This window comes from Faecalimonas sp. LCP19S3_D12, assembly GCF_052121495.1.
In the GTDB taxonomy this organism is placed as follows: Bacteria; Bacillota; Clostridia; order Lachnospirales; family Lachnospiraceae; genus Faecalimonas.
In genome coordinates this window covers 1-57,671 of the sequence record NZ_JBQKED010000006.1, presented here as the reverse complement: position 1 = coordinate 57,671, position 57,671 = coordinate 1, and the positions used below count along the sequence as shown (strand labels likewise).

Annotated in this window: 57 protein-coding genes, 7 tRNA genes and 1 pseudogene; 32 read left to right on the top strand and 33 right to left on the bottom strand. The window is 39.6% G+C overall.

Annotation, left to right across the window (positions count from 1 at the left end):
• Positions 1-220: 220 nt before the first annotated feature.
• The 6 genes from ACTQXY_RS03170 to ACTQXY_RS03145 all read right to left on the bottom strand — a co-directional run bounded on the left by ACTQXY_RS03170 (position 221) and on the right by ACTQXY_RS03145 (position 8,073).
• Complete coding sequence (locus tag ACTQXY_RS03170; RefSeq protein ID WP_441658228.1) at positions 221-1,198, bottom strand: HAD hydrolase-like protein; 978 nt, start codon at positions 1,196-1,198, stop codon at positions 221-223.
• A gap of 16 nt (positions 1,199-1,214) precedes the next feature.
• Positions 1,215-4,022, bottom strand: a complete 2,808-nt coding sequence (locus tag ACTQXY_RS03165; RefSeq protein ID WP_441658227.1) for a glycoside hydrolase family 38 N-terminal domain-containing protein — start codon at positions 4,020-4,022, stop codon at positions 1,215-1,217.
• A 12-nt stretch (positions 4,023-4,034) separates the two neighbouring features.
• On the bottom strand, positions 4,035-4,976 hold the full coding sequence (locus tag ACTQXY_RS03160; protein ID WP_441658226.1) for a type I phosphomannose isomerase catalytic subunit: 942 nt from the start codon (positions 4,974-4,976) through the stop codon (positions 4,035-4,037).
• Positions 4,977-4,999: 23 nt separating this feature from the next.
• Entirely contained in the window at positions 5,000-5,836 is an 837-nt protein-coding gene (locus ACTQXY_RS03155; protein WP_441658225.1) for an ABC transporter permease subunit, read from the bottom strand.
• Entirely contained in the window at positions 5,836-6,702 is an 867-nt protein-coding gene (locus ACTQXY_RS03150) for an ABC transporter permease subunit (RefSeq protein WP_441658224.1), read from the bottom strand. The genes ACTQXY_RS03155 and ACTQXY_RS03150 overlap by 1 nt, the downstream gene beginning before the upstream one ends.
• Before the next feature lie 87 nt (positions 6,703-6,789).
• The gene (locus ACTQXY_RS03145; protein ID WP_441658223.1) at positions 6,790-8,073 is read right to left on the bottom strand and encodes an extracellular solute-binding protein; all 1,284 of its coding nucleotides are present in this window, start codon (positions 8,071-8,073) and stop codon (positions 6,790-6,792) included.
• A gap of 191 nt (positions 8,074-8,264) precedes the next feature.
• Here ACTQXY_RS03145 and ACTQXY_RS03140 point away from each other — a divergent pair, with 191 nt between their 5' ends.
• The 3 genes from ACTQXY_RS03140 to ACTQXY_RS03130 all read left to right on the top strand — a co-directional run bounded on the left by ACTQXY_RS03140 (position 8,265) and on the right by ACTQXY_RS03130 (position 11,585).
• The gene (locus ACTQXY_RS03140; RefSeq protein WP_441658222.1) at positions 8,265-10,058 is read left to right on the top strand and encodes a histidine kinase; all 1,794 of its coding nucleotides are present in this window, start codon (positions 8,265-8,267) and stop codon (positions 10,056-10,058) included.
• Positions 10,033-10,281: a response regulator gene (locus ACTQXY_RS03135; protein WP_441658221.1), complete on the top strand. Its 249-nt coding sequence runs from the start codon at positions 10,033-10,035 to the stop codon at positions 10,279-10,281. The genes ACTQXY_RS03140 and ACTQXY_RS03135 overlap by 26 nt, the downstream gene beginning before the upstream one ends.
• Before the next feature lie 272 nt (positions 10,282-10,553).
• Positions 10,554-11,585: a helix-turn-helix domain-containing protein gene (locus ACTQXY_RS03130; protein WP_441658220.1), complete on the top strand. Its 1,032-nt coding sequence runs from the start codon at positions 10,554-10,556 to the stop codon at positions 11,583-11,585.
• A 62-nt stretch (positions 11,586-11,647) separates the two neighbouring features.
• On the opposite strand, the gene ACTQXY_RS03125 is transcribed toward ACTQXY_RS03130, so the two are convergent.
• Positions 11,648-13,495, bottom strand: coding sequence for an OmpL47-type beta-barrel domain-containing protein (locus tag ACTQXY_RS03125; protein ID WP_441658219.1), 1,848 nt, complete (start codon positions 13,493-13,495; stop codon positions 11,648-11,650).
• Positions 13,496-13,827: 332 nt separating this feature from the next.
• Here ACTQXY_RS03125 and ACTQXY_RS03120 point away from each other — a divergent pair, with 332 nt between their 5' ends.
• The 9 genes from ACTQXY_RS03120 (at position 13,828) to ACTQXY_RS03080 (ending at position 20,554) form a co-directional block, all read left to right on the top strand.
• The gene (locus tag ACTQXY_RS03120) at positions 13,828-16,872 is read left to right on the top strand and encodes an SrtB-anchored collagen-binding adhesin (RefSeq protein ID WP_441658218.1); all 3,045 of its coding nucleotides are present in this window, start codon (positions 13,828-13,830) and stop codon (positions 16,870-16,872) included.
• Positions 16,873-16,884: 12 nt separating this feature from the next.
• Positions 16,885-17,085, top strand: a complete 201-nt coding sequence (locus ACTQXY_RS03115) for a hypothetical protein (protein ID WP_118591557.1) — start codon at positions 16,885-16,887, stop codon at positions 17,083-17,085.
• Between the two features lie 21 nt (positions 17,086-17,106).
• A complete protein-coding gene (locus tag ACTQXY_RS03110; protein ID WP_002323337.1) occupies positions 17,107-17,433 on the top strand; it encodes a YdcP family protein in 327 nt (108 codons plus the stop codon).
• Positions 17,434-17,448: 15 nt separating this feature from the next.
• Positions 17,449-17,832 carry a YdcP family protein gene (locus ACTQXY_RS03105; protein WP_117788315.1) on the top strand — a complete coding sequence of 128 codons (384 nt, stop codon included), beginning with the start codon at positions 17,449-17,451 and terminating at the stop codon, positions 17,830-17,832.
• A 107-nt stretch (positions 17,833-17,939) separates the two neighbouring features.
• Positions 17,940-18,182: an Imm59 family immunity protein gene (locus tag ACTQXY_RS03100; protein WP_016728906.1), complete on the top strand. Its 243-nt coding sequence runs from the start codon at positions 17,940-17,942 to the stop codon at positions 18,180-18,182.
• A gap of 106 nt (positions 18,183-18,288) precedes the next feature.
• On the top strand, positions 18,289-18,618 hold the full coding sequence (locus tag ACTQXY_RS03095) for a DUF4274 domain-containing protein (protein WP_055169970.1): 330 nt from the start codon (positions 18,289-18,291) through the stop codon (positions 18,616-18,618).
• 53 nt (positions 18,619-18,671) lie between these two features.
• Positions 18,672-19,409 (top strand): hypothetical protein, encoded by a 738-nt coding sequence (locus ACTQXY_RS03090; RefSeq protein ID WP_074142322.1) that lies wholly within the window; start codon positions 18,672-18,674, stop codon positions 19,407-19,409.
• An 81-nt stretch (positions 19,410-19,490) separates the two neighbouring features.
• Positions 19,491-20,054 carry a DUF3592 domain-containing protein gene (locus ACTQXY_RS03085; RefSeq protein WP_441658217.1) on the top strand — a complete coding sequence of 188 codons (564 nt, stop codon included), beginning with the start codon at positions 19,491-19,493 and terminating at the stop codon, positions 20,052-20,054.
• A gap of 104 nt (positions 20,055-20,158) precedes the next feature.
• Positions 20,159-20,554, top strand: coding sequence for a hypothetical protein (locus ACTQXY_RS03080; protein WP_441658216.1), 396 nt, complete (start codon positions 20,159-20,161; stop codon positions 20,552-20,554).
• A 121-nt stretch (positions 20,555-20,675) separates the two neighbouring features.
• On the opposite strand, the gene ACTQXY_RS03075 is transcribed toward ACTQXY_RS03080, so the two are convergent.
• The 3 genes from ACTQXY_RS03075 to tnpA form a co-directional block, all read right to left on the bottom strand.
• Complete coding sequence (locus tag ACTQXY_RS03075) at positions 20,676-22,292, bottom strand: IS66-like element ISRgn2 family transposase (RefSeq protein WP_441658215.1); 1,617 nt, start codon at positions 22,290-22,292, stop codon at positions 20,676-20,678.
• A gap of 151 nt (positions 22,293-22,443) precedes the next feature.
• On the bottom strand, positions 22,444-22,788 hold the full coding sequence (gene tnpB / locus ACTQXY_RS03070; RefSeq protein ID WP_119636218.1) for an IS66 family insertion sequence element accessory protein TnpB: 345 nt from the start codon (positions 22,786-22,788) through the stop codon (positions 22,444-22,446).
• Positions 22,782-23,195 (bottom strand): IS66 family insertion sequence element accessory protein TnpA, encoded by a 414-nt coding sequence (tnpA, locus tag ACTQXY_RS03065; protein ID WP_172590409.1) that lies wholly within the window; start codon positions 23,193-23,195, stop codon positions 22,782-22,784. Before tnpA ends, tnpB begins: the two co-directional genes overlap by 7 nt.
• Positions 23,196-23,396: 201 nt before the next feature.
• Between tnpA and ACTQXY_RS03060 the strand changes: the two genes are divergently transcribed.
• The 20 genes and pseudogenes from ACTQXY_RS03060 to ACTQXY_RS02965 all read left to right on the top strand — a co-directional run bounded on the left by ACTQXY_RS03060 (position 23,397) and on the right by ACTQXY_RS02965 (position 39,482).
• Positions 23,397-24,791, top strand: a complete 1,395-nt coding sequence (locus ACTQXY_RS03060; RefSeq protein ID WP_441658214.1) for an FtsK/SpoIIIE domain-containing protein — start codon at positions 23,397-23,399, stop codon at positions 24,789-24,791.
• 183 nt (positions 24,792-24,974) lie between these two features.
• On the top strand, positions 24,975-26,171 hold the full coding sequence (mobT, locus tag ACTQXY_RS03055) for a MobT family relaxase (RefSeq protein ID WP_441658213.1): 1,197 nt from the start codon (positions 24,975-24,977) through the stop codon (positions 26,169-26,171).
• Between the two features lie 33 nt (positions 26,172-26,204).
• Positions 26,205-26,318: pseudogene (locus ACTQXY_RS03050) on the top strand (DUF3789 domain-containing protein); the annotation flags it as partial.
• Positions 26,319-26,540, top strand: a complete 222-nt coding sequence (locus tag ACTQXY_RS03045) for a hypothetical protein (RefSeq protein ID WP_002323342.1) — start codon at positions 26,319-26,321, stop codon at positions 26,538-26,540.
• A gap of 36 nt (positions 26,541-26,576) precedes the next feature.
• Positions 26,577-27,155, top strand: a complete 579-nt coding sequence (locus ACTQXY_RS03040; RefSeq protein ID WP_243132352.1) for a transposase — start codon at positions 26,577-26,579, stop codon at positions 27,153-27,155.
• A gap of 140 nt (positions 27,156-27,295) precedes the next feature.
• Complete coding sequence (locus ACTQXY_RS03035) at positions 27,296-27,592, top strand: conjugal transfer protein (RefSeq protein ID WP_083382688.1); 297 nt, start codon at positions 27,296-27,298, stop codon at positions 27,590-27,592.
• Positions 27,511-28,014, top strand: a complete 504-nt coding sequence (locus tag ACTQXY_RS03030; RefSeq protein WP_071143764.1) for an antirestriction protein ArdA — start codon at positions 27,511-27,513, stop codon at positions 28,012-28,014. The genes ACTQXY_RS03035 and ACTQXY_RS03030 overlap by 82 nt, the downstream gene beginning before the upstream one ends.
• A 17-nt stretch (positions 28,015-28,031) precedes the next feature.
• Positions 28,032-28,535 carry an antirestriction protein ArdA gene (locus ACTQXY_RS03025; RefSeq protein WP_002323345.1) on the top strand — a complete coding sequence of 168 codons (504 nt, stop codon included), beginning with the start codon at positions 28,032-28,034 and terminating at the stop codon, positions 28,533-28,535.
• A gap of 117 nt (positions 28,536-28,652) precedes the next feature.
• Positions 28,653-29,051 (top strand): conjugal transfer protein, encoded by a 399-nt coding sequence (locus ACTQXY_RS03020; protein WP_004843362.1) that lies wholly within the window; start codon positions 28,653-28,655, stop codon positions 29,049-29,051.
• Positions 29,029-31,479 (top strand): conjugal transfer ATPase TcpF, encoded by a 2,451-nt coding sequence (locus tag ACTQXY_RS03015; protein WP_441658212.1) that lies wholly within the window; start codon positions 29,029-29,031, stop codon positions 31,477-31,479. The genes ACTQXY_RS03020 and ACTQXY_RS03015 overlap by 23 nt, the downstream gene beginning before the upstream one ends.
• Complete coding sequence (locus ACTQXY_RS03010; protein WP_441658211.1) at positions 31,479-33,689, top strand: CD3337/EF1877 family mobilome membrane protein; 2,211 nt, start codon at positions 31,479-31,481, stop codon at positions 33,687-33,689. The genes ACTQXY_RS03015 and ACTQXY_RS03010 overlap by 1 nt, the downstream gene beginning before the upstream one ends.
• Positions 33,686-34,693, top strand: coding sequence for a lysozyme family protein (locus ACTQXY_RS03005; RefSeq protein WP_441658210.1), 1,008 nt, complete (start codon positions 33,686-33,688; stop codon positions 34,691-34,693). Before ACTQXY_RS03010 ends, ACTQXY_RS03005 begins: the two co-directional genes overlap by 4 nt.
• 15 nt (positions 34,694-34,708) lie before the next feature.
• The gene (locus ACTQXY_RS03000; RefSeq protein ID WP_441658209.1) at positions 34,709-35,620 is read left to right on the top strand and encodes a conjugal transfer protein; all 912 of its coding nucleotides are present in this window, start codon (positions 34,709-34,711) and stop codon (positions 35,618-35,620) included.
• 164 nt (positions 35,621-35,784) lie between these two features.
• Positions 35,785-35,979 (top strand): helix-turn-helix domain-containing protein, encoded by a 195-nt coding sequence (locus ACTQXY_RS02995; RefSeq protein ID WP_441658208.1) that lies wholly within the window; start codon positions 35,785-35,787, stop codon positions 35,977-35,979.
• A 4-nt stretch (positions 35,980-35,983) separates the two neighbouring features.
• Entirely contained in the window at positions 35,984-36,469 is a 486-nt protein-coding gene (locus ACTQXY_RS02990) for a DUF6773 family protein (protein WP_441658207.1), read from the top strand.
• A 2-nt stretch (positions 36,470-36,471) separates the two neighbouring features.
• Entirely contained in the window at positions 36,472-36,714 is a 243-nt protein-coding gene (locus ACTQXY_RS02985) for a hypothetical protein (protein WP_441658206.1), read from the top strand.
• Between the two features lie 260 nt (positions 36,715-36,974).
• The gene (locus ACTQXY_RS02980; RefSeq protein ID WP_008787630.1) at positions 36,975-37,403 is read left to right on the top strand and encodes an RNA polymerase sigma factor; all 429 of its coding nucleotides are present in this window, start codon (positions 36,975-36,977) and stop codon (positions 37,401-37,403) included.
• The gene (locus tag ACTQXY_RS02975) at positions 37,396-37,635 is read left to right on the top strand and encodes a helix-turn-helix domain-containing protein (RefSeq protein WP_032512201.1); all 240 of its coding nucleotides are present in this window, start codon (positions 37,396-37,398) and stop codon (positions 37,633-37,635) included. The genes ACTQXY_RS02980 and ACTQXY_RS02975 overlap by 8 nt, the downstream gene beginning before the upstream one ends.
• Before the next feature lie 374 nt (positions 37,636-38,009).
• Positions 38,010-38,213 carry an excisionase gene (locus tag ACTQXY_RS02970; RefSeq protein ID WP_116441539.1) on the top strand — a complete coding sequence of 68 codons (204 nt, stop codon included), beginning with the start codon at positions 38,010-38,012 and terminating at the stop codon, positions 38,211-38,213.
• Positions 38,214-38,291: 78 nt separating this feature from the next.
• On the top strand, positions 38,292-39,482 hold the full coding sequence (locus tag ACTQXY_RS02965; RefSeq protein ID WP_441658205.1) for a tyrosine-type recombinase/integrase: 1,191 nt from the start codon (positions 38,292-38,294) through the stop codon (positions 39,480-39,482).
• A 162-nt stretch (positions 39,483-39,644) separates the two neighbouring features.
• Here ACTQXY_RS02965 and ACTQXY_RS02960 read toward each other — a convergent pair whose 3' ends face one another.
• From ACTQXY_RS02960 to ACTQXY_RS02850, 23 genes are all read right to left on the bottom strand, one after another.
• The gene (locus ACTQXY_RS02960; protein ID WP_441658204.1) at positions 39,645-42,161 is read right to left on the bottom strand and encodes a right-handed parallel beta-helix repeat-containing protein; all 2,517 of its coding nucleotides are present in this window, start codon (positions 42,159-42,161) and stop codon (positions 39,645-39,647) included.
• Between the two features lie 156 nt (positions 42,162-42,317).
• A complete protein-coding gene (locus ACTQXY_RS02955) occupies positions 42,318-44,726 on the bottom strand; it encodes a glycoside hydrolase family 38 N-terminal domain-containing protein (RefSeq protein ID WP_441658203.1) in 2,409 nt (802 codons plus the stop codon).
• A 31-nt stretch (positions 44,727-44,757) separates the two neighbouring features.
• Complete coding sequence (locus ACTQXY_RS02950) at positions 44,758-46,494, bottom strand: DUF8485 domain-containing protein (RefSeq protein WP_441658202.1); 1,737 nt, start codon at positions 46,492-46,494, stop codon at positions 44,758-44,760.
• Between the two features lie 6 nt (positions 46,495-46,500).
• Positions 46,501-47,400 (bottom strand): ROK family protein, encoded by a 900-nt coding sequence (locus ACTQXY_RS02945; RefSeq protein WP_441658201.1) that lies wholly within the window; start codon positions 47,398-47,400, stop codon positions 46,501-46,503.
• Between the two features lie 5 nt (positions 47,401-47,405).
• The gene (locus ACTQXY_RS02940) at positions 47,406-48,125 is read right to left on the bottom strand and encodes a UTRA domain-containing protein (RefSeq protein WP_441658200.1); all 720 of its coding nucleotides are present in this window, start codon (positions 48,123-48,125) and stop codon (positions 47,406-47,408) included.
• A gap of 181 nt (positions 48,126-48,306) precedes the next feature.
• Positions 48,307-48,386, bottom strand: a tRNA-Leu gene (locus tag ACTQXY_RS02935).
• Between the two features lie 65 nt (positions 48,387-48,451).
• Positions 48,452-48,524: transfer RNA gene (locus ACTQXY_RS02930), tRNA-Lys, on the bottom strand.
• Between the two features lie 10 nt (positions 48,525-48,534).
• Positions 48,535-48,606: transfer RNA gene (locus ACTQXY_RS02925), tRNA-Gln, on the bottom strand.
• A 9-nt stretch (positions 48,607-48,615) separates the two neighbouring features.
• Positions 48,616-48,689: transfer RNA gene (locus ACTQXY_RS02920), tRNA-His, on the bottom strand.
• Positions 48,690-48,696: 7 nt separating this feature from the next.
• Positions 48,697-48,770 (bottom strand) — tRNA-Arg (locus ACTQXY_RS02915).
• 44 nt (positions 48,771-48,814) lie between these two features.
• Positions 48,815-48,885 (bottom strand) — tRNA-Gly (locus tag ACTQXY_RS02910).
• Between the two features lie 4 nt (positions 48,886-48,889).
• A tRNA-Pro gene (locus tag ACTQXY_RS02905) sits at positions 48,890-48,964 on the bottom strand.
• A gap of 112 nt (positions 48,965-49,076) precedes the next feature.
• A complete protein-coding gene (locus ACTQXY_RS02900; RefSeq protein ID WP_441658199.1) occupies positions 49,077-49,556 on the bottom strand; it encodes a YfcE family phosphodiesterase in 480 nt (159 codons plus the stop codon).
• Positions 49,553-50,152 carry an XTP/dITP diphosphatase gene (locus tag ACTQXY_RS02895; protein WP_441658198.1) on the bottom strand — a complete coding sequence of 200 codons (600 nt, stop codon included), beginning with the start codon at positions 50,150-50,152 and terminating at the stop codon, positions 49,553-49,555. The genes ACTQXY_RS02900 and ACTQXY_RS02895 overlap by 4 nt, the downstream gene beginning before the upstream one ends.
• A 15-nt stretch (positions 50,153-50,167) precedes the next feature.
• On the bottom strand, positions 50,168-51,316 hold the full coding sequence (locus ACTQXY_RS02890) for a THUMP domain-containing protein (protein ID WP_441658197.1): 1,149 nt from the start codon (positions 51,314-51,316) through the stop codon (positions 50,168-50,170).
• Positions 51,317-51,432: 116 nt separating this feature from the next.
• Positions 51,433-51,618: a hypothetical protein gene (locus ACTQXY_RS02885; RefSeq protein WP_022250133.1), complete on the bottom strand. Its 186-nt coding sequence runs from the start codon at positions 51,616-51,618 to the stop codon at positions 51,433-51,435.
• A 251-nt stretch (positions 51,619-51,869) separates the two neighbouring features.
• Positions 51,870-52,316 (bottom strand): HAAS signaling domain-containing protein, encoded by a 447-nt coding sequence (locus ACTQXY_RS02880; protein ID WP_441658196.1) that lies wholly within the window; start codon positions 52,314-52,316, stop codon positions 51,870-51,872.
• Between the two features lie 67 nt (positions 52,317-52,383).
• Entirely contained in the window at positions 52,384-54,507 is a 2,124-nt protein-coding gene (locus tag ACTQXY_RS02875; RefSeq protein ID WP_441658195.1) for a glutamine synthetase III domain-containing protein, read from the bottom strand.
• A 138-nt stretch (positions 54,508-54,645) separates the two neighbouring features.
• Positions 54,646-55,509, bottom strand: a complete 864-nt coding sequence (fba, locus tag ACTQXY_RS02870; RefSeq protein ID WP_441658194.1) for a class II fructose-1,6-bisphosphate aldolase — start codon at positions 55,507-55,509, stop codon at positions 54,646-54,648.
• Positions 55,510-55,986: 477 nt separating this feature from the next.
• Positions 55,987-56,925 (bottom strand): N-acetylmuramoyl-L-alanine amidase, encoded by a 939-nt coding sequence (locus ACTQXY_RS02865; RefSeq protein WP_441658193.1) that lies wholly within the window; start codon positions 56,923-56,925, stop codon positions 55,987-55,989.
• Positions 56,926-56,966: 41 nt separating this feature from the next.
• Positions 56,967-57,194: a holin gene (locus ACTQXY_RS02860; protein ID WP_441658192.1), complete on the bottom strand. Its 228-nt coding sequence runs from the start codon at positions 57,192-57,194 to the stop codon at positions 56,967-56,969.
• Between the two features lie 6 nt (positions 57,195-57,200).
• Entirely contained in the window at positions 57,201-57,500 is a 300-nt protein-coding gene (locus tag ACTQXY_RS02855; RefSeq protein WP_441658191.1) for a hypothetical protein, read from the bottom strand.
• 21 nt (positions 57,501-57,521) lie between these two features.
• Complete coding sequence (locus ACTQXY_RS02850) at positions 57,522-57,659, bottom strand: CD1375 family protein (RefSeq protein WP_441658243.1); 138 nt, start codon at positions 57,657-57,659, stop codon at positions 57,522-57,524.
• Between the last annotated feature and the right edge of the window lie 12 nt (positions 57,660-57,671).

The following is a 57,671-nucleotide window of genomic DNA, read 5'->3' as shown; positions in this document are numbered from 1 at the left end:
TTTCATAGTATTATAATACTTGAATAAAGGATAAAACCTTTAAGTTTCTTTTTTCATAACGCCGGTCGAAAGACCGGCCCTTTCCTTTTTACGAAAAATGGGATGCTCCATATTATGCACGGAGTATCCCATTTTTACCGTATGTTCTATAGCAACATGTGATTTTACAATCCAAAAACCGCTACAAATAGCTATTGCTGCTACAAGCACAAATTATCTTTTATCCATTTATCAACAATGGTAATGCCTCTTCAAGCAAATCGCACTGTTTCATACAAAGTGAATCCATTCCACTTGCATGGATATTCCCTCCATTAATTCCAATAGTCTCAAATCCAGCAAGACGAATTGCTGTTACACCTGCTGAGGAATCTTCAAACCCTACCACTCTTGTTTTTTCCTTTTCTGTAATTCCAAGACCAACTCTTGCCGTTTCTGAATAAAGCCACGGATGCGGTTTTGGTGCAAGTTCACCGATAGTTCCTGTCTGTCCATTTCCAAATGTCGTTCCAGCAGTGATAATCGCATCATAAAACTCCAGCGGATCTCCCATGTTCAATGTTCGAAAGGCTGAAATAATCTCTGGCATCGCTTTTGTATAAAGACCAGAGGTAACAAGACCGATGCGAATGCCATGATCTTTCACTGTATATAAAAACTCTTTCAGTCCTGATGCAGGTGTAAATGCTCCTTGTCTTCCCCTTCCTTCCAAAATTTCTTTCATTTCATATTCTGTTATGGCAAAATAAATTTTTCTCGCTTCTTCCACAGTCTTTGTAGGACAATATTTATTAATACAATATTGCAAATGTTCTGACACAGAATGTCCAGACACGTGAGGTTCATCTTCTGTCGCTAATTCAAATTTGGAGTTTTTTGATAACTTTGCAATAGTCTGTTCGATAATCCACATCCAGAAGGTTTCACTTTTCACACTTGTTCCATCCAAATCCATCAATATTGCAGTTGCCGGCCCTTCATATAGGACTTCTGGCACCTTATACCACGCTGGATACCCCATAGCTGATTTGATGTAACACATTGTTTTATCTGCAAAAGATACAAATTCTGTTTTTTTATCTAGAGGAGTATAAACAGCCTCTACGCCTTCCCTTCCACTTATAAAACTTCCATCTGAAGTTTGTGATAATTCAATCATATTATCTATCTGACCAATTCCTGGATAACAGTTTTTCATCGTAATTCTCCTTATTTTACAACACAATTTTTAATGTACAGATTTTATTGCTTCCTACCGTAACTTGAGCCTTACCTGCTTTGACTTCCAGTTTTTCAATAAACTCCTCTTTCAAGTCTACTACATCAATTGCCTTTACATCCGCATCAAATTTCACAACAACCCTTTCTTGGTCTGCACTGAGATTAAAGAGACGTAAAATCACACCCGATTTATCTTGTGCTAATTTCAAGCAAGATACTGATACATTTCCTTCCACTTCATAAAAAGAGTGTTTCAAAGGAAGTGTTCTCTTTCCCATATTCGGTACAGATGTTTGAATTGGTTTCAACGGAACTTTCATTTGCTCGGCACGCTCTGCAAAACATTCTTCTTCATAAGTTCCCTTTTGAGGTGCAATTGTATAACGATACTCTAGTCCCCCTTGCACCTGTCCCCCATCTTGATTTGGAAAATACCCCTCACTTCTAAATTCTGTACATATAATATTTCTCACTGCACGAAACAGGGTAAATGACAATGATTTTGATTTGCGAAATTCATACTCGCCAAGACAATCTGTCAATACTCCCATTCCTCTTTTGCCATCATATACGGATACAAAGTCTTGCATTGGTTGTGTTGTCAGTTCATTGAAATATGCACCATTATCATCTTTTAATGGGAACATCTTACGATGATCTACAACAAAATGTCCCTCCGCATCTACGGTTTGAGTATCTACGCCTGTATCCATCACAACACTCATCTTGTGATCCCGACATTGATTATTCAATTTAACCTCTACTTCAACCTGACTGCTTCCTTTTTTCAGTGTATAATAGGTTGCAATCGTTACCGTTCCCTTTTCTTCACATCTCTTGCTTTCCCCGTGTATATAATTTTCTGGACGGTATGCAAACCTCGGAAGTTCCATTGCTATCTCCGACACAATTGTCGCTGACAAGCTGCCATTTTCCAACATGTAAATAGATGACTGAATTCCTTTGCTCGTATAGGTCTGGTTATTATATGGTGGATAGTACATCCAATAATCCCCAACATCCCCCGTACTTTCATAATAGTTAAGCGGACCATACACTTCTCCGGTTCTTTTATCACAAATGGTAATGCTTCCATCTGGATTCACTTTCACATTCAAAATGCCGTTATCCATCTCATCACATCCAAGACCTATTTCCTCACCTTTTGTTTTTCTTGTCTTTGCCCAAAACTTTGTTTTTCGCACAAATGAATTACCATCCGCTAAGGAATATACTTGGTATCCGCCTGCTGGTATTTCTCCTGTCTCAAACAAAACTGTATGACGATCTGTATAATACGGAAACGGTCTGGAATGCAAATCTACTACCGGTGAAACTACCTCTGTTCTACCAATTTCCTGAATTTCTCTTACCGTCCCCTCACTATCTGCAATTTTAAAATCCCATATGTTTTTGCTTTGTGGTGTATCTACATACACTTTTAGAATTTCCTTGCGCGGTTTTGCTGTTGGATTAAACACAACAAATAAAATATCCTCTTTTCCATATTTTGAAAAATCTATTTTTTGTAAAATTTTCTGCATACTCCGATTGTAAACTATATCTGCAAGTTCTCCCGCCTGATGCAGTCGATAACACACATCTTCTACTGTTTTATCCTGAGTCACACCATTGATTGAGTCATGGGGATGCGATAACAACAGATACTTTTGTGCTTCTTCTAAAAAATGGGTTTCATATTTTTCTCCCATCATGTACAGAGCCGTTGCCATAGGTTCCGCCTGTCCAAAAAGTTTATTTTGTATCTGCCTATTTAACGTCTTAATATGTGGTCTTGTCATCAGCGCATTTCCTGAAAGAGAAGTTGTCGGACCATCTCGCATTTCCCCATGAATCTTTAATAATCTGTCCATTGGCAGTTTTTCTTTCAAAATCTGAACATATTCCTCCAACGAAGAACTCTTAAATTCAATTTCTTCACATTGTTCATTGATTTCTTTTAACAATGCCATAAGTTCCGGCTGTGCTGTAGTGGAGTCTGTCCCATCCATCATCGCTCGATCATCCACAAGCCATGAGTCTCGCATACCGTGCCAAGCTTTTTCTACTGCATTCTTTACTTCTTCTTTGTGTATATAACTTGTATTTTCTATACGGAAATAATCCTGAATATACTGTTTATCATCTGCCTGATGATAAATCTGACCATCCACACCATATTGATATTCATACTCTTCTGTTTTGTATGCTTTTCCTGTCATAATTTGTAAATATGCATTCATAAAAAAGTTGGCTCTTGCATCATCGCCAAGCCTTGTTGCAAGCACTTCTGTTCCATCTGCCCCGATCCATCGAAACTCGCTTTTCGGCGCTCTTGTCTTATCTACATTCTTAGAAATAATAACTGTGTCTATATCAAATCCTTGATAAATTTGCGGGAGCTGTGATGGCTGTCCCCATCCAAACGACTCGTATCCAATTTTTAAATATCCGCCTAACTTCTCGCATTCCTCTTTTCCTTTTAATAAATTTCGAATAATAGATTCTCCAGAAACCGGATATAAATCTGGAAGAGTATACCACGGACCAATCTGAATTCGATTATTCTGAATCATTTTTTTCAATCTGTCTTTTTCTTCCGGACATACTTCAAGAAAATCTAGCGCTGCCACAACTTGCCCATCTAATAAAAAGCTTTTATACTCTTCATTGTTTTCTAATGTGTCCAAAAGCTCTTCGATCAAATCTCGCAGATACATCCTATTTTCCCAAATCGGATATCTCCATTCTCTATCCCAATGTGTATGTGGAATCACATATCCGGTCTTTTTTTTACTCATCTTTTCACACCTCTAAACCCTTGTAATTAACGCCTCAATGCTTCCTTCTAGCTCAAATTTTCCACTTCCTGCTGGTAGAAAAATACTATCACCTTTCTGTATCATTTGGATATCATCACTTGTCTGAATATTCCCTCTTCCATCTAAGACTAAAATATGCTCAAATGAATCCTGACCTACGAACCCACTTAATGACTTCATATGTATACCATCCAAAAACACCTTATCTACGGTAAAATAGTCACAACTCACAAGATGAGGAGAAAACGATTCTATCTGTACAATCGGATTTCGATTGGTCACTTCAAGAGCTTTTTCTATATCCAGTTTCCTTGTTTGTCCATCCTTTCCAACTCTTCCGTAATCATAAATCCTGTATGTCACGTTTGAATTTTCTTGGATTTCTGCAACCATAATATTTTTTCCAATTGCATGTACTGTTCCCGACTCAATTAAGAGTGCATCTCCCTTTTTCACATACACTTTTTGAAGAACCTCTGACAATGTATTATTTTGAATCCTATTTTCAAATTCTTCTTTTGATATTTGCTTTGAAAATCCATAATAAATAAATGCATCCTTTGCGCAATCCATAATGTACCACATTTCTGTCTTTCCCTTTTGCCCCTCTTGCTGTGCCGCATACCAGTCATCCGGATGCACCTGAACAGACAAATCTTCTTTTGCATCAATCATTTTTACTAAAATTGGAAATTCTTTTTCTTTTCTACAGTTTGTTCCTAATAGCTCATATCCATTTTCTGCAATATATGAACTCAAAGTTTTGCCTGTTTCTTTTCCATTGGAAATCACAGTTTCACCATCTTTATGGCATGAAAGTTCCCATGTCTCTGCCAGATTTTCTCCTTGAAATGATTTATTATATTCATGTATTAGGCGTGTGCCTCCCCACAAATAATCTTTGTAGGAAGGCTGTAATTTTAAAATTGCCATCTTTATCTATTGAACTCCTTTCACTATCCTTTCAATGCGCCCATTGTCAGACCTTCTACAAAATTCTTCTGAGCGCATAGATATGCTATGATTACAGGAAGTGCTGCGAACAATACATATGCAAATACAATCCCCCAATTTGCTGAATGCGGTCCTACTGCTGTATAGATTCCAACTGTAATCGTTTTTACCTGTCCCAACAGCAACGGAGTTTGAAAATCATTCCACACTCCAAGTCCTACAAAAATTGCAATTGTGGCAGTACACGGTTTCAACAATGGGAAGATAATTTTCCAAAATAATGTGAATTTCCCTGCACCATCAATCGCCGCTGCCTCTTCTAATTCTTTCGGAAGCGAACGGATAAAATTTGTATACATAAATGTCGCAAACGAAATATTTCCTGATACAAACACAAGTATCAACACAGGCACCCCAAACGGAATATTTGCATGCCGTAAAAGGATACACAGCGGAAGATATACAATTACATACGGAACCATAATTCCAATGAGGAAATAAATCCGTAAAGCTTTAGATATTTTTGATGTTACTCTCGCAAGATAATACGATGCCATAGATGACACTAAAATCGTCAGTATCGTACTTACCACCATCAATATAATCGAATTTGTATACATTTCCCCTAAATTGGTATTTGGACTATTTAATACATCTTTAATATTGTCCAAAATCGGTGGCATCGGAATTGATAACGGCTTGCTTAAAATAATATCTGACTGTTTAAATGCATTTGCAATCGCAATATAGATTGGAAGTAATACGATAATCCCCAATATAGCTAGAAAAATAGTCTGTATAATATTTGCTATTTTATTTTTTGCTTTCATTGAATGCATTACATCTCTACCTCCTTCTTCGACATTGCTGTCACTACAAATATGGAAATAGCACCTATCGCAACAAATAATACTACCGAAATTGCTGAAGAATAGCCTACCATACTATTTGAAAATCCTTGTGATACAATGTTGTATACAATCGTCTCTGTGTCATATCCCGGTCCTCCATCTGTCATAATCTTTACGACATCATACATACGAAGCTCGTTGATGATACTCATGAGTATACTAACAGACATTCCCGGAACAATAAGTGGAAGTGTTACATTTGTGAATTTGTTCCATCTGTTTCCACCATCTACTGTACATGCCTCATATAATTCACCCGGAACAGTCTGCAACGCTGCAAGATACAACATCATATGATAACCAAGCGTTCTCCAAATTTCTACAATGATGATACAAACAATCGCAGGACCTTTTTCACCAAGCCAATTTCCAATCAATTCGCTTTGCCCCAATGATTCCAACAATCCATTGAATACTCCGTTATACGACAAAATACTTTTCCATACAAAAGAAATTGCTACCGTACTAAGTACAAACGGAATAAAAAAAATCGTTCTGAAAAAATTACTCTTTTTGGTTGCCTTATTTACAAGCATTGCAAGACCAAGTCCTAACGCATTGACAATTAAAATAACGACTACTGCTATAATTAGTGTGTTCTGCACTGCATTCCCTAACCGTGCATCACGAAAAACATCCATGTAATTTTTGATTCCGATAAATTCCATTTCATTAAATCCATTCCATTTAAACATGCTAAAATAAAAAGCCATAATGATCGGAATAATAAGTAAACCTGTATAAATAATAAAGGCCGGTGCTGCAAAAGCAAAAGATATCCGATTTTTTTTCATGTTCTACATCCTCTCTTCTCAGGAAAAGGCTTCTATAAATCCTTTTGTAATATGAATTTACAGAAGCCTTTCTCACATTTTTATATTTTACTGTGCATCTAATAATCTTTGGTATTCAGTATCCCAACTTTCCACTTCTGTTTTTACGTCCGCACCATTAAAAATATTTTGGAATGATTTATCCATGAATGACTGCATTCCATTTGGTGTTGCAGCATCGCCCGGAAGTTTTACAATTTCCTGAACTCTATCCCACCCTTCAACATTTTGCAACATTTTTGTTGTAACAGGTCCTTGCTCATATGTCACTTCTTCTTTTGTTGTCGAATATAATCCGTCCGATTGTAAATATGCTTTATATGGTTCTGTGTTTTCTCCAAACACATATTTGATAAATTCAAAAGCTGCGTCTTTATTCTTAGACTGTTCTGACACTCCCCAATAAGAAGCATCTGATACAGTAATCTTGCTTCCATCCATTGTAGGAAGTGCAAATACGCCAAACTCATCACTATTTTCTGCATCCAATCCCGCTGCCATCCACGAACCATCTACAATCATTGCTGCAGTGCCTTTTTTGAACTCCTCTGCTGCCTGACTATAGCTCAATGACATTGCTCCTTCATAATAATACCCTTTATCAATCATATCTTTCCACTGTGTCAGCACATCAACAGTTGTTTCATTATTCCATTTATATTTTCCATCTTTCAGTCCTTCATTAAAGTCTGGATATTTCGCTAACAGGCTTGTATCTCCCTCTGCTATCCAAAATGGTTCTCCTGTTGCCCAAATATCTCCTGTGCCTCCACACATAAGAGGAACTTCTCCTGCTTCTTTTAATGTGTCACAAACTTTCAAAAATTCTTCCCATGTTTGTGGTTCTTGCAAGTTTAAATCTGTAAAGATTTGTTTATTATAATAACATTGCATTTTATACTGTCTAAATGAAGGTATTGTGATACACTTTCCGTTATATCCTGTCAGTAGTGATTCATCAAACAATTCCTGAACATCTTTCGGCACTTCGGTAAATACCCCTTCCATTGGAGCCAACAATTCTGCTTCAATTACAATATCCGGAAAATTCCCACCGCTTAACATGGTTTTCCAAAATGCCTGACGATCATCACCAGTTGCCAGAACTTTCTCTACTTTTATGTCTGGATTCTCTTCTTCAAATGAATCAATCATATTCTGCCAGATTTCGGCCGTAATATTGTCTGTCTCAAACACGCCCAATGTAATCGTCGTTTTACCTCCGTCTTTTCCTCCATCTGATGCTCCATTTTCTTTCCCACAGCCTGCAAGTCCGGTCACTGCAAGACAGGTTGCCATTATCAAAGCTGCAAATGCTTTTCTCTTTCTCATCCTTATCTCCTCCTGATTATTTTATTCTTTTCAAATCGATTTGTTTTGTTATATTCATTATATTTGAGTCAATATCAGAATACAATTTCAGAAATTATATATATATTTCAAAAAACATATCCTCCCTTGCATTCTCTTTTTGCTTATTATAGAATTTGTTTAATAATTATAAACAGAGAGGAATATGCATTATGAAAAAGTTGCAAAAATTGTTTACTTCCAGTATTTTTATGAAAATAGCACTCTTGACATCGTTGGTTGTCGTTTTCATTTCTATCTTTTCGACCACTTTCCTTGTGAACCATTTTACACGGAACCTTCAGGGAAAGAACTACTTACTAATTGAAGAAGCCACCGACAAGTTATACGATTTTTTCCAAACAAGATATAACATCATATTTAATCAAAGCACTCTTTTACACTCTAGTGACTATATTGCAGATTCCATCGCTTTAACCCGACAATATCCTTCAGATATTTACACGCCAAAACATCTGAACAAAATTACAAACTATCTTTCAGCTCTTACTTCTGCAGATCCACATATACAGGACGTGATTCTGTTTACCGCTGATGGAAAAAATAGTTTTTCTCACTCTACAGCAAGTGGAAGCAGTGTATATTTAGGTTTTGAATTTAACAAACTTTCTTACATAAAAGATTTTTCTGATTCTGATTCTGGAATTACAGCAATTTACGACGCCACACCGCCCTATTTGGCATCTTCCAAAAAAGAAACCAAACCGGTAATCACTTTTATTACAAAAATTTTCAACATGAACGATACTTCCCGACCCCTGCTAGGATATTTGATGGTCAATTATTCCATTAATGACATCGAATCTTCCTACCAAAAACTGATGGAAACCTCAAGTGGAGACTATTATGTAATCAATAGTGATTCCACTATCATTTTCAGTAATAAAGCTGGCTTTTTTGATGATTCCATTTCTTCAATGGAATTGGATAAGAAAAATCTGATCTCTCGAAAACAAATAGGTCTTTCCGGACTTGAGGTTATCAGCATCTTAGACACGGAAAAAGAAAACGCAGACGCAAGACAAATCATCTTGTATTCTGTATTTATAACTGGGGCAGGAATTATAGTCGCAATGTTTGTGTTCTTTCTTTTGTATCACTATTATGCAAAAAAATTTAAAAAATTGTCTCATGCCATGGAAAATATTAGTACTGGAAATTTTTCTTTAAAACTTCCAGTTAACTCCAATGACGAACTCGGTCAATTGAGCAATGTTTTCAATACTATGAGTAATAAACTAGATGAATACATTCAAAAACACTATCTTTCGGAAACACAGCGGCGTACCGCTGAGCTCTATGCTCTACAAGCACAAATTAATCCGCATTTTCTTGCAAACACGATCGAGAGTATCCGAATGCATACTCTTAAAAATGACGATTATGAATCCTCCGAGATGTTAAAACGACTTGGAAATCTTTTCCAGTGGATGATTCACTTTGATGAGAATATAATATACATTGAAGATGAAATGGAATACATAGAATCCTATCTTGACCTGCAGAAATTTCGTTTTCAAGATCAACTAACTGTCATGTTTGATGTGCCTATCCAATTTTACTATTTAGGGATTCCACGTTTTACTTTGCAGCCGATTATCGAAAATGCCCTTTCTCATGGATCTCCAAATAATCGTCCTTTATGTATCTCCATTCAGTTCACTGTTTCTGATGAATTGTTGACTATTACTGTCACAGATAATGGAACCGGTCTTGCCGAAACAGATTTACAAAAGTTAAACCTACATATACAGGGCATCCAAGAATTTTCAGAATTCGGCGTAGCTTTGCGCAACATACACACGCGCATCCAGATGCTTTTCGGCACACAGTATGGAATTTTTATAAACAGCACCCACTATCAAGGAACTACTGTTACAATTACTTTACCAGCAAAAGAAAAGAAGGAGTTGGAAAATTATGTACAAACTACTGATTGTAGATGACGAAATTCTGATTCGAAACGGTATTCAGAATTTAATTGAATGGGAAATCTATGGAATTGAAATTATTGGAGAGGCAGAAGATGGAATGAAAGCATATCTCTCCATCAAGGAAGAAAAACCTGATCTTGTTCTTGTTGATATTTCCATGCCCAATATGAATGGTTTAGAACTAATCGAGCTGTGTAACCATTTAGACTCCCCCCCCCAAAATTTATCATTTTAAGTGGTTATAACAATTTCCAATATGTTCAGAAAGCAATCCAACTCGGTGCACTTAACTATTTATTAAAACCCATTGATCAAGATGAATTGACTAACACGATTATTTCTGCTGTTCAGACACTCGACGACCTGTATATTCATCATAAACAATTTCAAGAAAGTATTCACGCACTCCACGATGATATACTTCTTCGGGTTGTACACAATAAAATTGACTCTAAGGAATTGCGCGAGAAATGTCAGGTAATCGGTATTTCTTTACACTGTATGCATATGCGTATCGGAATCATAAAATTTGTAGAAAGCGAAAATTTGCGTTCACTGCACCCCGCCATAAGATCCTGTCAGGAAATTTGTTCGTCATTTTGTACTAGCTATATTATTTCTGACAGAAATGACAATATAATCATATTTTTTAAAGATTCCGCAAATAACTTTACAGAGAACGATTACATACAAACACTTTCTAAATGTTCTGATCGACTGAACTGTGAAACCAAACAACAAACTATTTTTGCACTCGGCAACGAAGCCAATCATAGCAGCCAGCTTTCGCAGTCCTACAATGATGCAACTTCTAAAATCGAGAAGAAATTAATTTTAGGTGATTCTGTAGAACATCAACTTTCAAAAACGGTTTTTCTCCCTTCTGTCAAGTACTCTGATTTCCTCTCCTACATGGCAGATAGCAATAAAGAAAAAATTAGTTCTACTATACATGACTATTTCTCCGAATTACTTGCTGTCGATACAACATCAGGTACGGAACTGTTAAAATATCACCTGATTGAATTGGTTTCCTATGTTTTTCACTCAAACTACATGAATTCTTATTTAAATTCCGAGTTGATACAGAAAAAACAGACCGCTTTTTCGATTATTAGTCAAACTGATTCTGTTCTGCAATTGGAGAAAAACATAACTACATTCTTTCTCTCACTAGCCGAACATGAAGTAGACACAAAACCGGATGCAAACTATTCATTTCTCGTGCAGAATACATTAGATTACATTTCTAAAAACTATGATGACTGTAATCTTTCTTTGAAAACACTCGCTGCACAATTAGATGTGAATCCTGCATATCTTGGACGTGAATTTGCTCATGCTACAGGAGAATATTTTAACGACTATTTGAACCGAATCCGAATCACAAAAGCGATTTCTCTTTTGACCTCAACGACATTGAAAGGCGCAAAAATAGCTAACTCTGTCGGCTTTATTAACGTCAGTTACTTTTTTACAATATTCAAAAAATTTACCGGACAAAGTCCGGGTGATTACCGCAACACACATAATTCATAAATATAAATTCACCGCCAAAAGGGATATGGTTGTTCTCCATACCCCTTTATCTGTTAATACAACTATTTTTCTTTTCTACCATGGAATCTTTGCGAGAATACTCCTACTGATACTAATACCAACAACGACAACCATAGCCATCTTGTATGATCCCCTGTTTCTACCGCTGCCTGACTGCTCTCATCTCCTTTTCCAGAAGTATCGCCCTCACTTGGCTTTCCACTCGGCTCTCCATCTGGTTTTCCACTTGGCTTCCCATCCTCACTCGTTGGAGGATTATTTTCCTCTTTTATGGTCAATCCATCCATTGCATTTCTTAATGCGTGCGCCACTTTATCCACTTCCTCCTGTGTCGCTGTGTCCGGTAATTTTATTGCATTTTCCAATGCCGTTTCAAATTCTTTCACGCTGTCTTCTGTGTAAATCTCTAAATTCTGAATCTTCATAGCTTCTTGAATTAGAGCATCCAATTTTGTTCTGTCTGCCTTTTTGTATTTTTTCGTCAGATCAAGGTAGACTGTTTTATGTGATTCACCTAAAACACCGAAACCTCCGAGTATTTCTTGATATTCTTCCTTGGATGCCTGATATGTATAGTTCCCAGATGCGAGTGTATATACCGACTCTTTGTCCGTTTTTACATCTTGCCCATTTTCATCAAAGACACGGATATCTAAATCTTTCGGGTTTGAAATAAACTTCACCTCCGTTTGATCATTTCCGCCATACCCAAACGCTTTCACTTCCACATTATCAAATAGCACACTGTTATCTCCTGCAAGATCCGTGAAAGATAATTCCAGACCGCCTCCGCCAGTCAGTCCTGACACTTCACTTTCCGCCATCCAATCTGCTGGTTTTTCTTCCCCTGTTTTCCAAATTTTAAACGCCATATAATTCGTAGATGTCTGTACCTCAACAGAATACCATTCTCCATTTATCACTCTAAATTTGTCGTTTTCAATTTTTCCTACTTCCTGAACATTTCCATTTACAAACGATTGTAAAAAGATGCCGCCCCACTCCGGAATAATCGGATAGTGGTACATGTTATCCGGTCCAAATGACTGGAAGTAATTACTTACATATACCCCACCGTATGAAGTCAATGGATTTTCATACTTGAAATCAAATGTCATGACGGAATTATCCCAAGTATCCGGTTTTATTAAGCGTACTGCCTGCCCATTCACTCCTTTTATTTTTAATTGTTTATTGCCATCGCTTCCTTCTTCAATCTCAAATGCATCTGGATGTGTCAATTGATAGCCTTTCGAAAGATCTGCAAATGTGCCTGTTTCATATGAGTCAAAATTATCCTCAAAAATAACCGTTGATGCTTGATCTATCGCAATTTTTATCTGTACTTCCTCGGTATCTGTAATATTACCAGCTTTATCTATAGCTCGATATGAAACCCTATACTCTCCACTTTCCTGAATTTTTAATGGTTTCTTATATTGTGCATATTCCTCACCATTGATACTGTATTCTATTTCTGCTACTTCTGACTCTGCATCACTTGCTTCTAAAGCTATGCTTACTTCACTGTTATAACTTCCATCTTCTTCCTGATTTCCCGTAACAATAGCTGCTAATGATGGTGCAGTTTTGTCATCTTGATATTCCTCAGTTGCCCCTTCTTCATATTTTAATACTTTCAGATTATCAAACTGTGCTGCCGATTCTTGGAAATCCATATAGTAAAGGCTGAGTCCACCTTCTTTAATACCTGAAAATTCTGCTGTTCCTGTCCAAAGTGACGGCTCTTCGCTGTCCTTCTCCCATACCTTCACTTTCATTTCATTTCCGACCATTGCTATTTTCGTACTATACCACGTTTTATCCTTATACTGGTATCTTGCACTTCCCGGTACGGATAAATTGCCTCCAACGTACTGCTGAAACAAAACTCCATCTCCATAGCTTGGCAAAAATTCAGCAATATTTTTATTTTGAAAAACACAATAAAAATCTGATTATCCGCTAAAACACAGTATCTATCAGCATTTTCAAGGAAATAAACACATCAATTTACTACTTATTTACTACTAACGAATGAGCCTTGATACGCAAGTTTTCCTAGATATGCAAAGATATGGTACAGCACATCAGTATTGAAACAAGAAAAAATTGAATAACTTATAGACTATGGAACGCCTAACATGACGTTCCTTTTCTATTTTCAGCCGTTCTTATTGGACGGCTATTTTATTACCCGAATGAAAGGAGCATTAGATTTATGAAAAAGACATTGAAACGATTATGTACGGGCTTCTTAGCTCTTGCAACTGTCGTTACTGCTTTACCGACTACACCCGTTCATGCAGAAAGTAAGCAATACTGGACGGAGTCAAAAGAGCGTGTCGGTATCGTTGAAAAAGTAATGAATGACGGTTCGATTGGTTCTACCTTTAATGAGGGACATTTGACCGTCGAGGGCGAGGACGCTTACTGTATCGACATTAACACAGATTTTAAGAATGGTTACAAAACCAGAACTGACGCAAGCTCACGCATGAGTACCGACCAGATAAGCGACGTTGCCTTATCTATCGAATATGTAAAACAGTACACAGACAGCCACAGCGGAATAAGCAAAAATCACGCTTACCTTTTAAGACAGCTTGTTGTCTGGCAGAGATTGAGCGTACATCTTGGCTGGCAATGCGACAACGTGCGAGCTTCTTATGATGAAATTCCAAAGGCAACGCAGGACGAAGTTTTCTCTGGTGCGAGAGCCTTTGTCAAAGAGAATAAAGGACGCTATGAATGTGGCGGTTATATCTACTCTGGCGAGGGGCAGGAATTAGGACAATTCTGGGCGAAACTGAATGTCGGAAATGCAAAACTACAAAAGACTTCCAGTAACACCAGCATTACAGACGGTAACGGGAATTACTCTATTGCAGGTGCAACATACGGTGTCTTTTCTGATAAGGACTGCACGAAACAGCTTGCCACCCTTACGACTGATAAAAATGGAAATACAGATGTTGTAGAGGTAACGGCTGGCACAGTCTATATCAAGGAATTATCCGCACCAGCAGGATATAAAGTAGATAAAACAATCTATCCATTAACAATCAAAGCTGGCGAAACAGCGACTTTGAACGTATCTGATATGCCGAAAGTAACGGACACTTTGATTGAGCTTTTCAAGATTGATATGGAAACACAGAACGACAATCCGCAGGGAAACGCTTCTTTAGCAGGTGCGGAATTTACATGGAAGTATTATGACGGTTACTACAACAAGAACAATTTTCCAGAAAAAGCTACTCGTACATGGGTTACAAAGACAATCGCTGAAACAGACAGCGACGGGACAACTCATTACATCACAAAATTAGGGGACGCTTACAAGGTATCTGGCGACAGTTTCTATATGCAGGACGGTAAAGCAGTTCTTCCTTTAGGAACACTAACCGTTGAAGAAACAAAAGCTCCAAACGGCTACTTGTTAGAGGGTGCATATATGCAGGCTGGCGATAAGTCCGAACAGATAAAAGGCTTATACCTTACACAGATTGCCGAGGACGGCAACCTTGCCGTATTATCTGGAAGAAACCAGTTTTCCGTATCAGACAAGGTTATCCGTGGCGGTGTGAAAATTCAGAAGCGAGATTTAGAAACGGGCGATATGAAGCCACAAGGAAGTGCAACCTTGAAAGATACTGCTTTTGACATCATTTCCTTAAATGATAATTCTGTTTTGGTTGAGGGCAAGCTATACAAGAAAAATGAAGTGGTAAAGACAATTCGTACCGATATTGAGGGTGTCGCTTCTACTTCTGCTGACCTCTTACCTTATGGAAAATTCCGTATTGTTGAGAGTGAAGCTCCCGACGGTTACTTAACTGACGGTGCAAAGCCGATTGATTTTACAATCACAGAAAATGGAAAAATCGTGGACTTAACCGACAAAGCCCATTCTATCTATAATCAGATTAAGCGTGGAGATATTGAGGGCGTAAAAATCGGTGCAGGCACACACAAGCGTCTTGCTGATGTTCCTTTTAGGATCACAAGCAAGACGACTGGGGAAAGTCATGTTGTAGTAACTGATGATAACGGGCAATTCTCCACTTCTGCTGACTGGGCTTCCCATAAGCACAATACCAACGCAGGCAAGACCAGCGAGGACGGTGTATGGTTTGGGACTTCTGAACCAGACGACAGCAAAGGTGCGTTACCTTACGATACTTATATCATTGAAGAATTGAAATGCGAAAACAACAAAGGCTTTGAACTTATCCCACCTTTTGAAATCGTGGTATCAAGAAATAACCTTGTGATTGATTTAGGAACGCTGACTGATGAATACGAAAAAGAAATCTCTATCCATACCACAGCGACCAGCAAGGACGGCGAAAAGACAATCCTTGCTGGAAAAGAGGTAACAATCGTTGATACCGTCAAATTAGACGGACTTACAAAAGGCACAAAATATCAGCTCAAAGGCTGGCAGATGTTAAAGGAAGAAAACACCGAGCTTATCATTGACGGAAAGCGTGTAGAAAATGATTATACCTTTATCGCTGATGATGAAGTAATGAAAGTGGAAATTTCCTATACATTCAATGCGTCTGCTTTAGGTGGCAAGAACCTTGTTACCTTTGAAGAATTGTATGATTTAAGCAATCCAGACGAACCCGTAAAAGTTGCGGAACACAAGGACATTGAGGACGACGGACAGACGGTACTTATCACAGAGCGTATCATCAAAATTCATACGACTGCTATCGACAAGGACGGCAACAAAGAGCTTGAAGCAGGAAAAGAGGTAACAATCATTGATACCGTAACCTTAGAGGGCTTAGAAATCGGTACACAGTACAAACTTGTGGGCTGGCAGATGTTGAAAGAAGAAAATGCCGAGCTTCTTATCAATGGAAAGCGTGTGGAAAGTGATTATACTTTTACTGCTGACAGCGAAACTATGAAAGTGGAAGTTGCCTTTACCTTTGACGCTACTTCTCTTGACGGCAAACAGCTTGTAACTTTTGAAGAATTGTACGATTTAAGCAATCCAGACGAGCCGAAGAAAGTTACCGAGCATAAGGACATTGACGACGAGGGACAGACGATTACCTTTAAGGAAAAGCCAGAAGAACCAGAGAAACCCGAAACACCACAGACACCAGAAAAGCCACACCAACCTAGCAACAGTCCCAAAACGGGCGATAACACAAACCTTTACGGACTGCTTGCACTTCTTTTAACTTCTGGTGCTGGACTGGCAGGTATCTTCTTCTACAAACGTCGTAAAATGAAGAAATCATAAGGCGGTAATGGTATGAGAAAAGGAAAATCACGCTCTCCGCCGAAGCTGTCAAACGGCAGACTTCCGCTTATTCTGGCTTGTCTGCCAACAACCTGCAAGAACACGGATAGTCAAGGGTGCGTAAGCATTGATTTTACCCTTTACTATCGGTGGGATTGCTGGTACTTCCCGAACCGCCAGAATAAGAAATCACTATCAATTTATCAAAAATAGAAAGAAACGAGGTAAAACAATATGGAAATGAAATATGTCGTGCCAGATATGGCACAGTCTTTTGGAACTCTTGAATTTGCAGGCGAAAGCGAGCCAGTCTTTGAAAAAGATAAAAATAACCGCAGGGTCTTAACCAGACGAAGCTATAACCTTTATTCCGACGTACAGAAAGGCGAAAATGTTGTGGTGGAAATTCCCGTGCAGGCTGGCGAAAAGCATTTCAAGTATGAGCAGAAAGTAAAACTTGTTAATCCGAAGTTATATGGCAGAGGCTACGCAATCGGGGATATGGGACATACCGATTATGTGTTGCTTGCTGATGATATTGTAGCAGTTGAAGAAAAGTAAAGGAGTGAAAAATTTATGAGATTATCAAACGGGTTTGTCATTGACAAAGAGAAAACATTTGGAGAATTAAAATTTACAGCGGTGCGTGATGTGTTCTTGCAGAATGAGGACGGGACACCGAGTACCCAACTTAAAAAACGTATCTATGATTTGAAATGCAGTCTGCATGGTGGAATTATCCCCGTGTCTGTACCGCCAGAAGTATCGTTAAGGGAATTTCCGTACAATGCAGTCGTGGAACTTGTCAATCCCGTAGCCGATACGGTATCAAGAAAGACCTATACGGGTGCAGATGTGGACTGGTATGTAAAGGCAGAGGATATTATATTGAAGAATAAAGGCAACCAGAACGCAGGCAGTCCACAGAACCATACACCGCAGGGACAGCCGAAAAAATAGGCTTGCTGAATAGATTTTCATTGTAGCGGATATGTGGAACTGTTATAATATGGATATGAAGAAACGGACAAATTAGAAGTTGTAGTACAAAAATAGGAGCATGAAACATGAACATAAAAGAAGCAATAAAAATGATACAGGACGAGAAATTACAAGGTTATAATATGAATGAAAGGAAAGATGATAGAGAAAATGAAGTTGTGTTAATGCGTGAGAATGATAAGTGGATTGTTTATGCAACAGATGAACGGGCTAGTAAGGTTACAAATTCACAAGATATTTATTTAGATGAGGAAGAAGCCTTAGATGATTTTATTGATAGATTAAGAGCTTTTAATAGATTAAGGTAGCTATGGGAGAATTAAAATGACCGCTAAAAAGATATTTAGTAATTTTCTTTTAAATAGACAACTTCCAGTTTGTAGTGCAGTAAATTAGAATTTGGGAGATATAAAAATGGTATATAATGATTTAAGAAGTAAACTAAATGAATACAACTGGGATGACGGATTTGAAATTCCAAAACAAATACTTGCTGCCCCCAGTTGTGATTTAGCACTAGCATTAGAGATATTTTATTTAAGTGATGGTTATGCTTTCTTAGACGATTCAACAAAGATAACTGACTTAAAAGAATGGGGGAAATTTATTACCGTTCTCTATGATGATATATTGAACAATAAATTCCCAAAGACAAGCACAGCATTTGAAATTCCATTATCTCAAGTTCAAAAATACAAACTTCAGAAAAAAGGTATTTCAAAAATTTTTTTAACTGACTTGTAACTTCCAGTTTGTAGAACTGTATTAAATCATCAAATCACATAGAGGTGGCGATTATGCGATATAAAAAAATTTTATTAGGTGTTATTGCAGGCGTGCTTTGTTTGGGAATATTAAATGGTTGTAGTGGTTATTCGCATGATTTTAACTCTAGTGAAGAAGCACAAAAATATATCTTATCCAAATTAAAGGACAAATACAATGAAGAATTTATCATTACAGAAGTGAAGAAGTATAAAGAAGAAAAAATAGGATTGAACTGGATTATGGCAGAAGTTTCCAGTAAAGAAAATTCTTCTCAAACTGCTACTGTATATACACGAAATACTGGACTTTTTGAGGATAGTTACCATGTTTATTACTTTTCTGATGAAATAAAAGAACTTGCAACTCCTTTATTTCAAGATAAGCCTTTTATAAGAGATTATCAAATTGAAGTTCAAGGGCATACAACCACAACAGAATGGAATGGTAAGGAAAGTGTAGAAGAATATCTGAAAAAAAGAGAATACGAAATAGAAACAAGTATATATCTTAACGAGGGAAAAACAGACGAAGAATATGCAGAAGAAATTTCCTATATCATGCAAGAAATTGTAGAAAGTGCTTTGGTTTTTAATATTTCAGTATATACAAATGATGATAACATTATTTTCTATTCTCTACCAGAACAGCACAGTCAACCAGATGTAGAAGCGATTTTAGAAAAAATGGAAGATGTTAAAAGACAACAAGAAGCAAAAAAAGATTATAAGGAATGGAAAAAACAAAATCAAAATAATGAAAAAGATTAAGAATTAAAAATATCTTGCTTTGACATTAACGCATAGGAAACATAGTAGTAAGTAAGATTGAAGGAAAGGAATAGATAAACAATGGACTTTGAAGGATTAAAATTATTATTTTGTGTAGCAGCTTTTGGTTGGATTGTTTATATGGCTTTTAAACAAAAAATGCATAAGATGGATCCTGAATCATTTAAGTTTCTTGCGTTGATATTCGGTGGGCTTTTATTAGCTTTTATATGTTTTCTTATCCCAGGCGGAGCTAAATATACATTTGTATTAATAGGCGTTACAATAGGAGGAATGATTACGATGATTTTTTATCATAATATTAAATCTGTTGCTATTTGTAATGAAGAAATTATGGGGGTCTATCAAGGCTATAATTCGTATCTAAGTAAAACAGTATCAAGCTATGCTCCTATTTTTAAATACAAGTACAACGGAAAAACATATGTCCGTCAGTGTTCTAACACATATAGCTTTAAGAAATTAGATAAGGACATGGTTAAGGGAAATGAATATCGTATATATATAAACCCTAAAAATCCATCATCTTTCGTACTTAACAAAAAAGTCGGTATCAAAAATGTAATGTGTATGATTTTTGGAGTAATGTGTATTTTTGTCGGTTTATCTGCGTTATTCGTTTAAACATATTTTTATAATGGTATGATATTTATTGTAATCGTTTTTTTCAAATGATAAAATGAGAATAACCATTTATGACAAATTAAATTTTACAGGAGGATATTAAAATGCTAAAAGAACAAGATATTAGAGAATATCTAAAGAAGAAGGATATTGCATTTAATGAAAATTCATCTATTATTGGAGTTATATTTCCGAGTAAATTCACATATGCTCTTGGACCGATTGCTACTGCTCTTTCAATGCAGTATTACGCAATAAACTTTAGTGATAGTGGTATTGCTATTATCGGTTTAAATAATGTAACGGGCAAATTAGAAGATGAAGCATTTCTTTTCGTTTCTAAGGAAGAAATAGCAAGCACTAAATTCAATAAAAAGTTGATGTCTTACGAATTAGAAATTACTACATCAAAGGGTACATTAGCTTTTAAAGTGAACAAAACAATGGTGGGTGCTTCATGGCATAAAGAAAATTTAGCTACAATTTTAAAAAGTTTATAAGTTTTTCAAAAATTCATATCTATACATATAAAGCAGTTAGTCTGTAAGCGCAAAATATTGCTACGCTGCCCATGAATTACTCTTGCACCAAAATGATAGATGCAAGCGTTTTGCTCTATGTTTAGTTTTGACAGTTTGCTTTCGCAGTCTCGCTCCATGGGGCAAGCTGTTCCAGCTGTTCATTTGACATTTTATCGTCTGGCCGCTGTGATAAGAGGTATGTCAGATATTTGTAGGTATTCAGGTCATTCGCTTTTGCCATCTCAACCATTGTATACACAATAGCACTAGAGGCCGCTCCCTTCGGACTGGCACTGAACAGCCAGTTCCTCCGACCAACAGTGAATGGTCTGATTGCATTCTCGCTAAGATTGTTGGATAAACTGCAATGACCATCTTCCAGATAGGTCATCAGGGTGTCTTTCCGATTTTGGGCATAGTTCACCGCTTTCGCCAAACGGGTTCCCTTGTTTGGACGCTGTTGATCCAGCCAAATCCAGAATGCCTCCAGTATCGGCTTCTCCTTTTCAAGACGGAACTGTTTTCTCTGCTCCGCAGGATGATTTTTTGCTTTTGAGTACCGCTCACAATCAAACAGCTTGGAGCAAAATTGTACTCCCTGCACCGCCGGAAGGCTGTAATCATACTCTTTCCCTTTCGGTATGGCATCTGTGAAATAACGTCTCACATGTGCCCAGCAAGAGCAGCGTTTGATATCCGGCAGATTGTTATAACCCTGGTATCCGTCGGTCTCCAGATATCCACGGAACCCCTGCAGGAAAGATGCTGCATGGAACTTTGCCCTTGTCTCTGTGTAATGATAGAGCAGGATCGGCGGAAGCCCATCTTCTCCACTGCGGAAGAGCCACATCCAGGAATCTGTTTCAGGATTGCGCTCCGGCTCATTCAGTACCTGAACCCGAGTTTCATCTGCCATCAGATATTTACGCATCCGTAACTGACGGTGAAAATAATCATAAACATGGCAGAGGTAATTCTCGGTACAGTAAATGATCCAGTTAGCAAGCGTAGCCCGGCTCAATGGGACACCCAGCTGCTTCCATTCCGATTCCTGCCGGTTTAATGGCAGACCATTCTGGTACTTCTGGTGCATTGCCCATCCTACAACGGATTCCGATGCATAACTTTCCGGGATCAATGGTTCCTGAACAGGCGCTTTGACAAATGTCTGATCATCCGGGTGTTCCTCTGATATGGCACACTCCGGGCATTTATAGGTTTCACGATAGATATTTACTACTTTCCCTTTGGCAGGGGTAAACCGGAATTCATGGCGGACGAATTCTTTCCCAATACATTCCATCTGCGTTCCGCAGGTTGGACAGTTCCGCTCCTCCTCCGGAAGAGAAATGATCTCGTCGCAGGAAGGAACATTTTTAAAGAGATCCGCATGTGTCCGTCGTGCTTTTCGCTTATGTTCCGGAACAGTGATGTCATCAGGAAGTTCCTGTTTCCATGTCGGATCTGCTTCCTGCTCGGCTTCATCAAAAAGATTCAGCTGACCATCGATATCTTTCCGTTTTTCACTGGAAGTACCAAAGAGCTTCTTCGTGAGATATTCAATCTGCTGACGAAGATTTTCTTTTTCCAGACGGTCTGCTTCCAATGTTTTTTGTAAAGACTGGATCAGTTCTGTCTGTGCGGAAATCGTTTTATTCAGTTGGTTGATCATGTCCTTGTACGCAAGGATTTTTGAATCTTTTGAATTACCAGCCATATGTCTTTTGCTCCTTTTTTACTGCTCTTATTATACCATAAAAAGCAATGAAAAAGAAGCAGAAAACCCAGTATTTACAAGGGATTGCAGACATGATACAGGGTGTGGAAAGCTCTCCATTTTTGTTGGCTGGCATAGAGGTTTTACACAATCATTCCGTAGGTTTGAATGCTTTTGGTTGTTCGATTTCAAGACCGGACATGAGCCAGTCGAATTGCTGCCAGGTCAGTTGCTTTACTTCCAACTGATTTCTGGGCCAGCGGAATCTGCCCTGGACTTCCATACGTTTATACAGCAACACAAATCCGTCAGATTCCCAAAGCAAAGCTTTGATCCTGTCACAACGTTTTCCACAGAAAAGATACAGGGCGCTTCGCCTTGGATCCATATGGAGTTGATTCTCTACAATAGCACACAGCCCGTCAATGGATTTCCGCATATCCGTTCTGCCTGTTACGATATAGATTTCATCGGCGGCTGTGATATCCCCTAACATTCCAACTCCTTCACAATGCGAAGCGTTTGAGCCAGAAGCTGAGGATCTGTTCCATTTGGTATTGTTAGATGCAAACTTCCTACAGACAGCTTCATTGGCTCTGCTACGGAAAGGTTATTTTTTTCCGTAGCTACCGGAATCACATTTAATGGCTGTTCATATGGGAGCGGGTCAGTATCATGAAAATCCACTCTGACAACTTCCTGGCTTTCCGGTGCACGATAGCTGCGTCCGGTTGACGCTGGCAAATCCACACAACCTTTCTGACGCAGCCTTTTTACCCAGTTGTAAAAAGTTCCCGGTTTAATGTCATGTTCCACACACCATTGATGATCTGTCAACCCACTTTGACGGCATTCCATGATGAGACGGTATTGTTCTTCGGTAGGTATTCTTTTGCTTCTCATGAGCACACCTCCATAAATCGGATAGAGTAAAATGCTCGCATCTATCATTTCTAGCAAGAGAAGATGAAGTGAAATGCTTGCATTTTCTATTGATTATTATGGAATGATTTTTAGGGCAACACAATCCGTCGAATTATTTTGCGCTTACGTTAGTCTTAGGATTGACTGCTTTTTTCATACCCAGAAAGGAGTGAACGATTTATGCGTAAGATTTTGAACAAAGGACACCGTATCAGAGCCAGCGACAAGCACCTTGTTTACCACTTTTCCATAGGGACGCTTCTGTTTGTATTTATGGCGGTTCTTTTGCTACTGAATATCAAACAGCTCATGCGTACCGATTGGGAGCATTTCAGCTTGTTAGAGAACGGCTTGACGCTTTCCACATACAACTTCATAACCATACTGATAGCGACTGGTGTTTGTGCATTGGTCGCTTTTCTGTATTACCGCTTCTGTTACGACAGTTTCAAGAAGCTCCTGCACCGTCAAAAGTTGGCAAGAATGATACTAGAAAATAAGTGGTATGAAGCCGATACCGTACAAGACAGCGGTTTTTTTACTGACCTGCAAAGCAGATCAAGGGAAAAAATCGTCTGGTTTCCAAAAATTTATTATCAAATGGAAAAAGGACTGCTTCATATCCGCTGTGAAATCACGCTGGGAAAATATCAAGACCAGCTTTTACGGTTAGAGGATAAATTGGAAAGTGGCTTGTATTGTGAGCTGACCGACAAGACCCTGCATGACGGCTATATCGAATATACCCTGCTTTATGATATGATAGCGAACCGAATTACCATTGATGAAGTACGGGCAGAAAACGGCTGTCTTAGATTGATGAAAAATCTTGTCTGGGAATATGACGCACTTCCTCATGCTCTGATTGCTGGTGGGACTGGTGGCGGTAAAACTTATTTTCTGCTGACGCTCATTGAAGCCTTATTGCATACCAACGCTGTCCTTTATATCTTAGACCCGAAGAACGGTGACCTTGCGGACTTGGGAACAGTCATGGGGAATGTGTATCACACCAAAGAAGAAATGATAGATTGCGTCAATGCCTTTTATGAGGGCATGGTACAGCGAAGTGAGGAAATGAAGCGATACCCGAACTATAAGACGGGCGAAAACTACGCCTATCTGGAACTGCCACCCTGCTTTCTTATCTTTGATGAATATGTGGCGTTTTTTGAAATGCTAGGGACAAAAGAAAGCGTGAGCCTACTTAGCCAGTTAAAGAAAATCGTTATGTTAGGGCGACAAGCAGGTTATTTCCTTATCGTTGCCTGCCAGCGTCCAGACGCAAAGTATTTCTCGGACGGTATCAGAGATAACTTCAATTTCCGTGTGGGACTTGGGCGTATCAGCGAATTAGGTTACGGTATGCTGTTCGGTTCTGATGTGAAAAAGCAGTTTTTCCAGAAGTGTATCAAGGGGCGTGGCTATTGTGATGTGGGAACAAGCGTGATAAGCGAATTTTACACGCCTTTAGTCCCGAAAGAACATGATTTTTTGCAGACTATCGGCTCTCTTGCACAAGCAAGGCAGGACGGGACGGCGACGTGCGAAGCGAAAGGCGACGGCACGGACTAGCCGTTGCTGGTGTGGCGTTAGCCACGCCAGCAGGTAAAACCCCTCGGTATCTAACAGAGGGGTACGTTTGCAAATAGACAATAGACAAAAAACATAGGAAACATAAGGCTTCTGGCATGATTTTCTAGCAAAAATCGGCTGTGAAGTCGTCTTAAAAAACTTCACACTTGACAGATTGGGGGTATGGTTCTGAATGAAGAACAATGGATAAAAGAATTACGTGAGAAACGGATTGCTTACGGTATCTCACAAGGCAGGCTGGCGGTGGCTTCTGGTATCACAAGAGAATATCTCAATAAGATAGAAAGCGGAAAAATGAAGCCGTCAAAGGAGCTTTTGGAAACTCTGCATAAAGAACTGGCAAGGTTCAATCCAGAAGCACCGCTTACTATGCTGTTTGATTATGTGAAAATTCGTTTTCCCACGCTGGATATACAGCACATCATCAAAAATATATTAAAACTGAATATCAATTATATGCTCCATGAAGATTACGGACATTACAGTTATACGGAGCATTATTCTTTAGGGGACATCTTTATCTATACGTCGGCTGACGAAGAAAAAGGTGTCCTTTTAGAGTTAAAGGGGCGTGGTTGCAGACAGTTTGAAAGTTACCTGCTGGCACAGCAAAGAAGCTGGTATGACTTTCTCATGGACGCACTCATAGACGGTGGTGTGATGAAGCGTATCGACCTTGCTATCAACGACCATACGGGCATTTTGGATATTCCAGAGCTTGCGGAAAAATGCAGGAAACGGGAATATATCGGAAAGTCCAGAAGCTATAAGTTTTATCAGTCGGGCGAGCTTATCAAGCACAGAGAGGACGACAGAGAATATATGGGACGTACCCTTTATCTTGGTTCGCTGAAATCAGATGTGTATTTCTGTATCTATGAAAAAGACTATGAGCAGTACGTCAAGCTGGGGACACCGCTTGAAGAAGCCGACATTATCAACCGTTTTGAGATACGGCTTAGAAATGAACGTGCCTATTATGCAGTACGAGATTTGCTGACCTATTATGACGCAGAGCAGACCGCCTTTTCTATTATCAACCAGTATGTGCGGTTTGTTGATGAAGAACCCGACAAGCGAAAAAATGACTGGAAACTCAATGACCGCTGGGCTTGGTTTATCGGCGATAACAGACAGAGTTTGAAGCTGACGACAAAGCCAGAGCCTTACACCTTAGACCGTACATTGCGTTGGGTACAAAGGCAGGTAGCACCGACCTTGAAAATGCTGAAAAAGATTGATAAAGGAAATGGGACAGACTACATGGAAACAATCGAACAGCAGGCAAAGCTCACAGAAAAGCATGAAATGATAATCAAACAGCAGACGACCCCTGCAAAAGATTTGGTGGAAAGTTAGGAGTGATAAAAAATGTGGGTATTATTAAAAGACTTCCTGCTGGTATCTATGGGAATGGGTATCGGCGTAGTCTTGATGTGTATTTTGAATGTCGGCAAAGAAGCTGACTATGAAATGAAACAATTAAAAGAAAGCGAGGACAATTAAATGAATTTCGGACAAAATTTGTATCAATGGTTTTTATCAAATGCACAGAGCTTAGTGCTTATGGCGATTGTGGTTATCGGTATCTACTTAGGGTTCAAGCGTGAGTTTTCCAAACTTATCGGCTTCTTGGTAGTTGCCTTGATTGCTGTCGGCTTGGTATTCAATGCTGGCGGTGTGAAAGATGTACTGTTAGAGCTGTTCAATAAGATTATTGGTGCATAAAATTTTATTGTAGTGTTAATATACGAATGGTATAATATGGATATGAAAAAAGCGACAAACTTGAAGATATACAATAGAGAGCGTGATGAAATGACGGATATTAGTGGTATTTTTTCAATAGGTAGTAGTACAAACCCTCAATGGATTTCATTATGTGGACATTTGGAAGCCATTATTGGAAATTATTTTCTTTCACAGGCGGGAAATCCAGAAGCATATTGGTATGCTATATACTATGACTCAACAATAGACAGATATAATGAATGTGTGGAAATAACAGATAAGAATTTAATTGGTTATGTTTATTGTGATGATAGAGTAGCCTTTGTTTTGAACAGTTTCCTTGAAAAATTTATAAACGATACTGTAGATTATGATATTCATTATGTCGGCGTAGATTCTTTAGATAAAGAATGTATTGAATGCAGAAGATACACTGATTATTGTGAGCATATTTTACCTGCTTTCTGGATAGATGACGATTTTTTGAATAATGAAAAACTTGCGTTTGATTATGAAAAATTTGAACTGATAGATGCTGGAGTTAAATATCTTAATCCCAAGCATTTTTCTGTAAAAAACTTTGTAATGTATTGCAGATTTGATAAAAAGTGAGATTACAGTATAATAAAAGATATTTCTTTCGTTGTTAGCGACAAATTCTAGTTTTACAATTTTATATCCATACACACAAAGCAGTTAGTCTTAGGATTGACTGCTTTTTTCTTACTAAAATTTTAGATTGGAGTGATGAAATGAACAATATTTTTAAGGATATGCAGGAAAAAATCGGTTGTGAATACATTTCTGACCTGCCCTCTTACAAGCGTAAGGTGTGGCAGGAAATGAAACAGCTGAACCCTGCCGACTATGAAGAAAGACAGTTAGAAGATTTTTCAAAGTATGTGTTTGGTATGTCGTACCAGACCTTAAAAGATGTGATGAAACAACAGAAAGGACGTGAGGAACAATGCAGGAAACAAGGGTGCTGGTGGAAACGAGAGGAACAGCTGGCGAAGAAACAACATCATACTGGTTCGACCTGCCGATAGAGGTTGCCGAGTTTGAAGAAAAGTTAGGTGTCGGTGCAGAAAGTGGGGATTACCGCATTATCGAAAAGGTGTTGCCTTATGCTGATGAAGTTCACGAACATACAAGCGTGTATCAGCTTAACGAATTAGATTTTATGTACCGCCAGCTTTCAAGTGATATGCAGGAAGAATATGTATCACTACTTACGGTGTTTGAGAATTTAGAAGCACTTTATATTTGCAGGAACGTGATTACCGTTTATCCAGACTGCAAAAGCATGATAGATGTTGCAAGGCAAAAGCTGATGAACGACCCGACGTTCAAACATCTGTCCGAGGACTGTCAAGAATACTATTTTGACTTTGAAGCCTACGCTTCTCACTTGCAGGAACACGGGAAATTTTTAGTAACAGAACACGGTATCTTTGAACTGCCAGAGTAGGAAATGAGGTGGTGCTTATAATTGATGATATGGCGGTTTATATTGCTAATCTTGGTAAATACAATGAGGGTTATTTAGTCGGTGCTTGGTTCACGTTCCCCATTGACGAAGAAGATGTGAAAGAAAAAATCGGCTTGAATGAACAGTATGAGGAATACGCAATCCATGATACCGACAACTTCCCGATTGCGATTGGCGAGTATGTTTCCATTGAAGAACTCAATGAGATGTATGAAATGATAGAGGAACTTCCCGACTATATCGTAGAGTGTCTGGACGAATTTATCAGCCACTACGGGACGCTGGAAGAAGTCGTGGAACACAAGGACGATATTTATTATTATCCCGACTGTGAAACCATGACAGACGTTGCCTACTACTACATAGACGAATTGCAGGCACTTGGCGACATTCCACCCAGCTTACAGAACTACATTGACTATGAAGCCTACGGGCGAGATTTGGATATGGGCGGTTGCTTTATTGAAACAAGCCGAGGTATGTGCGAGATACCATATTAACGCTGGAAGATCAGCAACGGCATGGTTGCTACTGACAGCGTATTTCTCTTTTAAGGGACAGTCTGAAACATGGCTGTCCTTTTCTCATTTAGAACTTACGAAAGGAGCTGAAAGAACTTGAAAAAGATTAAATCTTATACGGGTATCTGGAACGTGGAAAAAGTCTTGTATGCAATCAATGACTTTAACTTACCCTTTCCCGTTACTTTTACACAGATTACATGGTTTGTGATTACGGAATTTATCATCATTCTGTTTGGGGATATTCCCCCACTTTCCATGATTGAGGGAGCATTTCTCAAATACTTCGGTATTCCCGTTGCTCTCACTTGGTTTATGTCGCAGAAAACCTTTGACGGAAAGAAGCCGTACAGCTTTTTGAAATCACAGATAACCTATGCCCTGCGACCGAAAATCACTTATGCAGGAAAAGCCGTAAAACTGCATAAGCAGACCTTGAATGAAACAATCACGGCAGTAAGGAGTGTGAACTATGTTCCCGATAAAATATATTGACAATAACCTTGTCTGGAACAAGGACAATGAGGTGTTCGCCTACTATGAGCTGATACCGTACAACTATTCTTTTCTATCCGCAGAGCAGAAATTTATCGTGCATGACAGTTTTCGACAGCTAATCGCACAGTCCCGTGAGGGAAAAATTCATGCGTTGCAGATTGCCACAGAAAGCTCCATTAGAAGTATGCAGGAGCAGTCAAAGAAACTGGTAACGGGCAAACTTCGTGAGATGGCAGTCCAAAAAATAGACGAACAGACCGAAGCGTTAGTATCAATGATTGGGGACAATCAAGTGGACTACCGCTTTTTTCTTGGCTTTAAGCTCATGGTTACGGAAGAACAGCTCAATCTGAAGAACATCAAAAAATCGGCATGGCTGACGTTCAAGGAATTTCTTCATGAAGTGAACCACACGCTGATGAATGATTTTGTTTCCATGCCGAATGATGAAGTCAACCGTTACATGAAAATGGAAAAGTTACTGGAAAATAAAATCTCCCGTCGCTTTAAGGTGCGTCGCTTGGAAATCAATGACTTTGGCTATCTCATGGAAGATCTTTACGGCAGGGACGGTATCGCTTATGAAGATTATGAGTACCAGCTACCAAAGAAGAAATTGCAGAAAGAAACGCTGATAAAATACTACGACCTTATCCGCCCGACAAGGTGTGTGATTGAGGAAAGCCAGCGGTATTTACGCTTGGAACATGAGGACAAGGAAAGCTATGTGTCCTATTTTACTGTCAATGCGATTGTAGGCGAGCTTGATTTTCCGTCAAGTGAAATCTTCTATTTTCAGCAACAGCAATTCACATTCCCCGTTGATACTTCTATGAATGTAGAAATCGTGGAAAATCGAAAAGCATTAACAACCGTCCGCAACAAGAAAAAGGAATTGAAAGATTTGGACAATCACGCCTATCAAGCAGGAAGTGAAACCAGCTCAAATGTGGTGGACGCATTAGACAGCGTGGACGAGCTGGAAACGGACTTAGACCAGAGTAAAGAAAGTATGTATAAGTTAAGCTACGTGATACGGGTGTCTGCACCCGATCTTGACGAGCTGAAACGCCGTTGTGATGAAGTCAAGGACTTTTACGACGACCTCAATGTAAAGCTGGTGCGTCCTGCTGGGGATATGCTGGGGCTTCATTCTGAATTTTTACCTGCCAGCAAGCGATATATCAATGACTATGTGCAGTATGTAAAATCAGACTTCTTGGCAGGGCTTGGCTTTGGTGCGACCCAGCAGTTAGGGGAAACTACGGGTATCTATATGGGCTATTCCGTTGATACGGGAAGAAATGTGTACCTGCAACCGTCCCTTGCCAGTCAAGGTGTAAAAGGTACAGTTACCAACGCTTTAGCGTCTGCTTTTGTCGGTTCGCTTGGCGGTGGGAAATCGTTCTGTAACAATCTTCTGGTATATTACGCGGTGCTGTTTGGCGGTCAAGCACTTCTGTTAGACCCTAAAAGTGAGCGTGGCAACTGGAAAGAAACACTTCCAGAAATCGCCCATGAAATCAATATCGTAAACCTAACAAGCGATAAAGGCAATGCAGGACTTCTTGACCCGTTTGTGATTATGAAGAATGTAAAAGACGCTGAAAGTCTGGCAATCGACATCTTAACATTCCTTACGGGTATTTCCTCTAGGGACGGCGAAAAATTTCCTGTGTTACGTAAGGCGGTTCGTTCCGTTACCCAGAGCGACAAACGAGGCTTGCTCCATGTGATAGACGAGCTACGCCGTGAAGATACGCCCATAGCAAGAAATATCGCAGACCATATCGACAGCTTCACGGACTACGACTTTGCACACCTGCTGTTTTCAGACGGTACGGTAGAAAATGCAATCAGTCTGGATAACCAACTCAATATCATTCAAGTAGCGGACTTAGTATTGCCAGATAAGGACACGACCTTTGAGGAATACACGACCATTGAATTATTGTCGGTGTCTATGCTGATTGTGATTAGTACCTTTGCCCTTGATTTTATCCATTCGGACAGAAGCATTTTTAAGATTGTCGATTTGGACGAAGCGTGGGCGTTCTTAAACGTGGCACAAGGCGAAACCTTATCAAATAAGCTGGTGCGTGCTGGACGAGCTATGCAGGCAGGCGTTTATTTCGTTACCCAGTCTGCCTATGACGTGTCAAAGGAAAGTCTGAAAAACAATATCGGCTTAAAGTTTGCATTTAGAAGCACGGATATAAACGAGATAAAGCAGACCTTAGAGTTTTTCGGTATCGACAAGGACGATGAGAACAACCAGAAACGCTTGCGTGATTTGGAGAACGGACAATGTTTATTGCAGGACTTATACGGGCGTGTCGGTGTGGTGCAGATACACCCAGTCTTTGAAGAACTGCTACACGCCTTTGATACCAGACCGCCCGTGCAGAGAAATGAGGTGGAGTGATGAAAGAAAGGATAAAAGGTGCGTTCACAAAAAAGAAGATTTTCCACTTTCTCAAAATGGCTATGTTTGTCGTGGCACTCTCCCTTATCCTGCTTTCACTTCTGGGGACGGTGGCTCATGCGACGGGGCTTGTGGACGATACCATAAACGCAGAAAATCTATACTCAAAATATCCCCTTTCCAACTACCAGCTTGATTTTTATGTGGATAATAGCTGGTCGTGGTTGCCGTGGAACTGGCTGGACGGGATTGGAAAATCGGTGCAGTACGGGCTTTACTGCATTACCAATTTTGTCTGGACGATAAGCCTTTATTTAAGCAATGCTACGGGCTATGTGGTGCAGGAAGCCTATAAGCTGGACTTCATCAATGATATGGCAGACAGTATCGGAAAAAGCATACAGACCCTTGCAGGCGTAACACAGAACGGTTTTTCCAGCTCTGGCTTTTATGTCGGTTTCCTGCTTCTCATTATCTTAGTGGTGGGACTTTATGTTGCCTATACAGGACTGATAAAACGGGAAACCAGCAAGGCACTTCACGCTGTTATCAACTTTGTGGTGGTGTTCATTCTGTCCGCTTCATTTATTGCCTACGCTCCCGACTACATCAAGAAGATAAATGAATTTTCATCAGACATCAGCACCGCTTCTTTGGACTTGGGAACAAAAATCATGCTCCCCAACTCTGACAGTGAGGGTAAAGACAGCGTGGACTTGATACGGGACAGCTTATTTTCTATTCAAGTAGAACAGCCGTGGCTACTCTTACAATTCGGGAACAGCAACGCAGAAGAAATCGGTACAGACCGTGTGGAAGCTCTGGTATCGGCAAGTCCAGAGGACGAGGACGGGAAAACCAGAGAGGAAGTCGTGAAAACAGAGATTGAGGACAACGACAACAACAATCTGACAATACCGCAGGTAGTGAACCGTTTGGGTATGGTGTTTTTCCTCTTGTTCTTCAACTTAGGTATCACGATATTTGTATTCTTGCTTACGGGTATGATGTTGTTCAGCCAGATACTTTTTATTATCTTCGCTATGTTCCTGCCTATTAGTTTCTTGCTCTCTATGATACCGAGCTATGAAAGCATGGCAAAGCAGGCAATCGTAAGGGTATTTAATACCATAATGACACGGGCAGGAATAACGCTCATTGTAACGGTGGCGTTCAGTATTTCCAGTATGTTTTATAACATTTCCACGGACTATCCGTTCTTTATGGTGGCGTTCTTGCAGATAGTATGTTTCGCTGGTATCTATATGAAGCTGGGCGACTTAATGAGTATGTTCTCTTTGAATGCTAATGACAGTCAAAGCATGGGACGCAGGATTTTCCGTAGACCGTATCTGTTTATGCGACATAGGGCTAGGCGTATGGAACACCGTATTGCAAGGGCAGTAAGTGCTGGCGGTATTTCGGGTGGTGTGGCTGGTGCGGTGGCTGGAAGTGCCGTTGCTGGCAAACGAGCGGAAAGAAAAAATACAGCTTCTAAAGAAAATCGGGGCAATACCACTTCCAGCATGGGACAGCGAGCAGGCTCAAGGGTGGGTGCTGTCTTAGATACGAAAAATAAAGTGAAAGACAAGGCAAATGCTGTCAAAGAAAATATCAAAGATATGCCGACACAGACCGCTTATGCGGTGTATTCCGCAAAGGAAAAGGCAAAGTCCAGCGTATCAGATTTCAAGCGTGGCATGGTGCAGGAACAGCAGTCCAGACAGACGGGACGATTGGAAAAGCAGGAGCAACGCAGGCAGAATATTGCTGACAAGCGTATGGAGCTTCAAAAAGCACAAGAAGCAAGGCAGGCACAGCGAAAGGCTGACGGATCAGCAACAACGGGAGCTACCAGTCCCCATGAGCGACCAGCCACAGCTTCAACCATTCCAAAGCCGAGTGTGGAAAAAATGCAGGAAGTCAAACGCCCTGCCACAGCGACCACTTCAAAGATAAGTGAGCCAGTCAAGACAAGTGTTATCAAAGAGCGTCCGTTATCTTCTGGTGCTTCTGATAGAAAAGCGTCCCAGCCTATACAGCCAGCACATAGGCAGAATGTAGAAAAAGTGGTATCGCAGGAAACACGCCAGAATTACAAAGCAGAGCGTACCACAAAGGCACAGACCTTTGAACAATCAAAGCGTACAACGGAACATACCGAAAAGAACCGTAACCTTGTAATGAAGAAAGGACAGAAGAAAAAATGAAACTGAAACATATCGCTCTTATTGGCAGTCTGTTTCCTATCCTCTTTTCTCTGGTGCTGTTCTTTGGTGTCCTCATTAGTGCGGACAGCGACGACGAAAACAGCAACTTTTCTTCTGGCATTACGGGTATGAATTTATCCGCAGAAGTTTTGAAACATCAGCCTATGGTGGAAAAATACGCCAGAGAAAACGGTATCTCCGAGTATGTCAATGTGCTACTTGCTATCATTCAAGTAGAAAGTGGCGGTACGGCAGAAGATGTTATGCAGAGTTCGGAAAGTTTGGGACTACCACCCAACTCTTTAGATACAGAAAGTTCAATCAAGCAGGGGTGTAAATATTTTGCGTCCCTGCTTTCTTCCTGCCAAAATCAAGGTATCGACGACTTGAATGTAGCGATACAGTCCTATAACTATGGCGGTGGTTATGTGGGATATGTGGCAGGAAAAGGAAAGAAATATACCTTTAATCTTGCAGAAAATTTTGCCCGTGAGAAGTCGGGCGGTAAAAAAGTAACCTACACCAACCCGATAGCCGTTGCGAAGAACGGGGGCTGGCGGTATGGCTATGGAAATATGTTCTACGTCGAATTAGTCAATCAATATCTAACTGTTCCGCAGATGTCGGGAGAGCTGGCACAAAAGGTAATGAATGAAGCATTGAAATATCAAGGCTGGAAGTATGTGTATGGTGGTTCTTCTCCTACGACTTCCTTTGACTGCTCGGGACTGACGCAATGGTGTTATGGAAAAGCTGGTATCTCCTTACCGAGAACAGCACAAGCACAATATGACGCTACCCAACATCTTCCGCTTTCGCAGGCAAAGGCTGGCGATTTGGTGTTTTTCCATTCTACCTATAACGCTGGTACTTATGTAACGCACGTTGCAATTTATGTAGGGAATAACCAGATATATCATGCAGGCGACCCGATAGGATATGCAGACCTAAGTAGTAGTTACTGGCAACAGCACTTAATCGGTGCAGGACGAGTAAAACAATAGAAAGGACTTGAAAATATGTTTAAGAAGAATAAGAAACAAACAGAAACTATCAAAGAACCAAAAGAAAAAAAGGTGCGTACTGTTAAGGTAGGCACACATAAGAAAACCGTGATTGCGTTGTGGGTGGTGCTTATCGCAAGCGTAAGCTTTGGAGTGTATAAGAATTTTACGGCTATCGACCAGCACACCACCCATGAAAAAGAAATCATTGAGCTTCGCTTGCAGGACACCAACGGGATTGAAAATTTCGTGAAGAATTTTGCGAAGTCCTACTACACATGGAATAACAGCAAAGAAGCGATTGAAGCAAGGACGCAGGCAATCAACGGTTATCTGACAAAGGAATTGCAGGACTTGAATGTTGATACAATCAGAACGGATATACCGACCAGCTCCACAGTTACAAATGTGATTGTATGGAGTATTGAACAGTCGGGAACGGACACTTTTTCTGCTACCTACGAAGTAGATCAGCAGATAAAAGAGGGAGAACAGACAAACAATGTGAAAGCAACCTATACAGTAAAAGTCCATGTGGACGCTGACGGGGATATGGTAATCGTTCAGAACCCTACCCTTGCACCAGCAATCGAAAAATCGGACTATGAGCCAAAGACACCAGAAGCAGACGCAAGCGTAGACGCTGATACCGTAAACGACGCTACCGCATTTCTGGAAACATTCTTTAAGTTGTACCCGACAGCTACGGAAAAAGAGCTTGCTTACTATGTATCTGGAAATGTGATTGAGCCTATCGGCAGGGACTACCTTTATTCTGAATTGGTAAACCCTATCTTTACAAAGGACGGGGACAATGTAAAAGTCAAGGTAGCTGTGAAATTCCTTGATAATCAGACAAAAGCGACACAGGTATCGCAGTATGAGCTTGTGCTACATAAGGATAGCAACTGGAAGATTGTAGGATAAAAAGTCCATAAAGGTTGTTATACTCCCACATACTACTTATTGTTTTAATTTTGTTAGATACAATGAAATCTATAAATTCCATAATGTAATATATACTTGACATTATGGAATTTATAATATATAATTCATGTATAAACAGAAAGAAAGGAGCATTAAGTGAAATTGTGAAGAATAAAAGAATAAAAATTGCTAGACTTGAGTGTGATATGAGTCAAGAAGATTTAGCAAAAACAGTAGGTGTAACACGTCAAACAATCGGATTGATTGAAGCTGGAAATTATAACCCGACACTTAAACTTTGTTTAGCAATCTGTAAAGCACTTAATAAGACTTTAAACGATTTATTTTGGGAGGAATAAAAGCATGAAAACAAATAAAATTAAAGATGAACGTATCATTCAATTAAATAACAAAATTCAGAGTGAAGCATTTATTTTGGTTATTGCTATTTTAGCACTATCTATTTTTATAAAAGCATATATGCTAGATATGGGAGTACGAGAATATTTAACAGAAATGATTGTTATGATTGTTTCGATAGTGTATCTTTCAATCAGAGGTGCAATGGTTGGATACGGTTCTATGGATAACTTATATTTTGGGAAAAAAATTAAGGTAATTTCTACTTTACTATTAGCAGTTCTGATTACCATTTTTAACGGAATTAGAAATTATACTATGTATGGGGAAAAATATACTGGAATATTGGACGTACATTTTCTTGCTGTAATAGGTATTACTTTTATTTCTTCTCTCATTTTTGTTACTTTAATTTTGGGGGCTGTATATTCTATTGAAAAAATAGGACAAAAACGACTTGAAAAACAATTTGATAATGACGAGGAATAACTATGTTAGGGCTTAGAAAACGTGATATTAAAAAGACATTAAAAGCTGGTGCAAAAGCTGGCAGTGTATCATTGTCTGATGTTCGGGCGGATATTGAAGCAACGATTGATGAAGCTATGAATAGCACCGACCCAGAAGTGCAGGCAAATTTCAAAAAGTATTTTGGAAATAAACGCCCTACACCAGAAGAATATATTTACAAGATTACGAAAAAAACAAAGGGTAATAAAAATCAAGTGCTGTAAGGGGGCTTGGGTCATGGAAAGTTTTAAGCATAATCTTATACGGTCATACACTACCTAACAGCATTTTATCAACAACTGAATATCTCACAGCTTTAATAGCTCGTACAGACTATATGTTTTGTGCGGGCTTTTTTTGTACCCGAAAAAATTTTTTCACTTTTTTTCAAATTCATGCAACAAATCACACCTTGCTGTACAGATATGGTGCGGAAAGAGGGATAAACACTTTTCACGTCATAACGGAAAGGGGGTGTGATGATATGAAACCGTCGGACTTCCAAAAGACAATACAATGTCAATTTGACTGCAAGCTCAAACGTGTAGTGAAAGGCATTGTCCGTAATTATCGCAAAGAATTAAAGCGACGAAGAAATAAGGAAATTTCCTATTGTGAACTTCCAGAAATCGTCGTGGAAAAGCTGGCAGTCTGGGACGAATACGAAAGCGATTATACCGCCTTTGATGTATGTGGTATTGAGGTTCGTGTCCTTGATGATGATTTAGCAGAAGCGATTAAGTATCTGTCTGAAAAAGACAGAGAAATCTTGTTGATGTATTTCTTCTTAGGCATGAGCGATACAGAAATCGGCGACAGATTAAAGATTAACCGTTCAACGTCGTTCCGAAGTAGGAAGAACTCACTTGAAGAAATCAAGAAAAAATTAAAGGAGAACATGAATGATGAATAACACACGCCCGTCATTTTACCTTATCTCGTCGGCTGTGGACGGCAACGTAAATTCGATTGAAAAGATACTAGCATTGTATGACCCGTACATATCAAAATGTTGTTTGCGTCCGTTCTACGACAGATATGGTAATGTCTGCATAGTCGTAGACATGGAATTAAAAGGACGTATCAGAGAAGCACTTATCAAAATGATTTTGGACTTTGATATTCCTTTAGAAACCGAAGAATAACAAGCAGTAATCGCAGAGCATGATTTGTTCAATCCCCTCTTTCCTGCTCTGCACCTGCTTTTACATGAAAGCAACACGCTTTCGCCACAGCTCTTTGACAACTGAATAAAGCAGACAGATACGTTTGTGAGATAGCGAGCCACGGGGACTGTACGCCACGACCTTTTCAAAAGAAAGCGAGCGACCCACGCAGTGATCCGAGAGCGACTGTTGGAAAAGTCGTTTTGCCACGACCTATCCTCACAGAATAATGATACGTCCGCATGGTGCGGTTCTGCCCACAAGAATGGGAATAGTTGAGATACTAACGGAGCTTTCCAAAGCCGTCTGCCTGCTTGTAAAAAATGATACACAGTAAAGGGGGTGCATAGATTATGAACAATACTGATGTGCCTATCTGGGAAAAATATACGCTGACGATTGAGGAAGCGTCCAAATACTTCCGCATTGGCGAAAAGAAATTGCGTAAATTAGCCGAAGAAAATATTGACGCTGGCTGGGTTATCGTGAACGGTAATCGTATTCAGATTAAGCGAAAAAAATTTGAAAAAATCATAGATACATTGGACGAAATCTAATGTCATTGAGCCGTAGATATGGTATAATAAAGTATAGCGTATCACGGCTCATTCCATGACGGAAAGGAGCTTTACACTATGTCTAATGCGAAACGAAAAGACAGTAAAAATCGCAATTTGCGTAATGGAGAGAGCCAGCGAAAAGACGGAAGATACGTTTATAAATATACCGATATATACGGAAAGCCACAATTTATCTATTCTTGGAAACTTGTACCGACAGACAAGACACCTGCTGGAAAGCGTGATGATATTTCATTGAGGGAAAAAGAAGCACAGATAAAAAAAGACCTTAACGACGGTATCGACACAGTCGGCGGTAAAATGACAGTCTGCCAACTCTACGACAAGAAAAACAGCCAAAGAAAGAACATCAAAAGGGCTACTGAAAAGGGACGACAGTATCTTATGAATGCTCTGAAAAATGACCCATTGGGTATGAGGGCGATTGATACTGTTAAGCAGTCGGACGCTAAAGAATGGGCTATCAGAATGAGCGAAAAAGGATATGCCTATAAAACGATTGATAACTATAAGCGTTCCTTGAAAGCTTCATTTTACATGGCGATACAAGACGACTGTATCAGAAAGAACCCATTTGAATTTAAGCTAAGTGATGTTCTGGAAGATGATACAGAGCAGAAAGTTATCCTTACACCAGAGCAGGAAGAACGCCTGCTTGCCTTTATGGAAAAGGACAAGATTTATAGTAAGTATTATGATGAGGTTGTGCTTCTGCTGGAAACGGGACTTCGTATTTCTGAATTTTGCGGACTGACGACGCATATTGATATGCAGAACAGAATACTCAATATAGACCACCAGTTATTGAAAGATAGCGAAATGGGCTACTATATTGAAACACCAAAGACCAAAAACGGAAAACGGGAACTTCCATTGACAGAACGGGCTTATCAAGCAATCCAAAGAATACTAAAGAACAGAGGAAAAGCACAACCGCTGATTGTAGGTGGTTACAGCAATTTCCTATTCTTAAACCGTGAGGGCTTGCCTAAAGTTGCAGGAAACTATGAGGGTATGGTGCGAGGATTGATTAAGAAATATAACAAGTATCACACGGATAAGTTACCGAACATCACACCACATTCATTCAGGCATACTTATTGTACGAATATGGCAAATAGAGGAATGAACCCAAACACCCTGCAATATCTCATGGGACACGCTAACATAACCATGACACTTGGCTATTACGCACACGGTACATTTCAATCTGCAAAAGCGGAACTGGAAAGACTGGCTTGTTAATATCGGAGCTTATATTTACTACTCATTTACTACTTTTGGTTGCATTTTCATGCTGGTAAATGCCAGCTTATGCAAGGTATCTTCCAAAAAGAAAATACCGATAAAGCCCTAAAATACGGGATATATCGGCATTTACCAACTTATGAAAAGATAATCAGAAATTTAGTAAGTTTTTATAATAGAATCTTGATAACGCGGTACTACATAGATCCCACCAAAACTTTCTGGTTTTTTCTCGAAATAAAAATCAAGAGTAAGCATAACATCAGACCAATTTGCATTTTTTGAAATTATGGTATCTGCCCAATTTGAACTCAACTTTAATACTTTAGAACCATCTTCTTTTTCTTCAATACTTGCCCTGTCTGATATTTCATTGTAGTTTTTTGCTGCCTGATCCTGTTCTTTAAGGTTTCCAATTTCATAGGAATCGAAGTCATCTTCAAATAATGTTTCTTTAAAGTTTCCAATTGTCAAAATATCACTTCTGTTCGTGTCTGTCCCATCAGCACATTTGACATAAACTCGTCCTGTAACAACACCACCTGGAATGCGGAACAAAATTTGTTCTTCTGTCCAACTGATAATATTCCCTGACGCTTTATCCACAACAATTTCTCCATCTTTTCCCTGAAGAATAATCTTTCCTGTTTCTTTTCCAAAGTTTCCTTCCAAAAGAACTCTATCTCCGGTCTCCGGGAACTCCGGCGCTATCATAGAATTTAATTCTTTTGGAATAATGCAACTGTATTCATCTTGTACCCCTGTCTGTGCTGCTAATTCAGTTGGATATCCATCCATATCAGGAGAAATATTAAAATAATTATTATCCTTAATTACCGGATGATCATTTTTATAACCCCATGTGTATTCTCGGACGTTATGATTGAGCGGAACCTGAACATTGTATGTAATATTTTCTTCCACAGTCATACCGCCGCTTCCTTGATCCAAATAAATACCTCCCGGCCATCCGACATTATCATGAATCAGATTATATCTAATACTTGAATTCGGCATATCTCCGAGTGTGTAAATTCCTGCTCCGTCATGTAATTTCATCATACAGAGTGATACATCATTATATTCGATTACATTATTTCTGGAAACCGCTGCATCGCCAACAGGAAATACCGGATAATCTGCCGGAGTTTCATCATCGCCAAAGCGTCCTCCTTGATCCCAATATCCCCATCCCCATCCTACGGAAATTCCAGAATACGCAACATCTCGAACTGTATTATGTGTAATGACTGTGTGATCTGTATAACCTACAGTAATACCAATACTTCCCTTATACTCTGTTCCTATTCCATTGAAATAGTTATTTGTTATTGTATTATCTTTTGCAATGAGTCTGTCATCATGTGTATGGTTTTCTATTGTCATGCCCTCTCCTGTATACGGATGTGCATCATCAATATTTACACCACCAACTAAAATACCGCCTGCCGAAATATCTTTAAACACACACTGCTGCACTACATTTTCTACAGTTCCCTGTAAAATATTGATAGCAGCAGAACCAAGATTTTGGAAATTACAACCTGTAATTGAAATTCTTTCTGCCATCTTCACTTCAATAGATGCCTGCGGAATCATTGAGTACGCATGCATATTATAGGTTTCTTTTGGGTCATGTGCAAAATTTGCCTGCTGCTCCGGCCATCCGTGTGTACTCGGATAAAGCCACGTATTATATTCAAAATTTAATCCTTCAAATGAAATATCATGTACCTTATCATTCACCTCACCTTCTACTGTAAAAAACTGTTCCGTTGTCGGAACGATTACTTCTGTCTCACTCATCTTCTGCCCTTTTTTAGGCATATAATAAATTTTCTTTTCTTCCTCATCGAAATACCACTCACCAGGTTCATCTAATAGTTCATATGCATTTTCAATATAACTTGGTAAATTTGCCTGAACTCCTCCTGCAATCTGACTCGTGCGGAAAGAATCTTCTTCCATTCGAATAAAAATTTCAGAATCACTCATCTTCTCCACACTGTCAACCGGTACAATTCGATGTGCCCAGCTAATATCGTATACAAATTCCAATGTCTCTGGATTTTTCCAATCCAGTATATTCAAATTGTCGACCTTATATCCGCTGTATGCATCATGGTCTCCATTGTAAGTTGTATAAACTTTTTTGTCTCCATAACGAGTAATATTGCCTTCAACATTTCCTCTGGCTCGCACTGCCATCTCACCATCTACATATACTTGCCTTGTGTCAGTAATATCTTTTGCATCTGCGACCATTAATCCTGTTCTCTGTGCATCTCCTGCATCTTTCCACCCTGAAATTTCTACCCCCGATGTAAATATCGGAGTCTCTCCAGGAACTGCCTTATAAACGACTTTGTGCCCATTTGTTCCTGAATCTTTGGCAGAAAAAGCACTTTTTTCCTTTACAAAGTATTCTCCCCCCTCAAAGTAAACAATAATATCTCCACTCATATTGTCGTTCATTGTCTGAACTTTTTTTCTTGCAGATTCCATACCATCCAAAGGATCTGCTTTTGTTCCAGATGCATCTGGATGTCCATTTGGTGATACATACAGCTCCTGCATCACCGAAGGCTCTGCTGCTTCACTAATAAAGCAATCTGCCGGAACACTGCTAGCCGCCATTGCAATTGCCAAAAGAGTTACAACAATCTTCTTTCTCATACTTTCTTTCCTTTCTTTTTAAATTTTGTTAGGTATAAATTAATTGTATCTATAGCAATGGCATTTCACAATTTTACACATTATACTTTTCTTTTTAAAATAATAGAATTCAGAAAATAGAATACAGAAAAAGGAGCTCACTCACAGCTCCTTTTTCTATAAAAATTCACAATTTGTCCGTTGAAATGAGAATAATCCACGGTTCATTCTCCGCGCTAGTTCTTGTACTATCTTCGGATTCTTTTCTTCTACTGAAAAAATACTATAACGATATTGATGGAATCCTCCTAAATCCACTTTGAAATTCGTCTCCCAAAAATTATTCATCACCCAGGAATATAACATATCACTGTTTTTCTCGTTTTCTCCTGCAAACTGAATTGGATGTGCTTTGATATTCCCCAAAGCAATCAGTGGTGTATCCGGAGTGGCTACCAAAACAGTTCCATAATCTCCTGTATACCATACTCCATTTTGAATTAAATAAAAATCAATACAACTGCCTGGAAGCTGATCTATCCTCGGACGTATAACCGCTCCCGTCTTTTCTAGCCAGCATACATCTTTCTCTCCCGCCGAAAACGGAAGCGAAAGATACAGATTCTCTGGATCCCAATTACTTTTTTTATGCACTTTCAAATCCGCATCTATTTTCGGAAAATTACGATAAACAGTGAGCGTTACCTGACATATTTCTGTCCCTTCCAAGTCATACTCTATGCAAATACGGTCAAACACTTCTCCACTTTCAAGTATGCGCACGTTCATAACGTTTCCCACATATCGTTTTGTGGAAATACTCTTTCGATTTCTTCCCATCTCTTTTCGTACACGGTACTGATCTGCATCTGCTACCGGGGTATGTTCATATATAGGTGTAAGCGGTGCATAGCTTGCATGTTCTCTCAAAAGGCTGATCCCTCTGTTTTTATCAAACATCTCCTGAATTCCATACTCTTCATCAATGCAGATTCTTACCCACTGATTTTCCAGGCACCACGGTGATACGACAATTCCTTCCTTCTCATATTCAGATGGCATATCGCAGATTCCTTCTGCCCCATATGGCGTACGCATTCCCCCTGTAGGATCAAGTTCTTCCTCTCTCCGCTCCAATCGATAACATCTTTTTTCTTTCGGACTCAATTTCACCTGCAAATAAATTCGATCCCCTCTGGAAAACTTCTCGCTCTGATATCGCACAACTTTTCCAGTTGCCATATCTCTAATCACATCTGCTTTTCCCAATGTTTCTTCCATCTCAAATGATACAATATCCTCAACCTCTTCCTCATCCGGGTTCATTACCACAAACTCACTGCTTCCCTGTCCATACAAGGCCGGAGTGGCTCCATTCTTCTTTGCAATTTGAAGAAGCGCTTTACTTGCCGCCTCATGGGCGCGCTGTGCATAGAGCCCTTTTCGAAGCTCTAATCGGTTAACTCCCGGATCAAACGGTTCCACAACAGAAGCAGAATGTCCCCATGTATGTTCAGCATAAATCATCATGTTTTGCTCTGACTCTTCAATCACTCTCGCATTTTCTAAACCATCGCAATCTAATTGTTTAGCCAGACTTAGCCTTCTTTGCGCCTCTCTAAAATGCTGCACATGAACCGGAGTAGAACCTACCCCATCTGCCCACCAGTCCGCCCAGTCTCCTCTGTACTTCGGAAATTCTTTTTTCTCATTCTCCGCTCGCAACCTTTCAAAAAATTCATCAAGCGTTACCATTTTTAATGTAATGTCTTCTCCATAGAGTTCATTATGTTCTTTCACAAACTCTATTGTAAACGGACTCGGACAGGCATTATCTGTAAAATATCCAGACAACCCTAAAACAGTAAAGTCATAAGCATATCCCTGTTCTTTGAGTGTCTTTACATAGTTGTGAATCCTCAACTCTGCTTTCTCTACATTTTCGGCCTCCATTTCACCCAAACCATCCAGACATGTATACTCTTTCGCAACTAACTTGCTAATTCCCAGCTCATTTGCAACTTGATAATGGTCTCCAAGCCAAACCAAAACCTCTTTTCCAGACGGCGTAATCCACCAAAATGGAGTCTGCTTTTTAAATAATGGATATCTTCCATGATGTGTATGCACAAAACTTAACAAGTTGCGAACCCCTGCTTTTTCTAATGCGTCTGAATACCCCCAACTATACCCATTGATATCTGCCGTCATCGCACTCTCTACTAAAACATCTTCTCTGCCACTTTCTTTTTGTGGTTTCTTCAAATACGTTTCAAGCACCTCTTGGTCAATCAGTTCTGTCATATTCACATAATTGGCAGATAGCCCAATCTCTCCACTTTTTACATACTTCCAAAATGCTTTCTTTTCTTGTTCCGAAGCAATCTTCAAAAACTTTTCTACTGCCCACCAACATTCGCATTGCCAGACAAATCCAAGCCACTGTGGACGATCCGAATGTGCCTTGTTCAGAATCCATATTGCGTGACGTATATAGTAAACATGGTTTTCTTCTATCTGTTCCTGATAGTCTGTGTATCCAATATCTGTATGGCTATGATGTATTAAATATATTGTAAATGGCATATCTTTTCCTCCTACCTAAATATTCTCACTTTTAGCGTACTCTTGCACAGATTACACCCACTTTTTCGCCTGTCTTTGGTCGTAGTATGTATTCTTTTACCGATGCCGGAACAATAAAAGTCTCTGCATAATGCACCTCATATGGCTCAAAGCTGCCATCTACACTGTGCACCGTAACAGCATCTCCTTCTACAAGATTCAACATATTCACACTATCTTTCGTCTCAACTAGCACATCTTTCTCTGTCCAGATTCGTGTCGTCTCAATAAATTCTCGTTCATGGAGACCTGTTTTTTCTATTTTTACCCCTTCCTCCTCTTTTTGCAGTTTCACTTGTCCAACCAAATGTTCCATTACCCACTTCGTGTCTCTGTCCCACTGGATGTTCGCAAGTCCATGCTCAATATGTGTCGGTCTTGGAAGTCCATCAAGTCCTACTCTGTCCCAGTCCCAGAGCTTAAATGTAAAAATATAAGGAGTTGCACTGATTTCCAGTACCATTGTCCCTGCTCCTGAACAATGTACTGTTCCCGCCGGAATCAGAATATGATCATGCTTTTTCACCGAAATTTTATTAACGTATTGCTCTGCCGGAAAACTAATTTGACCATTTTGCGCTGCATACAGCTCCTTTGCCATCGCTTCTTTGTCAATTCCTTCTTTTAATCCGAGATACACATATGTATCTTTTTCCTCCGCATCCAATATATAATAGCTTTCATCTTGCGTATAACGCATATTGAATTTTTCCTGAATATATTCTGTCAATGGATGTACCTGCAATGACAAATTCTGCCCCTCCATCGTATCCAAAAAATCAAATCGAATCGGAAATTCTGCCCCGAACCTTGCGTGGACATGCTCTCCTAACAATTCATGCGGACAGTAAAATACAACATCGATTGCCGGCACCTGGAGTACTGTTGTTCCAAAATCTAAAAGAATGCTGTTCTCTTCCGGCACTCCATCAAAACTCCACGCATAGTTTTTCTTACTCTCATCTAGACCGCAGACTTTTTTCATCCACTGTCCGCCCCACACTCCCGGATCAAAATATGGAACTACCCGGAACGGCTGTCCTGCCACTTGCTTTAACCCTTGGCGAAACGCATTTCCCGTCGCCATATTCCATACACCTTCTGTATTCGTGTCCAAAACAAAATCAATACGGTTCATCAGCTTTTTCTTAAGTTTATCCGCAATTCGCCATTCAATAAAATATCCTCGCTTATATTTACTTAAAATCGGAGCTTCTGAATTTTCCGTATTCCAATTCGACATGCCAGCACGATAGCGCAGCTGAATCTCCCATCTTGCCATATCGCAATAAACAAGAACATCTCCTTCATGTATCAGACTCGCACCTGTTCCGCAAATCACAACAAGTCCTTCTGTTTCTTCTACCTGTTTAGCTGCATCTTTTAATTTTTCTTGGTCAAAATAATCTTCCAAAGAATGTGTTGTATAAATTCCAAATACCCTGTCATCTGTCAGCTCTCTTTCCATCATTTGATCCAGAACTTCTCCTTCATACGCACACGAATCTGAATCAATCCACAACGCCACCGACAGTCCTTCGAGCAATGTGTTAATATCTTCTTTCCGCACCCCCGGATAACACTCCAATGTCAAAATAGTTCTTTTCCCTTTTCGTTTCTCTACTGCCGCTTTTAACACAGAGCACACTTTATCTCTTCCGCTCCACGCTTCACTTTCATATCCTAGTATCTCTATTTTGGGATTTTTATCATAGTTAGTTTTTATCATTTCTTTCTACGTCCTCTCTTCTATTAATATTCTATAAAGTCCATTAAAAGTTGTCTCAGATGTTTTTGTAATCACTTGAATCTCTATCTTCAGCTCCTCACACATTTTTACCAATATATCTCCAAAAAACGAAAAGCTGTTCATAATCTGACCGCCTAAAATACAAACATCCGGTCGAAACTTCACAAGATATGGTTCTACTGCTTCTTTTAACAATCTTCCAAATTGCTGATATGCAGCCACCGCCTTTGGATCACCCTTCTCCACACATTTTGCAAGTTCTGCACCTTCCATTGCTCTCCCTGTAAATGTTTTTGATAATTCCATAATCCCTCTTTTCGATATCCAATCATCAATCCTTTTCCCTCGAAAAGGCGCATCATATATCGCTCCATTTTCAGGCACTCCATCTTCTCCCTTCGGCGCTGGTTGACCATTTTTTATAAAAGCAGATCCGGCTCCTGTCCCAATAACGATCGCTATTGCTTTTCTTCTATTCCATGCTGCCCCTACCGCAAATCCTTCTACATCATTCACAAATACTATTGGCATGTCTTTCGGATTTTGAAACTGATTCTGAATCGAACTTCCGCAAATCCACTCTCGTATGGTTTCTCTAACATTCACCTGATAGATTGCATCATATTTATCTAGGTTTTTTAGTAGAGAAATTCCTCTCTCATAATCAAATTCTCCAGGAAACGCAAATGCTATCCCTTGTATATTCCCATGACTTTCCCCCGCTATAGTTCTAATTATCCAATAGAAATTATCCATAATTTCCTCTCTGGAACATTTTGCTTTTGACGGAGTTTTCAATATCTCAGACTTTTTTTCACCCAATTCATCAATCAGACAGCTCTTTATTTCTGTACCGCCTACATCCACCACAATATATTCTTTCACTCTATTCACCTCTTCAATTCAATCAAGAATTTACTTCGACCTGCCGGATAGTAGCTCTCCGCATACTCCATTGTTTCTCCATTTTTTAAGAAGCCTTTCGAAGCCACAAAAATAGTGGGCTCCCATGCACCTATTCTTAGTGCATCTCTTACTTCTTGCGCGGGCATACAGACTTCCAATATTTTACTGACATGGCAGATTGACATGCCATACTTTTCCAATGTTTCATACAAAGATACTTTTGAAAAATCTTGAGTATCAATCTCTGGAAATCGAAAAAGAGGGATATAGACACTTGTATACACAACTGGAATCTCTTCATTCGATCCACCTTTATTCTTTCGAATGCGAACCAGCTTTTTGACCTGCATTCCTTTCTTTATTCCTAATTCCCTTGCAATCTTTTCATTAGCAGCTATCGTTTCAAATTCTACTACTTCATTTACAAAAGCTCTTCCTTGCTCCTCCGCCTCTTTTTTATAGCTCGCAATAAAACTCGTGGAAGTATGAAGCACTTTAGGTTCCGTAACAAAGGTTCCGCTGCCTTTTACGCGACTCAAATATCCCTCTTGCTCCAGATCTTTCAATGCCTGCCTGACTGTAGGTCTGCTTACCTCGAAACGTTTTGCGATATTTTCTTCCGTCTCCAGTTTATCTCCCGGCATCAAATTTCCTTTTTCAATTTCTGCCAACAAATATTGTTTTATTTTTGTGTGCTTATGCATCTTCATGTCTTCGACATAACATGTGCCGAATTCCTCCTTCCCCTACAATTTTTCTTAATTATAGCAGTACAAATATAATTTGTAAATACTTATAATAATTTTATCACTATTTGTAATTACATTTAATTTTACACAAAAAAAGTCGCAACCCTTGATTTTTCAAGAATCACGACTTCTATACTGCGGATGACAGGAATCGAACCTGCACGGTCTCCCACTAGATCCTAAGTCTAGCGCGTCTGCCAGTTCCGCCACATCCGCATATCTGATTTATCGGAATATCTCCCGAAGAATAAATATGAACAAGCTTACGCTTGTCCATCCAGTGAAGCATCGGGGATTCGAACCCCGGACAACTTGATTAAAAGTCAAGTGCTCTACCGACTGAGCTAATGCTCCATAATAATTACTGGGCTAGTTGGATTCGAACCAACGAATGCAGGAGTCAAAGTCCTGTGCCTTACCGCTTGGCGATAGCCCACTATAGAAAGGTGGATAGTGGGACTCGAACCCACGATATCCAGAACCACAATCTGGCGCGCTAACCAACTGCACCATACCCACCACAAAGCGTGCTTGAAGGGATTCGAACCCCTGACCCACGGCTTAGAAGGCCGTTGCTCTATCCAACTGAGCTACAAACACACATTTGATTTCCTGTTCCCAAATCCTCTAAAAGACTTTAGGAAAGCGGGTGATGGGAATCGAACCCACGTATCTAGCTTGGAAGGCTAGTGTTCTACCATTGAACTACACCCGCAAAATCGGGGTGACAGGATTCGAACCTGCGACCTCCTGGTCCCAAACCAGGCGCTCTAGCCAAGCTGAGCCACACCCCGTTATTCTGTTTTTTGTTGTCATCTCCGTGACACAATAGCTATTATATATGCCTATCACGGAAATGTCAACAACTTTTTTAAATTTTTTTATTTTTTTCAACAGGGGATTATTTTATACGTATTTAAGCTCAAAATATGCCTCTCCTGCTACATCGATTTCCATCATCACAAAGGTCGGTCTTCTCCCCTCCTGACGCGGATAAGAAAGACTTCCCGGATTGATAACAATGACATCATCGGTAAAATCCAAATCCGGCTTATGTGTATGCCCATACATGACGATATCCGCCTTTCGCGCTCTTGCCTCTTCTTTTAATCGAACAGTCCCCATAGATACATAATAGTTATGTCCATGTGTGATGAATATATTATACTTTCCAAGTTTGAACTCTCTTTCCTTCGGCAAAAACGAAAAGAAATCATTATTCCCTGCAACTATATAAGTCTCGCAATCCGCCACTGCTTCAATGTAATGTTCACCGTTCTCCACATCTCCCATATGGATAAGTGCATCAATTTTTCCGACGCGTTCTAACACCGTATCTAAATTTCTGTGACTTCCATGTGTATCACTTACAATTAATACTCTCATAGTTTTTTCTCCATAATTTTACGCATTGCACGAAGTGCTTTCCCGCGGTGGCTCAGTTCATTCTTCTTCTCCGGATCAAGTTCTGCTGTCGTGCATCTGTATTCCGGTAGATAAAAGATCGGATCATATCCAAAACCATGTTCTCCGGCGATTTCATAGCCGATACGCCCTTCAATTGTCCCTCTGACTACTTCTGTAGTCCCATCTGGAAATGCCGCAGCCACTGCACAGACAAATCTCGCTGTACGTTTTTCATCCGGCACTCCTTTCAGACGGTCGAGCAACAAATTATTTTTGATATCATACGATGTATCCACTCCCGCATAGCGTGCAGAATAAATTCCCGGCTCCTTGTTCAGGTAATCAATCTCCAAACCTGAATCATCTGCAAGCACAACACAGTTACCGGCAAGTTTTGCAATCTCCGTCGCCTTGATCAATGCATTTTCTTCAAACGTGCTTCCATCTTCCACAACATCCACATCAATACCAGCTTCTTTCATCGACTGGATTGGCATTCCAAGGTCAGAAAGGATCATGCGGATCTCTTTCATTTTATTCTCATTACCTGTTGCAAATATAATCTTTGGTTCCATATTCGGTTTCCTCCTTTATTTCTTCTGTTTTGGTGGTTTCGGTCCCAGAAATTGATAAAAATACGTCTTCAGCATTCCATTGTAAATCTTTCGGTTCTTGTCCGCTTTTCTACCAAAATACTTTTCTGTATCCTCATAGCTTGTAATCATATACGCCGACCAGCTGTCCAAGTTGCGGAAACTGTCGCCAAACTCTTTATATAGTCCTGGAAGGTTCTCTTTTTCCTCCAAACGCTCTCCGTACGGCGGGTTTGTGATAATGAATCCATACTTTTTCGGATGGCGCAGATCTTTCACAGCACGCTCCTGAAAATGAATCAAATGCTCCACCCCTGCCTCTTTTGCATTTTCTCGTGCGGCACGGACAACGTCTCCATCAATATCGTATCCTTGGATATCTACCTCGATATCGTCATTTATGAGACTGTTTGCTTCATCAATGGCATCGTACCACGCTTTTTTCGGAATCAGATTGCTCCATTCTTCTGCGGTAAACGATCGGTTCATTCCAGGTGCAATATTCGCTGCAATCATCGCCGCCTCAATCGGAAAAGTTCCACTTCCGCAAAATGGATCGACAAGTATTCTGTCTCTCCTCCAAGGGGTCAGCATGATCAGCGCCGCCGCAAGTGTCTCAGTAATCGGAGCCTTGCTTGACAGTTGTCTGTATCCTCTCTTATGTAAAGAAACACCGGATGTGTCAATTCCGACCGTCACGATATCTTTCATCAGAAAAACGCGCACCGGATAAGAGGCTCCACTTTCTTCAAACCAATCCACATGATAATGTTCTCTCATGCGGTTTACCATTGCCTTTTTCATAATAGACTGAATATCGGATGGACTAAACAGTTTACTTTTTACCGATGCAGCCTTTGTCACCCAAAACTTTCCATCTTTCGGAACGTATTTCTCCCAAGGAATTTTTTTTGTATATTCAAACAGTTCTTCAAATGTAACTGCCTTAAAGCTTCCCACTTTCAGAAGCACTCTCTCTGCGGTCCGCAAAAATATATTCGCCCTACAGATTGCCTCTGCATCTCCATAAAATGATACCCTTCCATCTTCTACATTTGAAATCTCATACCCGAGATCCTGTATTTCTCTTTTTAACACAGCCTCAAGTCCAAAATGACATGGTGCTATTAATTCGATTCTTTCCATTCTCTTCCTCCTGTTTCTATATACTTTATATTACGTGTAAGGCGTCCCTCTGTCAAGAGACGCCACATATTAATAAAGATGGGAAATGATCACATTCCCCATCCCTTGCTGTCTAATTAATAGTTGTTGCTTTCGTTTCTGCTTGCATCAGATGCGCTTGCTTTATTCTTAGATGCATTTGAGTTTGTATTTTTGCTTGTTGTCTTGTTAGATGTCTTATTCTTGCTCTGTGCATTGCCATAAGAAGAAGTTGCGTTGTTGTTCATTGAATTGTTGTTTGTTGCATTATTATTTTTTGCCATTGTTTCATTCCTCCTGAGATTTTAATTGGTACAAACCTTATTATCTCTCATCCGAAATGTTTTATGCATTCAACTTTTACACAAATTACTTCTTAACAGTCTCTGAACCTGCTTAAGAAATTTTTAATTTTTAACTTGCTTTTTTTTCCAATTTATATTATACTAACTCTTGTAGAAAGCGATTTTCTACAACCCCTTATTAATTATTTATACTCCCCTCAAAAAGACCAATGGCTCCCCCATTGGTCTTTTTATTTTCGGCGGAGCATGTTGAAAATCGTCACAATCAATATCAAAGGAATTGCAATCGGCAACACAATCGAGAGAATCCCCAATATCAAAGAAATAATAAGAATAATAATAGCAATCACGCCCAAAATAACCGCGGCCTTCTTCCACCAGGTGTCTAGTCCAAACAGATGAATCTTTTGGCTTTGGTGTGTCTGTTCTTGATTGCTCCACACTTCCTCTGAATTGACACTTTCCTGAGTTCCACTCATCTTTTCCTCCAATAGGATTGTCTTGGCAATCACCCACGGATCTCCAAGCATGTTCATCACTTCCTGCTCCGATTTTCCACTTTTCATTTCCTCTTTGATATAATTTTTATAATATTCTACATTATCCTGAACCTGAGCTGCGCTCAATTCATTCTCCAATGCTTTTTTTAACTGTAATAAAAAATCACTGCTTCTCATACATTCACCTCCGTGTTGTTCTTTATATGCAGAATAACACAAAGGCTTCTATATGAAAAGCAGTTTTTTATACTTCGAACAGCAGATCACCGTAAGACGGCATCGGCCACATCTCTTTATTTACAATCATTTCCAGTGCATCTACCGGTTCACGCAACGTCTGCATTCCAGTCACGACTCTATCTTTGAAAAATTCCGCCTGTGCCGAACCTTCCTGCATCTGGCATGCCTCATCTGTCACTACAGTCAGATCTTTCAAAGCTTTTCTGGTCCGAGCTAGCAATTCGGAAGATTCTTTCAAAAGCTCTTCCTGCACATCTACTCCAACATCTCCACATACTTCACGCACCTGATTAATGGAATTTGCAAGAGAGGTAATATACTTGATTACCGCCGGAATAATATGTTTACTCGCAATATCGATCATCGCTCTCGCTTCTATATTGATTGCTTTTGCGTAAGTCTCGTATTTAATCTCTGCACGTGATTCCAATTCCGCTCTTGTGAACACGCCAAACTTTTCAAACAACTCGACGGTTTTCTCCGTTGTCAGATATTCAATCGATTCCACAGTTGTTCTAATGTTCGGAAGCCCTCTTCTCTTTGCCTCCTCTACCCATTCGTCGGAATATCCGTTTCCGTTAAATACGATTCTTTGATGCTCAGAAGCAAACTGCTTGATTAGATCATGTACTTTCATGTCAAAGTCTTCTGCTTTCTCCAACTCATCGCAGACTTCCTGAAATACTTCTGCCACAATCGTATTCAGCACAACATTCGGCGCAGCCACAGAATCTCTGGAACCCACCATACGGAACTCGAACTTATTTCCGGTAAACGCAAACGGTGAGGTACGGTTTCTATCTGTCGCATCTTTCGCAAAATCAGGCAAGGTGCGGACACCTGTCTGTAATTTTCCACCTTTCAGACTGTGAGTTGCCTCTCCTGTACTGATCAATTGTGAAAGTACATCTTCTAACTGTTCACCTAGATATACCGAAATAATCGCAGGAGGCGCCTCGTTTGCCCCAAGTCTGTGGTCATTTCCCACATCCGCAGCAGATTCTCTCAATAATTCCGCATGTCTGTCTACCGCTCGCAAAATACATGTCAGGACAAGTAGAAACTGGATATTCTCATGTGGTGTTTTTCCCGGATCTAAAAGATTAATTCCATCGTCCGTCGTCAGAGACCAGTTGTTATGCTTTCCGGAACCATTCACTCCTGCAAATGGTTTTTCATGTAATAAACAATGGAGTCCATGATGGTATGCAACCTGTTTTAACGTCTCCATCACAAGTTGATTGTGGTCAACTGCCACATTACATTGTGCATAAATTGGCGCTAACTCATGCTGTGCCGGTGCAACTTCATTATGTTGTGTCTTTGCCGACACACCTAATTTCCAAAGTTCTTCATTGACATCTTTCATAAAGAGCGCAATACGCTCACGAATTGCCCCAAAATAATGATCGTCGAGCTCCTGCCCTTTTGGCGGCATTGCGCCAAATAATGTTCTTCCCGTAAAAATAAGATCTTTTCGTTTCAGATATTTTTCCCGGTCAACCAAAAAATATTCCTGCTCCGCTCCTACTGACGGTGTCACTCTCTGAGAAGTTGTGTTGCCAAACAGACGAAGAAGTCTGAGTGCCTGTTTGTTGATTGCTTCCATAGAGCGAAGCAACGGTGTCTTTTGATCCAGCGCATCTCCTGTATACGAACAAAATGCTGTCGGTATGTAAAGGATCGCCCCCGTTCCAGTTGCATCTTTTTTGACAAATGCCGGAGACGTACAATCCCACGCCGTATATCCTCTCGCCTCGAATGTAGCTCTAAGTCCTCCTGACGGGAATGAGGATGCGTCAGGTTCTCCCTTGACAAGCTCTTTCCCCGAGAACTCCATCAACACCTTTCCATCTGACTTCGGTGCGGAAATAAAAGAATCATGTTTTTCCGCAGTTGCCCCTGTAAGAGGCTGAAACCAATGTGAATAATGCGTTGCACCTTTTTCAATCGCCCATTCTTTCATCTCATGTGCCACTACATCCGCAATCGACTGCTCTAATTCTTTTCCTTCTTGAATTGTTCTCTTTAATTCTTTATATACTTTCTTCGGCAAGCGCTCCTGCATAACAGAATCATTGAAAACATTTTCGCCAAATATCTCTGCTACATTTATTATCTCACTCATTGTTTCACCCTTCCCAGTTCATTCGTTTCTTCCAAAATATTCTCTTCTAAGATACTCTAATTTTTTTTAAAATGCAAGGAAAAATAAAGAAGGTGACGGAAATAACTTCCATCACCCTCGATTAAGAACTTGTCCTTATTAAGCTTTATTAACAGAACCAAATAATTCCATTTTTTCTTTTACAGTTGCTTTGATTGCCTCTGCACCTGGAGCTAATAATTTACGTGGGTCAAATCCTTTTCCCTGTAAATCTTTACCAGCTTCAATGTATTCACGAGTTGCAGCAGCAAATGATAACTGGCACTCTGTATTTACATTGATCTTAGCAACACCTAAGTCAATTGCTTTTTTAATCATGTCTTCCGGAATACCTGTTCCTCCGTGAAGTACTAATGGCATCTCTCCTGTAAGCTGCTGAATAGCATCTAAAGTCTCGAAGCTTAATCCTTCCCAGTTTTCTGGATATTTTCCGTGGATGTTACCAATACCTGCTGCTAGCATAGATACTCCAAGATCAGCGATTGCTTTACATTCCTTAGGATCTGCACATTCACCTTTTCCTACAACACCGTCTTCTTCTCCACCGATTGAACCAACTTCAGCTTCAAGAGACATTCCTTTTTCATTACAGATTGCAACTAATTCTTTTGTTTTTGCTACGTTTTCTTCGATTGGATAGTGTGAACCATCAAACATTACCGAAGAAAATCCAGCTTCGATACATTTCAAACATCCTTCGTAGCTTCCGTGGTCTAAGTGAAGTGCTACCGGAACTGTGATGTTCAGTTCTTCTAACATTCCATTTACCATTCCTACGATTGTCTTGTATCCCGCCATATATTTTCCAGCACCTTCAGATACACCAAGAATTACTGGTGAATTGCATTCCTGAGCTGTAAGTAAAATTGATTTTGTCCATTCTAAGTTGTTAATGTTGAATTGACCTACTGCGTAGTGTCCTGCTTTTGCTTTTTCAAGCATTTCTTTTGCTGATACTAACATTATTCTTTCCCTCCGATTCTTTACTATAAGTTTTGACGTTTCTTATTATAAACCATATTTTGCAAAAAAGAAACCCTTAAAACAAAGTATTTCAGGGCAAAAAAATATCCGCAGAAGCTTCTGCGGACACTTTTCAAGAAATGACTCCAAGGAACATTGATATACGTGCTTTACATTCGTTCTTATTCGTATACACTGCATTTTTCAACATTTACTATAGAGTTTGCAACAAGATTTTTAAGTAAGATTCACTCTTATTTGCCCTCTTATTTTCACTCTTATACCGAATTTGATACAATATATCTTTATATAGAAGAAACTCCGAAGGATACAATAAAAGAAACCGCTCCTCATGTCTCCGGGGTACGTTGAATAAGGAACGGTCTCTTTGTTTATTTCTACTTATAATATAACACTTGTGCATTTAATGTGTCAATAAGTTTTCGCCCCACCTCTTCGGAGATGGGGCTGTGTTATTTAGATTTTCTCGACTGATTTTGAATTGATAATAAAGTTGCCGTTTACGATATTCCCCATGTAACCACTATCCTGACTGATCAGCTGTGTACCTTTTTTAATTGTAATTGTAACATCTTCTACTATTCGAAGTTTTTCTCCCGGATAGATTACTGGCATGACATATTTACAGTGCATGTAGCCAACTGTACTGTTGTGTCTTACTTTAACTCCCTCTGTACCGTGATCTAACACAGTGATATGATCTCCTTTTTTCCCATTAATGATAACATTTTTAAATGTAACGTCATAAATTGGGCAATCCTCATTTAAATAAGCTGTTCCCGGTTTTATTCTTCTTACTGTATTCACTCCACTACCTCCTGTTGTACTGATTTTTTTGTTTAAGATTCCTTCCACGATTGCTTTTGCGCAGCGTTTTGCATCCCACACTTTTGCGTCGTCTGCATCATCGACAAAGCAGCACTCTATTAGTGCTGCAGGTGCTTTTGTACTGTTAAGCACTCTCAAGCCTTTGTCTATTTTTACACCTGGACACGGTGATGTGCTGTCACTTCGTAGAGTGTATCCAAATTCTTCTGCAATGTTTTTGGCGATTCGTTCCGCAATTTCTCTCATTCCGGTATCGTATATAATTACTTCGACGCCTCCCGTTTTTGTATCGCCGTGGTAATCATTCCTGCCGGAATTGAGATGAATGGAATAATCTCCATCTACCTTGTGAGCATTACACTTTGCAATAATTTTATTTAAACAACCTGTTTTCGTTGTATTTTCGTCGCAGGTGCAGTCGTAGACTGTATTTCCCTCTGCTCTTAACAGACGGATAACTTCGTTTTTTACGATCCTATCTTCCACAGATTCCTGCAAAATACCAACTGCACCGGATGCCCCCTGTCCTTGTGGACAGTGTCCTGCATGTACGTTATATGTTCCCATAATAAAATCTCCTTTTCTTTTAATTATATGTGTGAGGGCTATTATTCGCCCTCTACCTCCGGGATGCCTGCTACTGATGTAAGTGCACTAACTACCCCAGCAAGCACAGCCGCCGAGCATACATATTTCCAGTCTACCTGTCCCATTGCGGCTGCTGCACCAATACCGGCAATACCAGCCTGTGCCATTGTCTTAACTGCACGAATTCCCGCTGCCTTTAACCATCTCTTTGTGTCTACACTTGTTTTTAATACGCTGTTTTTAAACATATCTCATCAACCTTTCTTTTTTAAATGTAATTCATCAATCTCATGTTTCATCTTTGTTACCATTCCATTCCCGCCGAGTGCATGATAAGCATCATACATTTCTACAAAATTTTCATAGGCATAAGAAGGTATTTCTCCCTCTCTCATGTATTTTGTATGATACTCTATTAGCTGTACACGCAATAACAGCATTGTTCCGTGACTATTTGCATCTCTGTCTTTCTTCTGATTTTTAAGCAGCCATACAATGTAGCCAAGAACCGGCGTCATGATAGCAACACAGATGTCTATAATCATTTCCTGCATTAAACTTTTCCTCACTTTTCCTTATCTTTGCAAAATAAAAAGACCATTACGGTCCTTTTGCTCTGCCAGCTCCGGCACTTCCAAATCTACCAGTAACTCTTTTACCTGATCACGGATTTTTGCCGGTACATCTTCGATTTTCTTTTTCCCTTTTACAATTAATGTTGCGTA

Excerpts from the sequence above, each read along its gene's own strand:
- ACTQXY_RS03040 (WP_243132352.1), top strand. The coding sequence starts at position 26,577 with ATGGATATGAAAAAAGCGACAAACTTGAAGATATACAATAGAGAGCGT.
- ACTQXY_RS03080 (WP_441658216.1), top strand. The coding sequence starts at position 20,159 with ATGCTAAAAGAACAAGATATTAGAGAATATCTAAAGAAGAAGGATATT.
- ACTQXY_RS02865 (WP_441658193.1), bottom strand. The coding sequence starts at position 56,925 with ATGGGAACATATAACGTACATGCAGGACACTGTCCACAAGGACAGGGG.
- ACTQXY_RS02980 (WP_008787630.1), top strand. The coding sequence starts at position 36,975 with ATGAAACCGTCGGACTTCCAAAAGACAATACAATGTCAATTTGACTGC.
- mobT (WP_441658213.1), top strand. The coding sequence starts at position 24,975 with ATGGTTCTGAATGAAGAACAATGGATAAAAGAATTACGTGAGAAACGG.
- ACTQXY_RS03035 (WP_083382688.1), top strand. The coding sequence starts at position 27,296 with ATGAACAATATTTTTAAGGATATGCAGGAAAAAATCGGTTGTGAATAC.
- ACTQXY_RS03060 (WP_441658214.1), top strand. The coding sequence starts at position 23,397 with ATGCGTAAGATTTTGAACAAAGGACACCGTATCAGAGCCAGCGACAAG.
- fba (WP_441658194.1), bottom strand. The coding sequence starts at position 55,509 with ATGTTAGTATCAGCAAAAGAAATGCTTGAAAAAGCAAAAGCAGGACAC.
- ACTQXY_RS02875 (WP_441658195.1), bottom strand. The coding sequence starts at position 54,507 with ATGAGTGAGATAATAAATGTAGCAGAGATATTTGGCGAAAATGTTTTC.
- ACTQXY_RS02880 (WP_441658196.1), bottom strand. The coding sequence starts at position 52,316 with ATGAGAAGCAGTGATTTTTTATTACAGTTAAAAAAAGCATTGGAGAAT.
- ACTQXY_RS03110 (WP_002323337.1), top strand. The coding sequence starts at position 17,107 with ATGGAAATGAAATATGTCGTGCCAGATATGGCACAGTCTTTTGGAACT.
- ACTQXY_RS02990 (WP_441658207.1), top strand. The coding sequence starts at position 35,984 with ATGAAAACAAATAAAATTAAAGATGAACGTATCATTCAATTAAATAAC.
- ACTQXY_RS03150 (WP_441658224.1), bottom strand. The coding sequence starts at position 6,702 with ATGAAAAAAAATCGGATATCTTTTGCTTTTGCAGCACCGGCCTTTATT.
- ACTQXY_RS02860 (WP_441658192.1), bottom strand. The coding sequence starts at position 57,194 with ATGTTTAAAAACAGCGTATTAAAAACAAGTGTAGACACAAAGAGATGG.
- ACTQXY_RS03100 (WP_016728906.1), top strand. The coding sequence starts at position 17,940 with ATGAACATAAAAGAAGCAATAAAAATGATACAGGACGAGAAATTACAA.
- ACTQXY_RS03115 (WP_118591557.1), top strand. The coding sequence starts at position 16,885 with ATGAGAAAAGGAAAATCACGCTCTCCGCCGAAGCTGTCAAACGGCAGA.
- ACTQXY_RS03165 (WP_441658227.1), bottom strand. The coding sequence starts at position 4,022 with ATGAGTAAAAAAAAGACCGGATATGTGATTCCACATACACATTGGGAT.
- ACTQXY_RS03030 (WP_071143764.1), top strand. The coding sequence starts at position 27,511 with ATGCAGGAAACAAGGGTGCTGGTGGAAACGAGAGGAACAGCTGGCGAA.
- ACTQXY_RS02950 (WP_441658202.1), bottom strand. The coding sequence starts at position 46,494 with ATGATAAAAACTAACTATGATAAAAATCCCAAAATAGAGATACTAGGA.
- ACTQXY_RS03095 (WP_055169970.1), top strand. The coding sequence starts at position 18,289 with ATGGTATATAATGATTTAAGAAGTAAACTAAATGAATACAACTGGGAT.
- ACTQXY_RS02955 (WP_441658203.1), bottom strand. The coding sequence starts at position 44,726 with ATGCCATTTACAATATATTTAATACATCATAGCCATACAGATATTGGA.
- ACTQXY_RS03130 (WP_441658220.1), top strand. The coding sequence starts at position 10,554 with ATGCGTATCGGAATCATAAAATTTGTAGAAAGCGAAAATTTGCGTTCA.
- tnpA (WP_172590409.1), bottom strand. The coding sequence starts at position 23,195 with ATGAGAAGCAAAAGAATACCTACCGAAGAACAATACCGTCTCATCATG.
- ACTQXY_RS02890 (WP_441658197.1), bottom strand. The coding sequence starts at position 51,316 with ATGGAAAGAATCGAATTAATAGCACCATGTCATTTTGGACTTGAGGCT.
- ACTQXY_RS03075 (WP_441658215.1), bottom strand. The coding sequence starts at position 22,292 with ATGGCTGGTAATTCAAAAGATTCAAAAATCCTTGCGTACAAGGACATG.
- ACTQXY_RS02940 (WP_441658200.1), bottom strand. The coding sequence starts at position 48,125 with ATGCATAAGCACACAAAAATAAAACAATATTTGTTGGCAGAAATTGAA.
- ACTQXY_RS03015 (WP_441658212.1), top strand. The coding sequence starts at position 29,029 with ATGTTCCCGATAAAATATATTGACAATAACCTTGTCTGGAACAAGGAC.
- ACTQXY_RS02975 (WP_032512201.1), top strand. The coding sequence starts at position 37,396 with ATGAATAACACACGCCCGTCATTTTACCTTATCTCGTCGGCTGTGGAC.
- ACTQXY_RS03160 (WP_441658226.1), bottom strand. The coding sequence starts at position 4,976 with ATGGCAATTTTAAAATTACAGCCTTCCTACAAAGATTATTTGTGGGGA.
- ACTQXY_RS03090 (WP_074142322.1), top strand. The coding sequence starts at position 18,672 with ATGCGATATAAAAAAATTTTATTAGGTGTTATTGCAGGCGTGCTTTGT.
- ACTQXY_RS03105 (WP_117788315.1), top strand. The coding sequence starts at position 17,449 with ATGAGATTATCAAACGGGTTTGTCATTGACAAAGAGAAAACATTTGGA.
- ACTQXY_RS02965 (WP_441658205.1), top strand. The coding sequence starts at position 38,292 with ATGTCTAATGCGAAACGAAAAGACAGTAAAAATCGCAATTTGCGTAAT.
- ACTQXY_RS02960 (WP_441658204.1), bottom strand. The coding sequence starts at position 42,161 with ATGAGAAAGAAGATTGTTGTAACTCTTTTGGCAATTGCAATGGCGGCT.
- ACTQXY_RS03145 (WP_441658223.1), bottom strand. The coding sequence starts at position 8,073 with ATGAGAAAGAGAAAAGCATTTGCAGCTTTGATAATGGCAACCTGTCTT.
- ACTQXY_RS03085 (WP_441658217.1), top strand. The coding sequence starts at position 19,491 with ATGGACTTTGAAGGATTAAAATTATTATTTTGTGTAGCAGCTTTTGGT.
- ACTQXY_RS02970 (WP_116441539.1), top strand. The coding sequence starts at position 38,010 with ATGAACAATACTGATGTGCCTATCTGGGAAAAATATACGCTGACGATT.
- ACTQXY_RS02895 (WP_441658198.1), bottom strand. The coding sequence starts at position 50,152 with ATGGAACCAAAGATTATATTTGCAACAGGTAATGAGAATAAAATGAAA.
- ACTQXY_RS03010 (WP_441658211.1), top strand. The coding sequence starts at position 31,479 with ATGAAAGAAAGGATAAAAGGTGCGTTCACAAAAAAGAAGATTTTCCAC.
- ACTQXY_RS03045 (WP_002323342.1), top strand. The coding sequence starts at position 26,319 with ATGAATTTCGGACAAAATTTGTATCAATGGTTTTTATCAAATGCACAG.
- ACTQXY_RS03170 (WP_441658228.1), bottom strand. The coding sequence starts at position 1,198 with ATGAAAAACTGTTATCCAGGAATTGGTCAGATAGATAATATGATTGAA.
- ACTQXY_RS03005 (WP_441658210.1), top strand. The coding sequence starts at position 33,686 with ATGAAACTGAAACATATCGCTCTTATTGGCAGTCTGTTTCCTATCCTC.
- ACTQXY_RS02855 (WP_441658191.1), bottom strand. The coding sequence starts at position 57,500 with ATGCAGGAAATGATTATAGACATCTGTGTTGCTATCATGACGCCGGTT.
- ACTQXY_RS02900 (WP_441658199.1), bottom strand. The coding sequence starts at position 49,556 with ATGAGAGTATTAATTGTAAGTGATACACATGGAAGTCACAGAAATTTA.
- ACTQXY_RS02885 (WP_022250133.1), bottom strand. The coding sequence starts at position 51,618 with ATGGCAAAAAATAATAATGCAACAAACAACAATTCAATGAACAACAAC.
- ACTQXY_RS03155 (WP_441658225.1), bottom strand. The coding sequence starts at position 5,836 with ATGCATTCAATGAAAGCAAAAAATAAAATAGCAAATATTATACAGACT.
- ACTQXY_RS03000 (WP_441658209.1), top strand. The coding sequence starts at position 34,709 with ATGTTTAAGAAGAATAAGAAACAAACAGAAACTATCAAAGAACCAAAA.
- ACTQXY_RS03120 (WP_441658218.1), top strand. The coding sequence starts at position 13,828 with ATGAAAAAGACATTGAAACGATTATGTACGGGCTTCTTAGCTCTTGCA.
- ACTQXY_RS03135 (WP_441658221.1), top strand. The coding sequence starts at position 10,033 with ATGTACAAACTACTGATTGTAGATGACGAAATTCTGATTCGAAACGGT.
- tnpB (WP_119636218.1), bottom strand. The coding sequence starts at position 22,788 with ATGTTAGGGGATATCACAGCCGCCGATGAAATCTATATCGTAACAGGC.
- ACTQXY_RS02985 (WP_441658206.1), top strand. The coding sequence starts at position 36,472 with ATGTTAGGGCTTAGAAAACGTGATATTAAAAAGACATTAAAAGCTGGT.
- ACTQXY_RS03140 (WP_441658222.1), top strand. The coding sequence starts at position 8,265 with ATGAAAAAGTTGCAAAAATTGTTTACTTCCAGTATTTTTATGAAAATA.